Annotated in this window: 37 protein-coding genes, 1 tRNA gene and 2 pseudogenes (1 of these 40 cut by a window edge); 15 read left to right on the top strand and 25 right to left on the bottom strand. The window is 72.0% G+C overall.

Annotated features, from left to right (window positions below; genetic code table 11):
- From ACFVX6_RS01850 to ACFVX6_RS01830, 5 genes are all read right to left on the bottom strand, one after another.
- Positions 1 to 2,375: ABC transporter permease (locus ACFVX6_RS01850; protein ID WP_389686900.1), on the bottom strand; the 2,375-nt coding region annotated here is incomplete at its 3' end.
- Positions 2,376 to 2,391: 16 nt separating this feature from the next.
- The gene (locus ACFVX6_RS01845) at positions 2,392 to 3,657 is read right to left on the bottom strand and encodes an ABC transporter substrate-binding protein (protein WP_389686898.1); all 1,266 of its coding nucleotides are present in this window, start codon (positions 3,655 to 3,657) and stop codon (positions 2,392 to 2,394) included.
- 132 nt (positions 3,658 to 3,789) lie between these two features.
- On the bottom strand, positions 3,790 to 5,613 hold the full coding sequence (locus ACFVX6_RS01840; RefSeq protein WP_389686896.1) for an AMP-dependent synthetase/ligase: 1,824 nt from the start codon (positions 5,611 to 5,613) through the stop codon (positions 3,790 to 3,792).
- A gap of 98 nt (positions 5,614 to 5,711) precedes the next feature.
- Positions 5,712 to 6,365, bottom strand: coding sequence for an NADPH-dependent F420 reductase (locus tag ACFVX6_RS01835; RefSeq protein WP_389686929.1), 654 nt, complete (start codon positions 6,363 to 6,365; stop codon positions 5,712 to 5,714).
- A gap of 162 nt (positions 6,366 to 6,527) precedes the next feature.
- Complete coding sequence (locus ACFVX6_RS01830; RefSeq protein ID WP_389686894.1) at positions 6,528 to 7,379, bottom strand: LysR substrate-binding domain-containing protein; 852 nt, start codon at positions 7,377 to 7,379, stop codon at positions 6,528 to 6,530.
- Positions 7,380 to 7,545: 166 nt separating this feature from the next.
- Between ACFVX6_RS01830 and ACFVX6_RS01825 the strand changes: the two genes are divergently transcribed.
- The 3 genes from ACFVX6_RS01825 to ACFVX6_RS01815 all read left to right on the top strand — a co-directional run bounded on the left by ACFVX6_RS01825 (position 7,546) and on the right by ACFVX6_RS01815 (position 9,500).
- Positions 7,546 to 8,661 (top strand): bile acid:sodium symporter family protein, encoded by a 1,116-nt coding sequence (locus tag ACFVX6_RS01825; protein WP_389686927.1) that lies wholly within the window; start codon positions 7,546 to 7,548, stop codon positions 8,659 to 8,661.
- A 9-nt stretch (positions 8,662 to 8,670) separates the two neighbouring features.
- Positions 8,671 to 9,111 (top strand): (2Fe-2S) ferredoxin domain-containing protein, encoded by a 441-nt coding sequence (locus ACFVX6_RS01820; protein ID WP_389686892.1) that lies wholly within the window; start codon positions 8,671 to 8,673, stop codon positions 9,109 to 9,111.
- Between the two features lie 119 nt (positions 9,112 to 9,230).
- Entirely contained in the window at positions 9,231 to 9,500 is a 270-nt protein-coding gene (locus tag ACFVX6_RS01815; RefSeq protein ID WP_389686890.1) for a hypothetical protein, read from the top strand.
- 89 nt (positions 9,501 to 9,589) lie between these two features.
- Here ACFVX6_RS01815 and fdhD read toward each other — a convergent pair whose 3' ends face one another.
- A complete protein-coding gene (fdhD, locus tag ACFVX6_RS01810) occupies positions 9,590 to 10,423 on the bottom strand; it encodes a formate dehydrogenase accessory sulfurtransferase FdhD (RefSeq protein ID WP_389686888.1) in 834 nt (277 codons plus the stop codon).
- A 215-nt stretch (positions 10,424 to 10,638) separates the two neighbouring features.
- On the opposite strand from fdhD, the gene ACFVX6_RS01805 reads away from it, so the two are divergent.
- On the top strand, positions 10,639 to 11,580 hold the full coding sequence (locus tag ACFVX6_RS01805; protein ID WP_274550340.1) for a beta-ketoacyl-ACP synthase III: 942 nt from the start codon (positions 10,639 to 10,641) through the stop codon (positions 11,578 to 11,580).
- On the opposite strand, the gene ACFVX6_RS01800 is transcribed toward ACFVX6_RS01805, so the two are convergent.
- The 3 genes and pseudogenes from ACFVX6_RS01800 to ACFVX6_RS01790 form a co-directional block, all read right to left on the bottom strand.
- A complete protein-coding gene (locus ACFVX6_RS01800) occupies positions 11,550 to 11,825 on the bottom strand; it encodes a hypothetical protein (protein ID WP_389686886.1) in 276 nt (91 codons plus the stop codon). The two genes, ACFVX6_RS01805 and ACFVX6_RS01800, sit on opposite strands and share 31 nt — an antisense overlap.
- A 112-nt stretch (positions 11,826 to 11,937) precedes the next feature.
- Positions 11,938 to 12,021: pseudogene (locus ACFVX6_RS01795) on the bottom strand (hypothetical protein); the annotation flags it as partial.
- A gap of 14 nt (positions 12,022 to 12,035) precedes the next feature.
- The gene (locus ACFVX6_RS01790; protein WP_389686884.1) at positions 12,036 to 12,293 is read right to left on the bottom strand and encodes a hypothetical protein; all 258 of its coding nucleotides are present in this window, start codon (positions 12,291 to 12,293) and stop codon (positions 12,036 to 12,038) included.
- Between the two features lie 139 nt (positions 12,294 to 12,432).
- Here ACFVX6_RS01790 and ACFVX6_RS01785 point away from each other — a divergent pair, with 139 nt between their 5' ends.
- Positions 12,433 to 12,606 carry a hypothetical protein gene (locus ACFVX6_RS01785; RefSeq protein WP_389686882.1) on the top strand — a complete coding sequence of 58 codons (174 nt, stop codon included), beginning with the start codon at positions 12,433 to 12,435 and terminating at the stop codon, positions 12,604 to 12,606.
- Positions 12,607 to 12,791: 185 nt separating this feature from the next.
- Positions 12,792 to 12,876, top strand: a tRNA-Leu gene (locus tag ACFVX6_RS01780).
- Between the two features lie 79 nt (positions 12,877 to 12,955).
- Here ACFVX6_RS01780 and ACFVX6_RS01775 read toward each other — a convergent pair.
- Positions 12,956 to 13,696, bottom strand: a complete 741-nt coding sequence (locus ACFVX6_RS01775; RefSeq protein ID WP_389686880.1) for a pyridoxamine 5'-phosphate oxidase family protein — start codon at positions 13,694 to 13,696, stop codon at positions 12,956 to 12,958.
- A gap of 217 nt (positions 13,697 to 13,913) precedes the next feature.
- Here ACFVX6_RS01775 and ACFVX6_RS01770 point away from each other — a divergent pair, with 217 nt between their 5' ends.
- Positions 13,914 to 14,291 carry a DUF4440 domain-containing protein gene (locus ACFVX6_RS01770; RefSeq protein WP_389686925.1) on the top strand — a complete coding sequence of 126 codons (378 nt, stop codon included), beginning with the start codon at positions 13,914 to 13,916 and terminating at the stop codon, positions 14,289 to 14,291.
- 92 nt (positions 14,292 to 14,383) lie between these two features.
- On the opposite strand, the gene ACFVX6_RS01765 is transcribed toward ACFVX6_RS01770, so the two are convergent.
- From ACFVX6_RS01765 to ACFVX6_RS01735, 7 genes are all read right to left on the bottom strand, one after another.
- On the bottom strand, positions 14,384 to 15,526 hold the full coding sequence (locus ACFVX6_RS01765; RefSeq protein ID WP_389686878.1) for an agmatine/peptidylarginine deiminase: 1,143 nt from the start codon (positions 15,524 to 15,526) through the stop codon (positions 14,384 to 14,386).
- Positions 15,527 to 15,616: 90 nt separating this feature from the next.
- Positions 15,617 to 16,456, bottom strand: a complete 840-nt coding sequence (locus tag ACFVX6_RS01760; protein ID WP_389686876.1) for an ABC transporter ATP-binding protein — start codon at positions 16,454 to 16,456, stop codon at positions 15,617 to 15,619.
- Entirely contained in the window at positions 16,453 to 17,502 is a 1,050-nt protein-coding gene (locus ACFVX6_RS01755; protein WP_389686874.1) for an ABC transporter ATP-binding protein, read from the bottom strand. The genes ACFVX6_RS01760 and ACFVX6_RS01755 overlap by 4 nt, the downstream gene beginning before the upstream one ends.
- Positions 17,499 to 18,353 carry an ABC transporter permease gene (locus ACFVX6_RS01750; protein WP_389686872.1) on the bottom strand — a complete coding sequence of 285 codons (855 nt, stop codon included), beginning with the start codon at positions 18,351 to 18,353 and terminating at the stop codon, positions 17,499 to 17,501. Before ACFVX6_RS01750 ends, ACFVX6_RS01755 begins: the two co-directional genes overlap by 4 nt.
- The gene (locus ACFVX6_RS01745; RefSeq protein ID WP_389686870.1) at positions 18,350 to 19,309 is read right to left on the bottom strand and encodes an ABC transporter permease; all 960 of its coding nucleotides are present in this window, start codon (positions 19,307 to 19,309) and stop codon (positions 18,350 to 18,352) included. The genes ACFVX6_RS01750 and ACFVX6_RS01745 overlap by 4 nt, the downstream gene beginning before the upstream one ends.
- A complete protein-coding gene (locus ACFVX6_RS01740) occupies positions 19,306 to 21,048 on the bottom strand; it encodes an ABC transporter substrate-binding protein (RefSeq protein ID WP_389686868.1) in 1,743 nt (580 codons plus the stop codon). The genes ACFVX6_RS01745 and ACFVX6_RS01740 overlap by 4 nt, the downstream gene beginning before the upstream one ends.
- Positions 21,049 to 21,168: 120 nt before the next feature.
- Positions 21,169 to 22,182 (bottom strand): agmatine/peptidylarginine deiminase, encoded by a 1,014-nt coding sequence (locus ACFVX6_RS01735; RefSeq protein ID WP_389686866.1) that lies wholly within the window; start codon positions 22,180 to 22,182, stop codon positions 21,169 to 21,171.
- A gap of 253 nt (positions 22,183 to 22,435) precedes the next feature.
- Between ACFVX6_RS01735 and ACFVX6_RS01730 the strand changes: the two genes are divergently transcribed.
- Both ACFVX6_RS01730 and ACFVX6_RS01725 read left to right on the top strand, forming a co-directional pair.
- Positions 22,436 to 23,008, top strand: a complete 573-nt coding sequence (locus ACFVX6_RS01730) for a TetR/AcrR family transcriptional regulator (protein ID WP_389686864.1) — start codon at positions 22,436 to 22,438, stop codon at positions 23,006 to 23,008.
- Positions 23,009 to 23,101: 93 nt separating this feature from the next.
- The gene (locus tag ACFVX6_RS01725) at positions 23,102 to 23,701 is read left to right on the top strand and encodes a GNAT family N-acetyltransferase (protein ID WP_389686862.1); all 600 of its coding nucleotides are present in this window, start codon (positions 23,102 to 23,104) and stop codon (positions 23,699 to 23,701) included.
- On the opposite strand, the gene ACFVX6_RS01720 is transcribed toward ACFVX6_RS01725, so the two are convergent.
- The 5 genes from ACFVX6_RS01720 to ACFVX6_RS01700 form a co-directional block, all read right to left on the bottom strand.
- Positions 23,698 to 25,377 (bottom strand): urease subunit alpha, encoded by a 1,680-nt coding sequence (locus ACFVX6_RS01720; RefSeq protein ID WP_389686923.1) that lies wholly within the window; start codon positions 25,375 to 25,377, stop codon positions 23,698 to 23,700. The two genes, ACFVX6_RS01725 and ACFVX6_RS01720, sit on opposite strands and share 4 nt — an antisense overlap.
- An 80-nt stretch (positions 25,378 to 25,457) precedes the next feature.
- Entirely contained in the window at positions 25,458 to 26,198 is a 741-nt protein-coding gene (locus ACFVX6_RS01715; RefSeq protein ID WP_389686860.1) for an urease subunit gamma, read from the bottom strand.
- Between the two features lie 77 nt (positions 26,199 to 26,275).
- Complete coding sequence (locus ACFVX6_RS01710) at positions 26,276 to 27,274, bottom strand: agmatine/peptidylarginine deiminase (protein ID WP_389686858.1); 999 nt, start codon at positions 27,272 to 27,274, stop codon at positions 26,276 to 26,278.
- Between the two features lie 134 nt (positions 27,275 to 27,408).
- Entirely contained in the window at positions 27,409 to 27,993 is a 585-nt protein-coding gene (locus ACFVX6_RS01705; RefSeq protein WP_389686856.1) for a TetR/AcrR family transcriptional regulator, read from the bottom strand.
- A 61-nt stretch (positions 27,994 to 28,054) separates the two neighbouring features.
- Positions 28,055 to 31,261 (bottom strand): NACHT domain-containing protein, encoded by a 3,207-nt coding sequence (locus ACFVX6_RS01700; protein ID WP_389686854.1) that lies wholly within the window; start codon positions 31,259 to 31,261, stop codon positions 28,055 to 28,057.
- Between the two features lie 200 nt (positions 31,262 to 31,461).
- Between ACFVX6_RS01700 and ACFVX6_RS01695 the strand changes: the two genes are divergently transcribed.
- Complete coding sequence (locus ACFVX6_RS01695; protein ID WP_389686921.1) at positions 31,462 to 33,120, top strand: protein kinase; 1,659 nt, start codon at positions 31,462 to 31,464, stop codon at positions 33,118 to 33,120.
- A 409-nt stretch (positions 33,121 to 33,529) separates the two neighbouring features.
- Here the strand turns inward: ACFVX6_RS01695 and ACFVX6_RS01690 are convergent.
- Positions 33,530 to 34,276 (bottom strand): annotated as a pseudogene (locus ACFVX6_RS01690) (IclR family transcriptional regulator C-terminal domain-containing protein); the annotation flags it as partial.
- Between the two features lie 812 nt (positions 34,277 to 35,088).
- Positions 35,089 to 35,616 (bottom strand): RNA polymerase sigma factor, encoded by a 528-nt coding sequence (locus ACFVX6_RS01685; RefSeq protein ID WP_389686852.1) that lies wholly within the window; start codon positions 35,614 to 35,616, stop codon positions 35,089 to 35,091.
- A 313-nt stretch (positions 35,617 to 35,929) separates the two neighbouring features.
- On the opposite strand from ACFVX6_RS01685, the gene ACFVX6_RS01680 reads away from it, so the two are divergent.
- Both ACFVX6_RS01680 and metG read left to right on the top strand, forming a co-directional pair.
- Entirely contained in the window at positions 35,930 to 38,047 is a 2,118-nt protein-coding gene (locus tag ACFVX6_RS01680; RefSeq protein ID WP_389686850.1) for a hypothetical protein, read from the top strand.
- A gap of 282 nt (positions 38,048 to 38,329) precedes the next feature.
- On the top strand, positions 38,330 to 40,045 hold the full coding sequence (gene metG / locus ACFVX6_RS01675; RefSeq protein ID WP_389686848.1) for a methionine--tRNA ligase: 1,716 nt from the start codon (positions 38,330 to 38,332) through the stop codon (positions 40,043 to 40,045).
- A gap of 147 nt (positions 40,046 to 40,192) precedes the next feature.
- On the opposite strand, the gene ACFVX6_RS01670 is transcribed toward metG, so the two are convergent.
- The gene (locus ACFVX6_RS01670; protein WP_389686846.1) at positions 40,193 to 41,458 is read right to left on the bottom strand and encodes an FAD-binding protein; all 1,266 of its coding nucleotides are present in this window, start codon (positions 41,456 to 41,458) and stop codon (positions 40,193 to 40,195) included.
- A gap of 243 nt (positions 41,459 to 41,701) precedes the next feature.
- Here ACFVX6_RS01670 and ubiG point away from each other — a divergent pair, with 243 nt between their 5' ends.
- The 3 genes in view from ubiG to ACFVX6_RS01655 are tightly spaced (at most 17 nt apart) and all read left to right on the top strand, a layout consistent with a single transcriptional unit that may run on beyond the window.
- Positions 41,702 to 42,439 carry a bifunctional 2-polyprenyl-6-hydroxyphenol methylase/3-demethylubiquinol 3-O-methyltransferase UbiG gene (gene ubiG / locus ACFVX6_RS01665; RefSeq protein ID WP_389686844.1) on the top strand — a complete coding sequence of 246 codons (738 nt, stop codon included), beginning with the start codon at positions 41,702 to 41,704 and terminating at the stop codon, positions 42,437 to 42,439.
- Entirely contained in the window at positions 42,436 to 43,329 is an 894-nt protein-coding gene (locus tag ACFVX6_RS01660; protein WP_389686842.1) for a 1,4-dihydroxy-2-naphthoate polyprenyltransferase, read from the top strand. Before ubiG ends, ACFVX6_RS01660 begins: the two co-directional genes overlap by 4 nt.
- 17 nt (positions 43,330 to 43,346) lie before the next feature.
- On the top strand, positions 43,347 to 44,536 hold the 5' portion of the coding sequence (locus tag ACFVX6_RS01655) for a flavin-containing monooxygenase (protein WP_389686840.1). It continues 295 nt past the right edge of the window; the window shows 1,190 of its 1,485 coding nt (coding positions 1-1,190); the start codon lies at positions 43,347 to 43,349; the stop codon falls past the right edge of the window.

Genomic DNA, 44,536 nt, shown 5'->3' with positions numbered 1-44,536 from the left:
ATTTGTTTATAAGAGACCGGTTGCCCTGCGGGCGGCACGTCCCCCACCCCGCCCCTTCCCGAAACCGGGGGCGCGGCCCCCGGGCCCCCGGGTTCTTCGGGGGCTCCGCCCCCGGACCCCCGCGCCTCGAACGCCGGCGGGGCTGATGTCCGGCCTGCCCGGCGCTTGAGGGCCGGGGCCCGGGGCGGAGCCCCGGTTTCGGGAAGGGGCGGGGTGGGGGAGAGCCCCGCAGGGCCCACCCCGACTCCGCCGCCGACCCGCGCCGCGGGAACGGCCCCGGCCCCGGCCTTGGCTCCGGTTCCGGCCCCGGCTCCGGCGGAGGCCGAGGCTTCGGCCCCGGCCGAGGTTCCGGCCCCGGCTCCGGCCGGGGTGCCGGCCCCGGCTTTGGCGGAGGCCAAGATTCCGGCTCCGGCGGAGGCCAAGACTCCGGCTCCGGCGGAGGCCGAGGCTTCGGCCCCGGACGACGCACCCGCCCGGCGACGGGCCAGTCGCACCGGCAGCGCCGCGCAATACCCGTCGGGATCGTTGGCCAAGGCCAACCCCGCCAGTCCGAACAGGATCACCGGCAGGTGCGCCGACTCCGTCACGTAGTCCGCCATCACCCGCGGAGCGACGGCGAAGACCAGCCCCGCCACCACCGCGTACTGCGGCCTGCGCACACCCGCCGCGACGACCACCGCCAGCCACACCAGCCCGGTCATCGCCGTGAAGTCCGTAGCGGTGATGCGGGTGTTGTACGAGGCGTACATCACGCCCCCGAATCCGGCCAGCCCCGCCGACAGCGTGAACAGCAGCAGCTTCGTCCGCAGCACGGACACCCCGGAGGCCATCGCGGCCGCGGGAGCCGACCGTACGGCGAGCATCGCCCGGCCCGAGGGGGAGCCCCGCAGCGCGCTCAGCCCGGCGGCGACCGCCGCGACCAGGACGACCAGCGCCACCCCCAGCGCCCGGTCGTCGGAGAGGTCCACCGGTCCGATGACGGGCCGCGGGATCGACCACCCGGAGTCCCCGTTGCGCAGCCACCGCATCTGGAAGAGCACCTGGTCCGCCAGGAAGGCCAGGGCCAGTGTCGCCAGTGCCAGGGAGCGCCCGCCGAGCCGTAGCGCGGGCAGCGCGACCAGTGCTCCCAGGACGGCGGCCACGCACGTGCCGACCGCCAGCGCCGCGAAGAACGGCCACCCGCGGCTCATCAGCAGTCCGGCCACCAGCGCTGCCCCGGTCACGAAGGTGCCCTGGGCCAGGGACACCATCGCCCCGAGCCCGGTGACCACGGTGAAGGACATGAACACCAGGGCCAGCGCGAGCCCTTGTGCGAGGAGCCCGCTCCAGAACGGGGTGGTCACGGTGTAGAAGGCCGTACACAGCAGTACTGCGCCCACGGCCCAAACCCCCCACCGCCGCCCCCACGGGGCCCCGGCCAGGTGGTCGGGCGAGGCCACGTCCACCGCGGCGGTCCCGGCCGCCCGGGCCCGCCGGGTGAGCACGAGCAGCCCCCCGAACAGGATCAGGAAGGGCACGGCCGTCCTGAAGCCGGTGATGGAGTCGGCGAAGGACGCGTAGCCGACGACCAGGTTCTGCAGTACTCCGAGCCCCAGTCCGCCCGCGAAGGCGAGCGGGACGGAGGCGAACCGTCCGATGACGGCCGCCGTGGCCGACACGAACAGGAACAGCGTGAAATCGTGCGCGGACAGCCCCAGCAGCGGAGTCGCCAGGACCCCCGCCAGCCCGGCCAGCCCCGAGGCGATCATCCACGCCACCGAGGACAGCCGGTCGGCGTCGATCCCGCGCAGCTCGGTGAGCGAGCGGTTGTCGACGGCGGCCCGCAGCCGCAGCCCCAGCCGGGTGTGCCGCATCAGCACCCACAGGGCGACCGCCACCAGGGCCGTGGCCACCCAGGTGATCAGCTGGTCGGAGTCGATGCCCACGTCGGCGGTGAGCTGCCAGGACTTCGCGGGGCTCGGCCCCACCCCCGGCAGCCCGAACTGGTTCTCCGCCGGCTTGAGCGGCGCTCCCGCGTCGGTCAGGAGTTCCACCGTCCACAGCCCGGCCGCCGGCAGGGCCACCAGCAGTCCAATAGTGGCCACGATCTGGGCCGTCTCGCCGACCTGCGCGAGCCGCCGGAACATCAGCCGGTCCAGCGCCCACCCGAGTCCGGGCGCCAGGACCAGGACCACCAGCAGCGCCGCCGGGACGGCCGGCCAGCCGAGCCCGGAATGCAGTTCGTAGAAGGTGAGCGCGCACAGGTAGGCGGTGGCCCCGTGCGCGAAGTTGAACAGCCCGGAAGCCGAGTACGACAGCACCAGCCCGGTGGCGAGCAGTGCGTACAGGGCGCCGGACACCAGACCGCTCAGTACGAAGGCGAGCAGATCTCCCATTCCGTTTCCCGCACCCCTACTTGAAGGGGATGGGCTCGTAGCACTTGAACGGTACGGAGACCTCGTACGCGCCGTTCTTCAGCTGGACGAGCGCCCCGCAGCCGAAGCTGTCCTTCTGGCCCTTGGGCTCCGCGCGGTTGCCGACGAGGGTGTCGGTGTCGGAGAAGCCCTGCGCGGCGGCCTGGAAGGACTCGACGGTCAGGTTCTTGCCGGCCTTCTGCGCGATCGACACGAACAGGTCGGCCGACATGTAGCCGGTCATCATGTGCATGTTGAGCGGCACGTCCAGCCCGCCCGACGCGGCCTTGATGTCGGCCTTGAACTGGGCCATCTTCGGGGTCGTCGACTCGAACGGCTCGAACTGGAGCAGGACGTGCACGCCGTCGAGGGCCTGCTTGGTGGCGTCCTTGGCGAGCAGACCCGGGTCGTAGTCGGTGGGGTCGGAGAGCAGTCCCTTGTACCCGCTGCGCTTGAGAGAGGTGAACAGCCCGATGTTGTTGGGGGTCTGCATGACGGAGACGACCGCGTCCGGTGCCTTGCCGTCGTTGCTCTCGAGGATCTCCTTGACGTACGCCGACCAGTCGCTCGGCACGGCGGTGCCGGGCACCGAGGCCTTGGCGTAGGAGACCTTGAACCCGGCGCTGGCGAAGCCCTGCTGGAAGGTGCGCACACCGAACTTTCCGGCGTCGCTGTCGTTGGCGATGATCGCGACCGATTTGCCCGCGGCGCCGCCGAGGACCTGGCCGATTCCCTCGGGCCAGGTCTGGTTGATGGTGCCGCCGGGGGTGGGGACGAGACAGCCGTTGAACCCGTAGATGTATTTGGGTCCGCAGAAGGAGGGCAGCGTGCCCCAGCCGAAGGTGGGCACCTTCTCCTGCTCCAGGAAGTCGGCGCCGGTGAAGGTGACCGAGCTCATGGGGGAGACCGCGAAGACCTTGTCCTGCTGGACGAGTTTGCGGGCCGCCGCCAGGTTCTTGGCGGGGTCCTGTGCGTCGTCCTCGGCGCCGATGTAGTCGATCTTGCGGCCGTTGATCCCGCCCTCGGCGTTGGCCCTCATGTAACGGGCCTTCGCCCCGAGGTCAGTGGCCTTCTTGCTGTAGCCGCTGGCGCTGGTCATCGACACGAGGCCGCCGACCTTGATCGAGTCGGCGGTCACCCCGCGGGAGTTGCCGCCGGCTACTCCCGGCTTGTCGGTGGAGGCGCCGTTGGAGGCGGAGTTGCAGGCGGAGACGAGCGCGAGCGCCGCTGCCGCGGCGGCCAGGGTGCGGATCGGTCGCAACATGTGTGGATCCCCTCCGGTCGGAATCCCCGCATTCTGTGCGTGACCTGACGCATCGTCAATATCAACGACAAGTAAAGTGACGGCCCGTCAGGTAACGGTTCGGACCGTTGGCGTGATCGCGCTGCGCGCCCGTCAGGACTGGTAGAGGGCCGCCACCTCCTCGGCGTAGACCTTCTCTATGGCGCGCCGCTTCAGCTTCAGCGAGGGCGTCAGGAGCCCCCGTTCCTCGGTGAACTGATCGGCCAGCACGCGGAACGTGCGGATCGACTCGGCCTGGGAGACCAGGGTGTTGGCCGCCACCACCGACCGGCGGACCTCCGCCGTCAGATCGGGATCGAGCACCAGCTCCGCCGCCGGCAGCCGGGGGCGGCCGCGCATCGCCATCCAGTGCGCGACCCCCTCCATGTCCAGGGTGAGCAGGGCAGCGATGTACGGACGGTCGTTGCCCACCAGGACGCACTGGGAGACGAGCGGATGCGAGCGGACCCGCTCCTCCAGGGCGGCCGGCGCGACGCTCTTGCCGTTGGAGGTCACCAGGATCTCCTTCTTGCGCCCCGTGATCGTGAGGTACCCGTCCGCGTCGAGACGTCCCAGGTCCCCCGTCGCCAGCCAGCCGTCCCGCAGGACGGCCTCCGTGGCGTGCGGGTCGTTGAGGTACCCGGAGAAGACGTGGGCCCCGTACAGCCAGATCTCCCCGTCTTCGGCGATGTGCACCGTACCGCCGGGGATCGGCCGCCCGACGGTGCCGTACTTGATGGCCCCGGGCGGGTTCGCCGTGGCCGCCGCGCAGGACTCCGTCAGACCGTAGCCCTCGAAGATCGTGACCCCGGCCCCGTCGAAGAACAGCCCCAGCCGGCGCGACATCGCGGAGCCGCCCGACATGGCGTACCGCACCCTGCCGCCCAGCGCCTCGCGGACCTTCCCGTACACCAGCTTCTCGAAGAGCTGGTGCTCCATGCGCAGCTTCGCCGAGGGCCCGGGCCCGACACCGAACGCCTTCTGCTCGCGCGCCTCCGCGTACCGTACGGCCGTGTCCACCGCCCGGTCGAAGGGCCCCGTCCGGCCCTCGGTCTCGGCCTTGCGGCGGGCGGCGGCGAAGACCTTCTCGAAGACGTACGGCACCCCGAGCACGAACGTGGGCCGGAACGCGGCCAGGTCCGGCAGCAGTTCGGCCGCCGCCAGCACCGGCTGGTGCCCGAGCTTCACCCGGGCGCGGACGGCCGCCACCTCCACCATCCGCCCGAAGACGTGGGCGAGCGGCAGGAACAGCAGGGTGGACGGCTGCTCGCCCGGCCGGGCCTGGAAGACGGACTCCCAGCGGGTCACCATCGTGTCGGCCTCGAACATGAAATTGCCGTGGGTCAGCACACAGCCCTTGGGGCGGCCGGTGGTCCCCGAGGTGTAGATGACGGTGGCCGTCGCGTCGGGCGTCACCGCGCTCCGGTGGCGGTGCACCACGTCCTCGGCGACCTGGAGCCCGTCCTGGACGAGCCCGTCCACGGCGCCCGCGTCCAGCTGCCACAGCCGGAGCAGCCGCGGCAGCCGCTCGATCACCGATCCGACGGTCATGGCCTGGTCCTCGTCCTCCACCACACAGGCCGTGCACTCGGAGTCGTAGAGGATCCAGTGCACCTGCTCGGCGGAGGACGAGGGATAGACGGGGACCGGCTGGGCGCCGATCGCCCACAGGGCGAAGTCGAAGAGCGTCCACTCGTACCGGGTACGGGACATGATCGCGACCCGGTCCCCGAAGCGGATGCCCTGCGCCAGCAGCCCCTTGGCGAGCCCGAGCACCTCGGAGGCCAGCTCGCCGGAGGTCACGTCGCCCCAGACACCGTCCGACTTGCGGCCGAGCACGACCCGGCCGGGGTCCTCGCGGGCGTGCAGGAAGACGGCATCGGCCAGGCCGCCGACGGGCGAGCCCGTGACGACGGGTGGGACGGTGATCTCCTGCAAGGCCCGCTCCTCTCCGTACGGCGCGGCGACGCTATCCCACGCCTACCCGCCAGTGATCACGGAAGGAAGACCTCCACAAGACCTCCTCAGCGGTGCGTTCAGGACACTCCCGGGGCCGTGACCACGGAGAGGTTGAAGTCCACCGGTCCGAGCACCCCGTAGAGGCGCAGCCACAACGCCATCAGGGCCTCGGTGGCGCGGGCGCTCGACAGGTCGCCGAGATCGGTGATCTGCTCGGGCGCCCAGCCGAAGGAGCGCAGGAGCGCGGTGGTCTCGGCCTTGGCGGCGTCGTCGTCGCCGCTCACGAACACCGTGTGGTGGCCCGGCACCCGGCTCGGCTCGACCATCACCGCGTTGTTCATGGTGTTGAGCGTCTTGACGATCCGCGCTTCGGGGAACGCCTTCTGGAGCTGCTCGGCGACGCTGTGGCCGTCCGGGGTGACCACCCCGGGCGGGAACCCCTCCGAGAAGGCCAGCGCGTTGGAGACGTCCACGACGGTCTTGCCCCGGAGGTTGCAGGCCCCGGCGGCCTCCAGGACGGCGAGCGAGACCAGCCCGCCGGTCGCGTTGACGACGAGCTCGGCGGAGGCGGCGGCATCGGCGAAGGTCCCGTGGCCACCGCCCGTCTCGGCAGCCCACCGCGCGGCATCCGCGTTGTCCGCCGTACGGGACCCCATCGTGACCTCGTGCCCGACCGAGACCAGCTTCCCCGCCAGCCGCTGCCCGACCTCACCGGTCCTCAGTACCGCGATCTTCGCGTGCGTCCCCCAGCTCGTTCTGTTCGTTCCGTACGAATTCCCGCCGGACCGCGACCGGTTGGCGTACTCAGACCCTAAACACACGGTGCCGCGAACGGCAGCACATTCGACCCGGCGGGCGTCCGAGTTCCCAGGTCAGGGGAGTCGCGGGGCGGCCTACGCGGCTCGCGTCAATCGGTCCGCCCCCGACAGGATCGCCGCGGCCAGCGCCTCCGCGGCGGCGGAGCCCCGGGCGCCCCGCAGCAGCGCGAACTCCACCGTTCCGAGGTCCGGCAGGCCGCTCACCCGGACCAGCCCCGGCGGGATCAGTCCCCGGGTGTGGGCCATCACGCCCAGCCCCGCCCGGGCCGCCGCGATCAGACCGCTCAGGCTGCCGCTCGTACAGGCGATCCGCCACGGCCGCCCGTCCGCCTGCAACACGTCCAGCGCCCGCGCCCGCGTGATTCCCGGGGGCGGGAAGACGATCAGCGGAACGGGCCGGTCCGGGTCCACCCGCAGCCCCTCCGCGCCGATCCACACCATCCGGTCCCGCCACACCAGCCGGCCCCGCTCGTCGCCGTCCCCGCGCCGCTTGGCGAGTACGAGGTCCAGCCGGCCGGCGTCCAGCCGCTCGTGCAGGGTCCCCGAAAGCTCCACGGACAGCTCGAGCTCCACCTCGGGGTGCTCGTGCCGGAACGCCTCGAGGATCTCCGGCAGCCGGGTCAGAACGAAGTCCTCGGAGGCGCCGAAGCGCAGCCGGCCCCGGATCCGGGTCCCCGCGAAGAAGGCCGTCGCGCGCTCGTGCGCCTCCAGGATCGAGCGGGCGAAGCCGAGCAGCGCCTCGCCGTCCTCGGTGAGTTCCACGCTGTGCGTGTCGCGCAGGAAGAGGGGCCGGCCCGTGGCCTCCTCCAGCCGGCGCACGTGCTGGCTGACCGTGGACTGGCGGACGCCGAGCCGGGCGGCGGCCTGCGTGAAGCTCAGGGTCTGGGCGACGGTCAGGAAGGTGCGCAGCTGAACGGGGTCGTACATACCGACCACCCTACGCCTGCTCATCATGTTCCGTGATGACAGTGAGAGCGGTGTACGGGTTTCCCGATCACCGTCTCGCCCCCGAGAATGAAAAGGAAATCCGTCGAGTCCCGCCCCGCCTGGCCCTGCGCCGCCCTCCCGCCGACCTCAGCAAGTGAGCCTCCCCATGCGCCGCCCGCACCTCCCCGCCCGGCTCCCCGTGGACCCGTTCATCATGGGTCTGCTCGCCACCGTCGGCCTCGCCGCCCTGCTGCCCGCCCGCGGCGCGGCCGCCTCCGTGGCCGAGGCCGCCTCCACCGCGGCGGTGGCCCTGCTCTTCTTCCTCTACGGCGCCCGGCTCTCCACCCGCGAGGCCCTCGACGGCATGCGCCACTGGCAGCTCCACCTCACCGTGCTCGCCTCCACCTTTCTCCTCTTCCCCCTCCTGGGCCTCGCCGCGCACGCCCTGGTCCCCACCGTGCTCACGCCGCCCCTCTACAGCGGCCTGCTCTTCCTCTGCCTGGTCCCCTCCACCATCCAGTCCTCCATCGCCTTCACCTCGATCGCCCGCGGCAACGTCCCCGCCGCGATCTGCGCGGGCTCCTTCTCCAGCCTCATCGGCATCTTCCTGACCCCCCTCCTCGCCGCCGGCCTGCTCGGCAACAGCGCGGGCGGGTTCTCCCTCGACTCGCTGGTGAAGATCGTCCTCCAGTTGCTCCTGCCCTTCCTCCTCGGCCAGGGGCTGCGCCCCTGGGTCGGCGGCTTCCTCGTCCGCAACAAGAAGGTCCTCGGCCACGTCGACCGCGGCTCGATCCTGCTCGTCGTCTACACCGCCTTCAGCGCGGGCATGGTCGCGGGGATCTGGCACCAGGTCAGCCTCCCGCGCCTGGGCGGGCTGATGGCCGTGGAGGCGGTCGTCCTCGCCGTGATGCTGGCGGCCACCTGGTACGGGGCCAAGCGCCTCGGATTCACCCGCGAGGACCGGATCGCCATCCAGTTCGCGGGGTCGAAGAAGAGCCTGGCCGCCGGACTCCCCATGGCCAGCGTCCTGTTCGGAGCCCAGGCGAGCCTCGCCGTGCTGCCGCTGATGCTCTTCCACCAGATGCAGCTGATGGTCTGCGCGGTGTTGGCCCGCCGCCGCGCGCGGGACCCGCAGGACTCGCACGCCCCGCAGGACCCGCAGGGCACTCCCGCCCGGCAGGCCGCGCAGGACGCGCAGGTCACGGAGCAGCCCGAACGCGCCGCCGGGCATGTGGCGGAGGTCTCGCACACCCCTCAACACCCGGTCCCGCAGGCCCGGTAACGTGCGGCGGTGACCTGGATACGCCCACTCGCCGTGAATGCTGCCCATGCCCCGCGCCCCTGCACCCTGGTGGTCTGCCGCGGCTGCTGCTGTGGCGACCCCCGCAAGAACCCCGGCACCGACCACGCGGGACAGCTGGCCCGGCTGCGCGAGGCCGCGGCGGCCTCCGGCGGGCGCCTGGCCGTCCGTACGACCGACTGCCTCGGCCCCTGCGCGCAGGCCAACGTCATCGTGGTCCAGCCCACCACCGAGGCCCGCCGCCGGGGCGCCCGTGCGGTCTGGTTCGGCTGGGCCCTGGACGACACCGCCACCGACGAGATCATCGCCTGGGCCGAAGCGGGTGGCCCCGGGGCCACGCCGCTCCCGGCGACCCTCGACCTCCACCGCATCGACCCACCGGACCCGAAGCCGGCCGAGCCCGCTTCCCGCCGCGGTCGCCGCAAGCGCTGATCGGGGCGCCGTAAGGACGGAGGGGGTGCGGGGACGGAAAGCGTTAGGGCGAGGAAATGTCCGGTTCTTCTAGGTTCTGGGTGTCAGCCAAGCAACCCCGAACCACCAGGGAGCCACTCATGAAGCTCAACAAGCGCATCGCCGCCGTCTCCGCCGCCGCCCTCCTCGCCACGCTCGCCCTCGGCGGAGCCGCCAACGCCGCGGACAACGGCAACGGCGCCGTCAAGGACGGCTCCACCCACAGCAACACGGTCGAGGCCCCGGCCGGCACCCCGCACGTGGCCGCGAAGAAGATCGAGCCCGCGTCCAAGGACAACCCGTACAGCCAGACCATCGAGGCTCCGGCGGGCACCGAGCACACCGGCGCGGGGCACCTGGCCGACAAGTAGCCCGCGCGCGGCAGGGGCGGCGGGCCGCGCGACGGCCCCCGCCGCCCCGCCGTCCCCGTCGCCCCGTCCGGGCCGCGCCGGGCCGCGGCTCACGCCGTCAGGTCGATCCGCTCCTCGCCCGCGTAGATGTTCATGTCCCCGCCCCGCAGGAACCCGACCAGCGTCAGCCCCGACTCCAGGGCCAGGTCCACCGCGAGCGAGGACGGAGCGGATACGGCCGCCAGCACGGGGATGCCCGCCATCACGGCCTTCTGCGCCAGCTCGAAGGAAGCCCGCCCCGACACCAGCAGGACCGAGCCCGCCAGCGGCAGCCGCCCGGCTTGCAGGGCCCGCCCGACGATCTTGTCCACCGCGTTGTGCCGGCCCACGTCCTCCCGGACGTCGATCAGCTCGCCCCCCGCCGAGAACAGCCCGGCGCCGTGCAGGGCGCCGGTGCGCTCGAAGACCTTCTGCTCCGCGCGCAGCCGGTCCGGCAGCTCCCCGAGGACCCGCGCGCTCACCCGTACGGGATCGTCCGCGAGCCCCGGGAAGCGGGTCGCGGTGCGCACCGCGTCCAGGCTGGCCTTCCCGCACAGGCCGCACGAGGAGGTGGTGTAGACGTTCCGCTCCAGCGTGATGTCGGGCACCGGAACTCCGGCGGCGAGCTGCACGTTCACCACGTTGTAGGTGTTCGTTCCGTCCTCGGCGGCGCCCTCGCAGTAGGTCACGGCCCGGACGTCCGACGCCGAGGCGAGCACGCCCTCGCTGGCCAGGAAGCCCACGGCCAGCGCGAAATCGTCGCCCGGCGTGCGCATCGTGATGGCCAGCGGCTTGCCGTTCAGCCGTATCTCCAGGGGCTCTTCGGCCACCAGGGTGTCCGCCCGGGCCCCCGCCACGCCGTTCCGGATCCGGACGACGCGACGGCGTTCGGTGACCCGTCCCATGTGATCAGTCCACCTGTTCTGCCGTCGAGCGGCTTGTCCTACGCCTGGAGCATTCATTCTCCCGGATCCGCTTCGGGTCACCTTCCCCGGCTGGAAGACCCTCGGGAAGCTCCAAATTCCGGGCACTGAATCCTGTCGGGTCACGCGCCCCTGTACCCATCAGTAGCAGGCAAAGCTGGTACATCCTGACTGCCTTACAAGGGGGGACCCCGCCCATGACCGGTTCACGCGTGGTGGCGCTAGGGCACTACCAACCCTCGAAGGTGATCACCAACGAGGACCTCGCCGCCATGGTGGACACCAACGACGAGTGGATCCGGTCCCGCGTCGGGATCAAGACCCGGCACATGGCCGGACCCGACGAACCGGTGGACGAGCTGGCCTACCAGGCCGCAGGCAAGGCCCTCGCGAGCGCCGGCCTGACCCCGGACGACATCGACCTCGTCCTCGTCGCCACCTCCACCGCGATCGACCGTTCCCCGAACATGGCCGCCCGCGTCGCGGCCAAGCTCGGGATGGGCTCCAGCCCCGCCGTGATGGACATCAACGTCGTCTGCTCGGGCTTCACCCATGCCCTGGCCACCGCCGACCACGCGATCCGGGCCGGCGCCGCCACCCGGGCCCTGGTCATCGGGGCGGACAAGATGACCGAGATCACCGACTGGAGCGACCGCACCACCTGCGTCCTGACCGGCGACGGTGCCGGCGCGGCCGTCGTCGAGGCCTGCGAGGAGCCCGGCATCGGCCCGGTCCTGTGGGGATCGGTGCCCTCGATGGGCAACGCGGTCCGCATCGAGGGCACGCCGCCGGTCTTCGCCCAGGAGGGCCAGTCCGTTTACCGCTGGACCACCAGCCAGCTCCCCCCGCTCGCCCGCAAGGTCTGCGAGAAGGCCGGGATCACCCCGGAGGACCTGGCCGCAGTCGTCCTCCACCAGGCGAACCTGCGGATCATCGAGCCGCTCGCCGCGAAGATCGGCGCCGTCAACGCCGTCGTCGCCCGCGATGTCGTCGACTCCGGCAACACCTCGGCCGCCTCCATCCCGATGGCCCTGTCCAAGCTGGTCGAGCGCGGCGAGATCCCCTCCGGGGCGCCCGTCCTCCTCTTCGGCTTCGGCGGCAACCTCTCCTACGCCGGCCAGGTCATCAGCTGCCCGTAACACGCGGACCGGAGCCCGCGGCGCTGCCCGTCGCGGGCTCGGCCGTGGGCTCGGTCCCGGGCTCGGTCCCGGCCGGGTCCGCACCCGGGGCCCGCGCTGCGGGACTCCGCCGCCAGCGCGGCCACGAGCACCAGGACCAGCGCGGTCAGCTGCCAGACCGCGCCGATCCGCATGCCCGCCGCAGCGGTCACCAGTACGGGCACCACCGCGAGCGCCCGGAACCGTACCGGCCGGATCCCCAGCACCAGCCGGAAGGCGACGTCCCCGGCCAGATAGCAGGCGACCCCGCCCGCGAGCGCGAGGGCGGGCCCGGCCGGAAGCTGCTCGCCCAGGTGCCCGATCGCGTACGAAGTACATCCACCACAGTGCGGCCCCGACGGCCAGTGTCAGGAACGCGCCGACGATGATCCCCGAGGTCAGCGGCAGCGAGCCCACGCCCATGCCGACCGCGATGATCAGCAGCAGCCCGTGCCGTTCCACGAAGTGCGCGGCTCCGATCCCGCCGAGCTGATCCTCGATGGTCTTCCCCTGGACGGCGTCGGCACCGGTGGCCGCCGCCCGCCGCGAGATGGCCGGCGTGCCCGGCGCCCCTGGGCCTGGCTGTACAGCGCGCTGTGCATGATCACGACGACCAGGTAGCCGAGGCCGAAGGCGACCCCGCCGTCACCGAAGGCCGTCGGCACGGCCAGGGCGCACACCAGCAACGCCCCCATGGCGAGCAGATCAGCAAGCGGCGCACGGGCCGGTCGGGCGGTACCTGATTGGTCACCCGCCCGGATGACCGACGTTTCCGCGGCCCGAGACGTGGAGCATGGAACCACGCAATCCACCGGCAACAGGAGCAACCCTCACATGAGCCGCAAGACCGCAGTCCTGGCCGCCGTCGGAGCCGTCGCGGTCCTCGGAACCGTCGCGGCGATCGACGTACCCGCGGCGAACGGCTGGATCGAGAACCGGCACCAGCAGACGAGCTCGTACGCGACCGGCGCCCGGGCGAAGGAGAAGCGCGTCTCCGTCCCGCGCTGACTCCCGGACGGCGCGGAGGTAGTGAGACGCTCCGTCTCGCTCCGCACGCTGACCCGTCTCCCGGACATGCCCGCAGGTCAGCGCGGCGCGTCGAACTCGGCCCGGGCGAAATACCTGGTCGGAACCCCGCCGAACCTTTGCTATTGTTGTCCATGTCGCCGCGGGAAACCGGGGTCGACCACCTAGTCCGGGTGGCGGAATGGCAGACGCGCTAGCTTGAGGTGCTAGTGCCCTTTATCGGGCGTGGGGGTTCAAGTCCCCCCTCGGACACAGAGGTCGATCGACCAGACAGAGCCGGTCAAAGTGACAACACGTCGCTTTGACCGGCTCTTTCGTCGTACCCGGCCGCTCAGCCGGTGGCGGGGTCCGCGGGGTGGATCAGGCGCCTCAGGTACTCGGGCAGCTCCACCCCGGGGGTGAGGTCCTCGGCGGGGACGGGCGTGCCGTAGGTGCGGAGCAGCGGGACCTGTCCCGACCAGTGGGGGAGGCCGTCGTCCCGGGGTTCGTCGTGGGGACCGCCGACGCGGGACTTCGCGGAGACCTCGTTCAGGTCGAGGCGCAGTACGGCGACGTCGTCGAGTTCCTCCGCGCTCGGCGGACGGGTGTCCGATGACCGGCCGGGAACCACGTGCTCCACGATCGCCCTCAGCGCCCGGCCCCTCTCCTCGGGATCGTCGACCCGGTGCGCGACGCCGTGGGCCACGACGGAGCGGTAGTTCACGGAGTGCCGGAAGGCGGACCGGCCCAGGATCAGCCCGTCCAGGTGGGTGACGGTCACGCAGACGTCCAGGCCCCCGCCGCCGTCCTCCTCCGGCCGGTCCGTGCCGGCCCCGGCCAGGCGCACGGGGCGGGAGTCCACCGAGCCGTGCAGGTAGAGGTGCTCGCCGACCCGGGCGTAGAGGGTGGGCAGGACCACGGGCCTGCCGTCCCTGACGAAGCCCAGGTGGCACACGAAGGCCTCGTCGAGGATCGAGTGGACCAGGTTCCGGTCGTAGGACGCCCACTGCCGCATCCTGCCGGGGATCGTCCGCTCGGTCGGCGCGTAGGACCCCGTGGGGGCGGGCGGCGGGCGGTCGGGGGTGCTGCTCATGGGGCCTCCTGGTGAGGGGCGGGGTGTCCGCGCCTGCCAGTAGAACGCGCCCTCGTGGCCGGGACCCGTCCGGCACGCGGAGGGGGTGCGGCACCCGCCCGGTGGCGCGCGCGTCCGGGCCATTGCCCTCGTGCCGGGGGTAGGCGAAGATCGGCCGGGAATCTTCGCCCTCGGGAGGGTACGCGTGTCCGAAGTCAAGGCCGAGCTGGACCGGTTGATGAGCGTCTTCCTCGGCGCGTTCACCAATGCCGGAGGCGGACGGCCGGATCTGGGCGCCGTCCGCGAGGTGTTCATCCCCCAGGGGATGATCATCAAGAACATCGGGGGCGACCCCGTGATCTACGACCTCGACGGCTTCATCGAGCCGCGGGAGAAGATCCTCACCGACGGGACGCTGACGGAGTTCCGCGAATGGGAGGTCGCCGAGCGGACCGAGGTCTTCGGCTCGATCGCGCACCGGTTCAGCGAGTACCGCAAATCCGGATACCTCGACGGAACCTGGTTCGAGGGCTCCGGGCACAAGACCACCCAGTACGTCCGGACGCCCGACGGCTGGCGGATGAGCGCGATGGCCTGGGACGACGTCGCCCCCTAGGGGCGTAGGGCCGTGGGGGCGCAGCCCCGTAGCCCTGTCGAACGAATCCGGCCCCCCGCGGACAGCGGGGGGCCGGACGGGTGGGGGAGCGGTTACGCCACCGGCTGCTGCTGGGTCACGCAGTGGATGCCGCCGCCGCCCGCGCCCAGGCTGTCGGTGTTCAGCTGCACGACGACCCGGCCCGGGAAGAGCTGCTGGAGGGTGGCCTTGGCCGCCGCGTCGGCCCGGGTGTCACCGAACTGCGAGGAGATCACCGCGCCGTTGCACACGTAGTAGTTGGCGTACGAGGCCACGAAGTCGGGATTCGTGGAGCGGATCTTGTTGTAGTCGGGGCCCTGGAGCTTGGTGACCGCAATCGGGCCGCCGTGGGCGTCGGTGGAGGTGGATAGGACCTGGTACTGCTCGCGCGCGTCCTTGGCCCAGATGTCGTTGTCGCTCGCGAGCGGCATCTGCACCAGGGCCCTGCCCTCTTCGAGGAACCGGGACGTGGCGTCGACGTGGTCGTCGGTGATGTCCCGACCGGAGATGCCCTTGAACCAGATCACCTTGGACGCGCCGTAGGCGGTGCACATGCCCGCCTCCAGCTGCGCCTGGCTCATGTTGGGGTTGCGGTTGGAGTTGATGAGGGAACTGCGCGTGGCCATGAGCGTGCCGGCGCCGTCCGTCTCCACCGAGCCGCCCTCGCCGACGAACGAGGTGGTGCTGAATGCCACCCCGGCGTGGGCGGCGACACGGCCCGCCACCAGGGCGTCCTTGGCGTGGCTCTGCTTGTTGCCCCAGCCGTTGAAGTTGGTGCCGAACGCGTCCAGGCCGCCCGCCCCGTCGGTGCGGAACACCGGGCCGGTGTCACGGATCCAGCAGTCGTCGACGGGGATCGTGCTGATGACGGTGACCGACGTCCCGCAGGCGCTCTTCGCCTTGGAGACGCTCGCCGGGTTGGCGAGCATCACGACCGGTTCGTACGGGGCGATGGTCCTCGCGATGAGCGCGATGTTCGCCTGCACCCCCGAGAGCTTGTTGCCCCAGATGGAGGTCCTGTCGGGCCACGCCATCCAGGTCCGGGTGTGCCGGACTGTCTCGCACGGTACGGAGAAGGCCCCGGCGGCCGCGGCCGACGGCCGGTCGGCCGCGAAGGCCTGCCCGCCCACCGATGCCCATGCGGCGCCCGCGGCCGTGAGGCCGGCCGCGGCCAGGAACCCTCGTCTGTCCAGCTTCCCTACTACGTGCCCGTTCATCTCTGATCTCCGATCAGTCATGCGTGGATGCGCGATGGCGTGGAACCGGTGAACCGATGGGCCGCGGGCGCCGACGCACCCGCGCCCCCCTCACAAGGCGCGACGCGCGGCGGCGATGCTCCGCGGATCCCACCCCGGGCGGGGTACGGACTCCAGGAGCAGGCGCGTATAAGGGTGTTGGGGGTCGGCGAGCACCTGCCCAGTCGCGCCCGACTCGACGATCCGGCCGCTCCGCATGACGACCACGTCATCGGTCACGCAGCGCACGACACCGAGGTCATGGGTGATGAACAGGTAGCCGATGCCGGTCTGTTCGCGGATGTCGAAGAGCAGGTTCAGGATCTGCGCCTGCACCGAGACGTCCAGGGCGGCCACCGCTTCGTCGAGGACGAGGACGGCCGGTTCGACCGCCAGCGCGCGGGCGATCGCCACGCGCTGGCGCTGACCTCCCGACAGCTGCCGGGGCAGCGCATCCGCCTCGCGGGAGCCGAGGCCGACCTGGTCGAGCAGTTCGGTGATCCGGCGCTCGTGATCGGCGCCGGGGAAGTGCAGGGCGAGGGTCTCCCGCAGGGCCGCGCCCACCGTGGTGCGCGGATCCAGGGACAAGAAGGGGTCCTGGAAGACCATCTGGACCTCGCGGGCCCGCGCGAGCCGGCGCGCCTTGCCGCGCGCGTGGTCGCCGCGGTCGCGGCCCTGGATCAACACCCGCCCCTCGTCCGCGCGTTCCAGACCCACCACGATGCGGGCCGTGGTCGTCTTGCCCGAACCGGACTCGCCGACGATGCCCAGCGAGCCGCCCTCGGCCAGCCGGAACGACACGGCGTCCACGGCCCGGACGCTCCCGTAGGTCCGGTGCAGGCCCAGGACCTCCAGGACGGTCTTCGTCGTGCCCGCCGTGGTGGCGGCGCTCGTGCCAGTAGCGGTCGTCATGGGTGGAGTTCCTTCCGCTGCGTCCCCGCCCGTTCCCGTTCCCGTTCGCGTTCCTGCTCGGCGATCAGCTCGCCGTGGTGGCAGGAGGCGAGCCTGCCGGGATCCCCGGCGACCGGGAGCAAGGCCGGGGCCTCCCGGGTGCACACGTCGGTCGCGAGCACGCAGCGCGCGGCGAAGGGGCATCCGCTCAGCTCCTCGCGCAGGCTCGGCGGCCGGCCCTCGATCGCGGCGAGCCGCCCGCGGGGCGCGTCCAGGCGAGGGGTGGAGTTCAGCAGGGCCGCCGTGTACGGGTGGCGGGGACGGGCGAACAGCTCGGCGGCCGGGCCCGTTTCCACGATCCGGCCCGCGTACATCACGTACACCCGGTCGCTGATCGCGGCGGCGAGGCCGAGGTCGTGCGTGACGAACAGCAGCCCCGTTCCGAAGCGGTCGCGCAACTCGCCGAGGAGGCCGATCACCTCGGCCTGGGTGGTGACGTCCAGTGCCGTGGTGGGCTCGTCGGCGAGGATCAGGGCCGGATCGCCCATCAGCGCGGCCGCGATCACGACCCGCTGCAGCATGCCGCCGGACAGCTGTCCGGGGTACTTGCGCAGCGCCCCCGCCGTGAGGCCGACGGCCTCCAGCATGGCCACCGCCCGGTCCTCGGCGACCGCCCTGGTCGCCTTGGCGTTCAGCCGCAGGCTCTCCGTGAGGAAGTCCCCGACGCGGCGCATCGGATTCACCGCGGCCCGGGGGTCCTGGAAGATCATCGCCGCCGTGCTGGTGCGCAGCACCCGCAACCGGCCCGGCGACATGGTGAGCACGTCGTCCCCGGCCACCCTCACCTCGCCCTCGGTACGGGCCCCTTCGGGCAGCAGCCGCAGCACGCTGCGCGAGGTCAGGCTCTTGCCCGAGCCGGACTCGCCGACCAGGGCCACGGTCTCCCGGGGGCCGACGCTGAGCCCGACGCCGTCCAGGACGGGCCGGACGGCCCCCGGCAGGTGCAGCCTCAGGCCCTCGATCTCGAGGGTGTTCCATGCCGGCAGCGGTGTCGTCGGTGCTTTCATCGGGCCCTCCCGGCTACCTTGTCGGCCCAGGCTTCGCCGACGACGTTGAAGGCGACCACGGTCAGCACGATGGCCGCGCACGGCACGATCGCGGAGAGCGGATAGCCGGCCTGGACGGCTGCGTTGCCGTCGAAGACCATGCGGCCCCAGTCGGGGGTCAGCGCCGGTACGCCCAGTCCGAGGAAGGCGAGGCTCGCCAGGTCCATCAGGGCGTAGCCGAAGTTGATCGCGGACTGCGCGAGGACGACGGGCATGACGGCGGGGACCACGTGGCGCAGGCAGATCTGCGCCCCCGAGTGCCCTTGCACCCGGTACGCCTCCACGTACGGGCGGGAGCGCTCGGCGAGGACGAGGGAGCGGGTCAGCCTGCTGACGTAGGGCAGGTAGGCGATGGCCAGGGCGACGACGGGGGCGAGCAGGCCCTCGCCGTAGACCGAGACGATCAGGATGGCCAGCAGCATGCCGGGGAAGGCGAAGACCAACTCGGTGCTGCGGGAGAGCACCGAGTCCAGCCAGCCGCCCCGCCAGGCGGCGGCCGTGCCGATCACCACGCCGGCCGCGGTGGAGAAGGCGACCACGCCGAGCGGGCCGAGGAGCGAGGTACGGGCTCCCAGGACCAGCCGGGAGAAGGTGTCGCGCCCGGAGGCGTCGACGCCGAGGAGGTGATCGCCGGAGGGGCCCGCGAGGGCGTTGGCCAGGTCGACGGAGTTGGGATCGTAGGGCGCGATCCAGGGGGCGAGCACCGCGACGAGGACGACGACGGCGACGAAGCCCGTACAGAACAGGGAGAGGGGGGCGCGGGAGGTCCGGAGCCGGGCGAGACCCGGCCGGCGCACCAGGACGGAGCTCACGAGGCCTTCTTCGCGGGGCCGAGGGTGACCCGGGGATCGACCAGCGGATGGAGCAGGTCGACGACGAGGTTCACCGTCATGAACAGCGCGACCATGATGAGGGAGATGGCCTGCACGGTGGGGAAGTCCTTGGTGGTGGTGGAGAGTTCGAGGAGCTGGCCGATGCCGCCCACGCTGAAGGCGGACTCCACCAGGACGGTGCAGACCAGCAGGGTGGAGACGATGAGCCCGCCGGTGGTGAGCACGGTGCCCAGTGCGTTGCGGAAGACGTGCCGTCGGATGACCTGGCTCGCGGACACGCCGCGGCTCCGGGCGACCGTGACGTGCTCCTGGCCGAGGACTTCGAGCATCGCGGCCCGGGTGACCCGGGCGAGCATGCCGATCAGGTAGAGCGCCAGGGCGACGGCGGGCAGGGTCAGGTGCCACAGCATCTGCCCGAAACCGTCGCCGGCCCCGCCGGTGGGGAACCAGCCCAGCTTCACTGCGAACAGGCCCTGCAGCAGCACCGCCGCGACGAACGACGGGGTGCCGATGGCCACGGTGGTCGTCACCAGGATCGCGGAGTCGGCGGCCCCGCCGCGGACGGCGCCGATCCAGCCCAGGAGCAGCCCGAACACGAGGACCAGTACGAGCGCCATCGAGATCAGCATCAAGGTGTTGGGCAGCCTGTCCGCGAGCAACCGCGACACGTCCGTGCGGTACGTGATCGAGCGGCCGAAGTCGCCCTGCACCACCTGGCCGAGCCAGTTCAAGTACCGCACGGCGAAGGGGTCGTCCAGGTGGTAGTGCTCGTTGATCGCCTGCAGTGCCTCCGGGGAGGCCGAGCGGCCGCCCAGGAGGAAGCTCGCCGGATTGCCCGGAGCCAGGTACAGCGCGCCGAAGATCACGAAGGAGGCGCCGAGCAGGGTGGCGGCCATTTCGGCCAGCCGCCGTACGGCGAAGCGCAGGAAACTCATCGCGCGGCCGCCCCGACGCCGGCGGCCCACGGGGAATAGAGGTAGGAGATGGTGGTGGGGGCGCCGGTGATGCGCTTGTTCAGGAAGACCGCGGTCGGCCATTCGGCGACCGGGATCCACAGGACCTGGTCGGAGGCCTTCTTCTGGAGTTCGGCGGCCGCCGAGAAGCGCTTGGCCGGGTCGTACTCGGAGCGGGCCTTGTCGGTCAGCGCGTCGTAGGACTCGTCGCTGTAGCCGGCGTAGTTCTGGTAGGCCCCGGTCTGGAAGTTGCTCAGCATGTCCATCGGGTCGGTGATGGAGTCGTAGTACGTCTCCGGGAACATGTCGATGCCTTCGCGCGCGGCGGGATCGGTGAACAGCGAGGTGAAGGCGTTGGGGGCGATGGTCTTCAGCTCGATCTTCAGACCGATCCTGGTACCGGCGTCCTGGACCGCGGTGGCCAGCACCGAGACGTCCTGGCCGATCGAACTGGTGGCCATGGTCAGCGTCTTGCCGGTGGCGCCGGCCTCCTCGATCATCCGCTTGGCCGCCTCGACGTTCTGGTCGGGGGAGGGCAGGTTGTCGAAGGCGGACGCGCGGACGGCTTCGGGGGCGCCGGCCCAGATCGCCTTGCTGGTGAGCGAGCTGGTGACGGTCCCGGCGCCGCCCAGGCCGGCCTTGACGAAGCCGCGGCGGTCCAGGGCCAGGGACAGGGCCCGGCGGACGCGGACGTCACCGAGCGCGCCCTTCATGCTCGTGACGTTGACGTTGACGGTGCTGAGGCCCTCGCCGAAGTAGAGGGCGCCGGCGCCGCTCGCGCGCAGCCGGTCGTAGCTCTCGGTGGGGATCAGGTAGCCGCCGTCGGCCTCGCCGCTCAGCAGGGCGTTCGTCCGGGCGTTGGGGTCGGTGAGGAAGGTGAAGACGGCCTTCGCGGACTTGGCCTTGGTGCCCCAGTAGCCGTCGAAGCGCTGGAGCTCGATCGACTGGCCCTTGTTCCACGTGCCGAGCTTGAAGGGGCCGGTGCAGTCCAGGCTGCCGGTGGTGCCGTAGTCCTCGCCCGCCTTCTCCACCCCGGCCTTGGAGGCCACGACGCCGGCGGCGGTCGCCATGTACTGGGGGAACTGCGAGTCGGGCTGCTTCAGCTTGACGGTCACCTGGAGCGGGCCGGTCTTGGTGACGGCCTCGACGTTGGAGAAGTTGCTGTTCCAGGCGGCCCCGTTCTCCGGGTCCATCTGGCGGCCCAGGCTGTAGACCACGTCGTCGGCGCTCATCGTGCCGCCGTCGTGGAAGCGCACGCCCGGGCGCAGGTCGTAGACCCACGTCAGGTCGTCGGGGTTGGTGGCCTTCTCGGCCAGCCCCGGAGCCATCGTGAGCTGCGGGGTCCACCGCATCAGGCTCTCGCAGACGTTCGACAGGATCGTGTTCGCCGGGTAGTCGAAGGCCGAGATGTAGTCCAGCGTCGGCGGTTCCGCGTACACGGCCCAGGTGAAGGAGTCGAGCTCGCCCGCGGCGGCGGGGGTGCCGGCGGACAGCTTGAAGGCCGTGTCCTTCGCGCCGTCGCCCTTGGGCGGGCCGGAACAGGCGGTGACCAGGCCGAGGGCGGTCAGCGCGGCGACGGGCAGCGCGTACCGGCGGGCGGCGGAGCGACGGGCGGTGGAGGCGCCACCGGTGGCGGCGGGGGCGGCGTTGCCGACGGAGGAGTGGCCGGTGGCGTTGCCGACGGACCTGGCGGCTCTGGACCAGGGAAGGGATCTGGGCATCGGTGCTCTCTCTTCCATGCGGGGCGGGGAGGTACGGGCAGGCGGCGAGCGGGGCGAGGAGGGAGGCTCGGGGCTCGGGTGCGGGCCGCCGGCCCGGGCACGGCGAAGGGGGCGAGCCGGTCAGGCGGTGCGGCCGGCCGCGGGGATCTGCTGGGTGATGCAGTGCACGCCGCCACCGCCGTACGCGATCACGCGCGAGCGGACTCCGACGACCTTGCGGCCGGGCAGCGCGGAGGCGATGACGGCGAGCGCGCCCTCGTCCGCGTCGGTGCCGGCGACCGGGACGACGACCCCGCCGTTGGCGATGTAGAAGTTCAGGTAACCGACCTCGGTCTCCCTGCCGTCGACCTCGACGAAGGAGCTCTGCGGCAGGTCGATGATCGTGAAGGGGCGGCCGGCGGCGTCGGTGGACCCCTCCAGGACGGCGCGGTTGACGCGCATGCGCTCGTAGTCGGGGTGCTCGGGGTCGCTCGGGAGCGTGACGACGACGGTGGCGGGGGCGACGAAGGCGCAGACGCCGTCCACGTGCCCGTCGGTCTCGGTGTCCAGCAGACCGCCGTACGGCAGCCAGATCACCTTGGTGACACCGAGGCGGGCGATCAACTCGGCCTCGATCTGCTCCTTGGTCATGTCCGGGTTGCGGTTCGGGTGCAGCAGGCACTGCTCGGTGGTGATCAGCGTGCCCTCGCCGTCGACCGTGATCGCGCCGCCTTCGAGGATCATTCCGGAGTCGACGCGGTCCACGCCCAGGTGCGCCAGCAGGGCCGCGGAGATCTTGTCGTCGGTGTCGTAAGGGAAGTGCTTGCCGCCCCAGGCGTTGAAGCGGAAGTCCACGCCCGCCCGCCGGCCGTCCTCTCCGAGCACGAAGATCGGCCCGGAATCCCGGAACCAGGAGTCGTCGATCGGGAGCTCGATCACCTCGACGCCCTCGCCGCACAGCGCGCGGGCCTCGTCGCCGCTGCCGGGCAGCGCGACCATGGTGACCGGCTCGAAGGTGGCGATCGCGGTGGCGACCTGGGCGTACTCGGCCTTGACCTCGTCGAAGACGTCGCCCCACAGCTCCTGCCGGGTCGGCCACGCCATCAGACAGCCCTCGTGGTCCGTCCACTCGGCAGGCATGCGGAAGTTCGTCATGATCCACTCCTGTTTGAAAATTCAGTCAGTGTTGGTAAGGGGTGCCCGCATCCTCTACCGAACTGAAAATTCAGTCAATGGTTCTGGCCAAGCTGGTGCGTAATCGGTCACACCGCGTATCGCGCGGGGTGTGCAGAGGGCCTGGGGGGCCTCTGAATCGGCATGATCACGGCGGTAACGCCGGAAACGGGTGCCTGATGTTACGGTCAGGAAAAGCCCCAGGTGACGGAGTCGACGGGTAGAGTGACCCTTCGTGTCAGACCGTCGAACGGAAATACTCAGAGCCGCCACGCGAGTGATCGCGCGACGCGGCGTGCGCGGGCTCAGGGTGGGGGAGCTCGCCGCCGAAGCAGGCGTGTCCACCTCGCTGATCTACTACCACTTCACCGACCGCGCCGGGATCCTGCGCCGCACGCTGGAGTTCATCAGCGACCGCGCCGAGCGCTACACCGCCGAACGCGAGGACGGCCCGGACGGACCGGAGAGCCCCCGCGACGAGCTCAAGCGGACCCTGCTCCTCGAACTCCAGGAAACCCCCGAGGTGCGGGAGAACAGCACCGCCTGGGGTGAGCTGAGGGCCAGCGCCGTATTCGATCCCGACCTGCGCGAGGACGTGGCCAAGGCCACGCACAGCTGGGTCCACGAGATCTCCTACCTCCTCGCCCAGGCCCGCCCCACCGGGACGGCCCCCGAGCACGCGGCCGCCGCCGAGCGCCTCACGGCCCTCCTCGAAGGACTCAGCGTCCGCTGGCTGAGCGGCTCGCTGCCCCTGGAGCACGCCCGCCGGCTCCTCGCCGACGCGATCGACGGGGAACTGGCCGTATAGGCGTCCGGGCTGTCTTGGTCGTACGAGCCGCCTCGGGTGCCCTGGCCGTCCGGGCCGCCGATCATGGACCGGTGGCCGTCTAGGCTGCCGGTCATGAATCGGGAGACGGGCGGCGCGGCCGCCGGAGCGGTGATCGTCGACGCCCTGGAGCTGCTGTCCGACCCGGCACGGGCGGCCCGGTTCGCAGGGGCGGCCCACCGGATCCTGGCCGAGCTGGTCGCCGGGGGCGCCGCGCTGGGCTGGGTCGAACCGCCCGGGCCGGACGAGGTGGCGCAGCTCCTCGACGGCGTCGTGGCCGCCGTACGGACCGGGGACGCGGCCCTGCGCGGGGCCTACCTCGGGGACCGGCTCGTCGGGCTCGGGTACTGGCAGCGCTACGCCCGCCCCACCCACCGGCCGCACGCGGACCTGGAGAAGCTCGCCGTCGCCGCCGGGGCCCACGGACTCGGGCTCGGCCGGGCGCTGACCGCCGCGCTCGTCGAAGACGCCCGCGGGGCCGGGATCGAGGTCCTCACGCTGGATGCGCGGGGCGACAACACCCGGGCCCTGCGGCTCTACGCCTCCCTGGGCTTCACCGAGTACGGGCGGCTGCCCCGCTTCGTCGCCGTCGGCGAACGCCGCTACGACAAGGTGTTCTGCATGCTGGACTTCCGCCCGCCGCGAGGTAGAAGGGAGTTTGACGACAGGCCCTAGAGGAAGTAGAGCCTGCCGAGGGAGATGGAGTCGGCCGGCTCGGAGACCAGCGGCTCCCCGTCGAGCGACACCAGGCCCGTGCCGGGATGGACGTCGACGCTGCCGGTACGGCTGTTGCGGAGCATGTGCTTCGGCCCGATGCCCCGGGTCCCGCGGACCGCCACGCGGCGGCGCCGGGTGGGCATCATGTCCCCGTTCTGGACGGCCGCTTCCGCGACGAACGCCACGGATATGTCGGCCGCGGTGGCTCCGTACGCGCCGAACTGCGGTCCGAGGACGAGCGGTTCGCACCGATCGGTCGACGCGTTGGGGTCGCCGGTGACCCCGTATGCCGGGAAGCCGCCCTTCAGGACCAGTTGGGGCTTGGCACCGAAGTACTCCGGCCACCACATCACCAGGTCCGCGAGCTTGCCGACCTCGATGGAGCCGACCTCGTGCGCGAGGCCGTGGGCGATCGCCGGGTTGATGGTCAACTTCGCCATGTAGCGCAGCACGCGCTCGTTGTCGTCGCCGCTCTCCGCCGTGCCGTAGGAGCCCTCGCCGTCCAGCGGGCCGAGCTCGGCCTTCATCTTCCCGGCCATGGCGAAGGTGCGGCGTACGGTCTCGCCCGCGCGGCCCATGCCCTGGGCGTCGGAAGAGGTGATGCCGATGACTCCGAGGTCGTGCAGGAGGTCCTCGGCCCCCATCGTCCCGGCGCGGATCCGGTCGCGGGCCATGGCGGCGTCGCCGGGCAGGTCGACCTTCAGGTCGTGCGCCGAGACGATCATGCCGAAGTGCTCGCCCAGGGCATCGCGGCCGAAGGGCAGGGTCGGGTTCGTCGAGGAGCCGATGACGTTTTCGACGCCCGCCATCTTCAGGACGTTGGGGACGTGGCCGCCGCCGCAGCCCTCGATGTGGAAGGCGTGGATGGTCCGGCCGTCCAGCACCCGCAGGGTGTCCTCGACGGACAGGCACTCGTTCAACCCGTCCGTGTGCAGCGCGACTTGGACGTCGTGCTCCTCGGCCACGCGCAGGGCGGTGTCCAGGGCGCGGGTGTGCGCGCCCATGTCCTCGTGGACCTTGAACCCGGAGGCCCCGCCCTCGGCCAGCGCCTCGATCAGCGGAGCCGGGTCCGAGGAGGAACCCCGGGCCAGGAAGCCGATGTTGACGGGCCAGGCGTCGAAGGCGTTGAAGGCGTGCTTCAGTGCCCACGGAGAGTTGACGCCGACCGCCCATGCGGGGCCGAACTCCTGCCCGATGATCGTGGTGACCCCGGACGCCAGGGAAGCCTCCATGATGCGCGGGGAGAGCAGGTGCACATGGGTGTCGATGGCGCCGGCCGTGACGATCATGCCCTCGCCGGAGACGATGGTCGTCCCCGTGCCGACCACGACGTCGACTCCGTCGAGGGTGTCGGGGTTGCCGGCCCGGCCTATGGCGTGGATGCGGCCTTCGCGGATGCCGATGCTGGTCTTGCGGATGCCGAGGACGGCATCGATGACCAGGGCGTTGCTGATGACGATGTCGCAGGTGTCGCGGACGGCGGCGGCCTTCAGGTGCAGCCCGTCGCGGGCCGTCTTGCCGAAACCGGCCAGGAACTCGTCCCCGGGCTTCTGGGAGTCGGACTCCACCCGGACGATGAGCCCGGAGTCGCCGAGCCGGATCCGGTCGCCCGCCCGGGGGCCGTGGACGGCCATGTAGTCGTGCGGGTCGATGCTGTCCGCCGGGGCTGCGCCCGGGCGGCCGTGACAGCCCGCGGAGTCGAAGACGCTGCCGCTCATGCCTGCTCCTGTCCTTGAGCCTTTTCCTTGTACGAAATTGCGCTGCCCTCGTACGAGGTGAGGTATCCGGTGGCCCGGGCCTTGGCCAGGGCGCCCTCGCGCGCGCCGGGCGCGTCCAGGGGGCCGTCGACGAGACCGGCGAAACCGATGGCCACGCGCGCCCCGCCGATGGGCAGCAGCTCCACCATGACGGTGGCTCCGACGTCGAAGCGGACCGAGGAGCCCGCCGGTACGGCGAGCCGGGTTCCGTAGGCGGCGGCGCGGTCGAAGGCGAGGCGCGGGTTCGACTCGAAGAAGTGGAAGTGCGAGGTGACGCTGATGGGCACGCTCGAGGTGTTCCGCACGGCCAGCCGCACCGTCGGCGCGGTGGGGCCGTAGCCCGCACCGTCCCCGGGCAGGCCGGCGCCCGGGGCGTCGGCCCCGAGCGAACCCTCTTGCCGGAAGGGGTCGTTGATGACGCAGAGCCTCGTGCCGTCGTCGAAGACGGCCTCGACCTGGATCGAGGTGACCACGTCGGGGACCCCGGGCAGCACCTCGTCGCCGCGGAGCACGCGGCGGCCGGCCTCGATGGCCTCGGCCAGCCTGCGGCCGTCCCGCGCCGCCTCGCACACCGTGTCGGTGATCAGGGCGGTGGCCTCGGGGACGTTGAGCTTCACGCCGCGCGCGCGTCGGGCGCGGGCCAGTTCCGCCGCCGTGAAGATCAGCAGCCGGTCCCGCTCGGTCGGTGTCAGTCGCATACGGCCTCATCTGTGAAGGGGAGGGCGGGCGCCGTGGTTCCTGCCGGTACCGGCTCTACGGCGGCTCTACGGCGGCTCTACGGGCGCGGTTCGGCCATCGTGGAGCAGTGGATGCCGCCGCCCCCGGCCATCAGCCGGTCGACGTCGAGCTGCACCACGGTCCGGCCGGGGAAGGCGGCCGCCAGGGCCCGCTTGGCCGGCGCGTCCTTCGCGGAGTCCCCGAACTGGGCGGTGATGACAGCCCCGTTGGCCACGTGGAAGTTCATGTACGAGTCGACGAACTCGGGGTTCTTCGAGCGCGTGGTGTCGGGACCGTCGACCTTGATGACGGCCGGCACCCAGATCATCTTGTCGGCGCCGTACGCGTGCAGAACGGCGTCCTCGACCTCCGCCCGGCTCCAGCCCCGGTTGCGGTTCTTGTTGACGAGGCTGCTCTCCGTGGCCATCACGGTCCCGTCGCCGTCGGTCTCGATCGCCCCGCCTTCGTCGACGAAGTCCGTCTTGCTGAAGGGGAGATGGGACTCGTAGGCGATGCTCTCCGCGACGTGGGCGTCGTAGGAGTGGGCCTGCTTGTTTCCCCAGCCGTTGAAGTTCAGGCCGATCGCGTCGAGCCCGCCGCGGCCGTCCCGGCGGAAGACGGGTGCGATGTCGCGCATCCAGAGGTCGTCGGTGCCGATGGCGGTGGTCACGGTCACGCCCGGGCCGCACCAGGAGCGGGCGGTGGCGGCCGTGGAGGAGTCCGGTGCGCACATCACGACGGGCTCGTAGCGCGCGATCGTCTTCGCGATCAACGCGATGTCCTCCTGGACCCCGGTCAGCGCGCGGCCGCCCCAGATGGAGGAGCGCGAGGGCCAGGACATCCAGGTGCGGGCGTGGGGAACGTCGTCGAGGTCCACCCGCCAGCGCTGCACCGCCGCGCTCGGCGCCCGGAGCGCCCCCGGTGCCGCGGCGGCCGCGGTACCGAGGGCGACCCCCGCCGCTCCGAGTCCGGCGGCCCCGAGGACGCGCCTGCGGGTGGGGGTGGAGCCGAAGAACCGGCCGAGGAGGGAGCGGCTGTCGTCGGGGGAGTCGTGCATGGGTGAGCCTCCGGAGCAGGTGGGGGTACCGAGAGCGGCCCTGGCCAGACTCTGCCACTGACTGAAAATTCAGTCAAGGCGCGGGACGTGCGTGATCCCTGCCGATGGAGGGAGCGTCTTACGAAGCCTGCGGCTCAGGCGGTGCGGGAGAGGCGGTCCAGCTCGGCGGCGATGGACGACACCATCAGCTCGCGGGCGTGCGCGAGGGGCAGGCTGCCGCTGAGCCAGCGCGAGCTCAGCCCCTCCACCAGGGCGGTCAGCCGCTCGGCGGCACTCGAGAGGGCGGCGGCCGGCGCCATGGGGTGGACCTGCCCGAGCAGCTCGCCCACTTCCTGGATCCACACGCGGGTCGCGCCGGCGAGGTCTTCCCGCAGGTCGGGGTCGAACACCGCGCTGGCGCGCAGCTCTCCCCAGGCCGTGCTGTTCTCCCGTACCGCGGGGTCGTCCTGGAACTCCAGCAGGAGCGTCTGCTTCAACTCGCCCAGGGCGTCGAGCGGCGGATCGGCGGGGTCCCGCTCCGTGGTGTACCGGCCGGCGCGGTCGTTGATGAACTCCAGGGTGGCGCGGAGGATCCCCGCGCGGTCCTTGAAGTGGTAGTAGATCAAGGCCGTGGACACGCCCGCCTCGGCGGCGAGCTCTTCCACGCGCAGGCCGCGGACGCCGCGCCGGGCGATGACCCGCGCGGCGCCTTCCATGATTGCCGTTCGACGATCAGCCACGGTTCGACACCTTACCGGGAGGGTGGAGGGTTGGACGGATCGGGATTGACTGAAAGTCTGGTCAGTGATCGTAGTCGGCCAGTGCGTCCAGGCGGTGGACGAGGTCGGAGGTGTAGGTGGTGTCCATCTCGAATTCCAAGGTGGGGATGCCCTCCAAGGGGGAGACGTCGACCGCACCGCCCATGGACGGTCCTACGGTGAGCCGACAGAAGCGGAGTTGAGGGAAGGTGTGCGGCAGCCGGTCGATCACCTGCTGTGCGCTGTGTGCGTCACTGCCGTGCCAAAGGTGGAGGGCGGAGACTCGGGGCAGGACCGCGTCGGCGGGGAGGGTCTTGAAGGCGGACGAGTCCAAGCCGAGTGTGTCGAGAGCGGACAGCCGGGATATTTCCTGCCAGTCCGCGGCCGACGTCGAGCTGGAGGCGAAGCCAAGGGTCGCCAGCCCGGTATGGCGGGCGAGCCCCGTGAGGCCCTCCGTGGAGGTGGCCGTTCCCATCACGAGAAGGCGCTGAAGACGTGCGCGAGGATGAAGGGCGTTCGGAGACCAGAGCATGTCGGTGGATCCGTCGATGTGGAGGGTCGTGAGGTCCGGCAGCCGCTCCAACACGCTCAGGTCCATGGCCGTTGAGCTGTGGAGCTCCAGCGTCCGGATGGGGAGCCCGCCGAGTGCGGAGAGGTCGACGAGCGCCGGGCAGTCGACAACCCTGAGCGAGGAGAGCCTCGTCTGGCCGGCCAGGAAGCCCAGATTTATCGCCGGGTGGTACATGAGCGCGAGCTTCGTCGGCATGTGCCGGGCGAGGAACGAGGCGAGGGCGGACTCTGACACCAAGCCCCTGACATCCAGGGAGTCCACGTGCATTCCCAGTCGATCCAGATGGTGCAACTGCTCATCGGAGGAGACGGTGTAGTCCAAACCCTCCGGGTTTAGCAGCGCGATGATCTCGTCCGCGTACCGGCCGGCGTCGAAGCGCGTCCACGACCACACGAGCTGGCTGCGGACCGCGAGTGGGGAGTCCCATTCGGCGGCGTACCTGGCCAGGAACGGCAGTGTGGCGTCGGACGCGACCCGGGAGGCTGCGACGACCGTGTAGTAACCGCCCAATGAGTCGACGGCGTCCGGACCGGGGAGGAGGTCCAGGACGAGGGGGCCCACTGTTCCCAGGGCGCGGGCGTCGTTCTCGTTGCCCGGCGGGATCAGCCTGGCCGCGCGATCCTCCACCGCTCCGCGGACGGCCGGCTCCAGCGTGGTGGCGTGCTCCAAGCAGGCAGCCGCCAGGAGGTAGACGCGGAAGCGGACGCGTAGGTCCTCGGTGCCGTCGCCGAGGCTCAGGATGTCCTCGAAGAGGGCCACCCGCTCGCGAGGCCGGGCCAGGGCGACCGCCATGCGGATGACGTCCTCCCACTGGTCGTCCGCGGCGTGCGCGGCGAGCATGCCGAAGTCGCCCTCCTCCACCGCCGCCCGTGCACCCAGGAAGTCCTGGAAGGTGCGGTGGATGAAGTCGACCGTTCCCGGGGCCGGTTCGCGGAGCAGGCCGCTGCGCTGGAGGAAGTGCTCGAAGACGGTCGGGGCGTCACCCAGGGCGGCCGCCTCCGGGACCGCCGGGAGGGCGCGGTCGATGATGAACTCGGCCTGGGAGCGGTCCATCTCCGTACGGCCGTTCTTGATCAGCCAGTACGCGAGCCGTTGGAGCAGTTCGAGCTGCGGCTCTTCCCGGAGGTCGGGGACCTTCATGTCCCGCTCGCGGTCACGGCGGCTGATCAGCATGGACAGTGCGGCTTCGTACAAGTCCTTGCGGCCGTGCGGGAGGTAGCCCCGCCGGTCGCGGTGGAGTGCGCAGATCAGGCCGCACATCAGGGGGTTGGTGGCCAGCCTGCCGAGGTCGGCCTTCGTTCGGACGGCGGTGAGGAGCTGCGCCTCGTACGTGTCGAGTTCGGCTGCGGACTCGGACCCGCCGCGGGCGGCCGCGTGCCAGCGCTTGATGAAAGTGGCGGTGTCGGCAGGTCCCATGGAGGACAGCGCCAGTTCGCCGAAGCCTTCTTCGGTGAGCCAGTCCTGGCCGACGGCCGACGGGCGCGAGGTGACCAGCCAGCGGTTGTTCTTGTCGTCGTACGTGTCGATGAGGTCCCGCAGCCAGCGGCGGGTCCGCTCCCGCTCTGCTTCCGGGACCTCGTCGATGCCGTCCACGAGGACCAGCCCCCGCCCGGAGGCGAGTACCCGATGCTCCCATCCGGCAGGCTGGGAACCGGCGAGGGGGCAGTCGATCGCGGCGAGGAAGTCCTTGGGGGCCGGCAGCCGTTCGCCGTGGCGGGTGAGGGTGCGGAGCGGGAGTACGAAGGGGATCCGGTTGTGGAGGTATGCGGGCCGGTCCGGGCGGTCCTGCTGCGCGGCGGTGACGGCCAGCCACTGGACGAGGGTGGTCTTCCCGGAACCGGCCTCGCCCCGGAGGAGGACGCGGGGGGTGCGGGCCAGTGCCTGATCCGCGGGTTGGGGTTCCAGGGTCCGCTGTACCGCGAGGAAATCGTCCGCGGTCTCGTAGGCGTCCCAGGAGATCTCCGTGCGCCCCAGCGGCGCCGCCTCCAGGCTGAGGTACGCCACGTCCAGCGGCCAGCGCGTCGGTGAGTTGCTCAGGTCGATGCCGTAGATGGTGAGCTTGGAGTGCTTCTTCGCCACGTACGGCAGGTACGTCGCCTCGAACGCGGCGTCCGTTGCGTCGGGGAGCGGGGTGCGGCGGATCAACTCGTCCGTCTTCGACGTCAGTTCGTGGACCGCCCGGGTCTGGCTGACCAGCGCATGGGCCGTGAAGGTCCTGCGCTGGGTGAAGAACTCCAGGATGTGCAGGGAGGCGACGCCGAGCAGGGCCTCGTAGAAGTGCGTGGCGTCGGCGGAGAGATGGCGCTCCGGGCGGTCGGCCGCGCGGCGCAGTTCGCGGGCGAAGGCCTGCGGGCCGAGGCGGACGGCGTCGACGTCCGTGATCGTGAGGTCGCCCAGGGCGTGGAGGGTCGCGGCGAGGGCGTCGGTGACGGCGTCCTCCTCGTCCGCCGGGATCCGGCGTTCGCCCGTGCTCAGGGCCTGCTGGACGAGGGTGGCGGCCAGGGTGCGTACGTCGGACTCGGTGAGGGTGCGCTTCTCGCCCTTGAACGAGACGTACCCGGAGAGCCGGACCGGCTTGTCGACCAGCCCCGCCCCTGGGGCGTCGGCGACGAAGAACTTCCTGACGAGCGGGCCGATCACGGCCGTCGCCAACTTGAGCCCGATGGCTGTGGGTTCCACGTGTGCCCCCCCGTAGAGCTGTGCCGGTGCCGCCCGACGCGATTCTAGAGTGCGCCGTGCTCGGGCCGCTGGTGGAGCGGGCTACGGCATCATGGCTCCGGGATCGGGTGAGGGGGATCGCGGTGGCACAGGACGAGGTGCGCGGCAGTGTCGTGGTGGCCGGGCGGTACCGCCTGGAAGACCGGCTGGGCCGGGGCGGGATGGGTACCGTGTGGCGGGCCACCGACGAACTGCTCGGGCGTCCGGTCGCCGTCAAGGAACTGCACGTGGGCGAGGGCGACGGGGACGGTGTGGCCGCGGGGGCGCTGCGCGAGGCGCGGGCCGTGGCGCACGTGCGCCACCCCCATGTCGTCGTGGTCCACGACGTCGTCGAACACGACGGGCGCCCCTGCATCGTGATGGAACTCGTCGACGGCGGGTCGCTCGCGGACCTGATCTCCGCCGGGAAGACCCTCACCCCGGTCGAGACGGCCAGGACCGCACTCGCCCTGCTCGGCGCACTGACCGCGGCGCACGGCCGCGGAGTCCTCCACCGGGACGTGAAGCCGGCCAACGTCCTCATGGAGTCGGGGACCGGCCGGGTGGTGCTCACCGACTTCGGCATCGCCCGGTTCTCCGGGGCCACCACCATCAGCGAGACGGGTGCCTTCGTCGGCTCGCCCGAGTACACCGCTCCCGAGCGGATGCAGGGAGCCGAGGCCGGGCCGGCCGCCGACCTGTGGTCGCTCGGCACCCTCATGTGCACCGCGCTGACCGGGGAATCTCCCTTCCGCCGCGATTCGCTGGGCGGCGTCCTGCACGCCGTCGTCTCCGCGGAGATCCGGCCGCCCGCCCAGGCCGGGCCGCTCCTGCCGGTCATCCGGGGCCTGCTGGAACGCGACCCGGTGCGGAGGATGGCGGCGGCCGAGGCGGACCGGCTGTTGTCGGCGTACCTCGCCGGCGGCAGCCCGGTCGGCCCGGCCGGGCGGATGACCGTAGCCGCGGACCGTGTTTCCGTACCCGCCGATCACGTGCCGGTACCCGCCGACCGTGTCCCCGTACCCGGCGGCGGTAGGCCCGCATCCGTGCCCGCAGACGGCTCCGCCCCCGCAGACGGACCCACGCCGACGCCGGATCCCGAGGGGCTGACGGCCCCTGCCGTGACCCCGCGCCCGACGGCCAGGCAGCGGGTCGCCACCCGGCGGGGCCTCGGCCTCGGGGTGGTCGCAGCCGCCGTCGTCCTGGTGGCGGGCGGGGTGGTGGTGGGCGCCGACCCGCTGCGCTCGCTGTTCGGCGTGGTGGAGGAGGGGCAGGGGACGCGGAGCGCGCCGGCGGCTCCCGGCGGCTCCGCGAGCCCGCCCGCGACCCCGAGCGGGGGCGGTGCCACCCCGAGTCCGGTGGGTGTGACCCCGGCCGGGACGCCCTCCGGGTACCGGACCTTCGCCGACCCGCAGGGCTTCGCCATCGCCGTCCCCGAGGGGTACCAGCGGGCCACCGACGACCAGCGGGTCTTCTACGTCTCCCCGGACGGGGCCTTCCGCGTCGGGATCCGGGTGAAGATGCCGGTGCCCGGCGGCCCGCTCGGCGTGATGCGGCAGGCCCACGCCAAGGGCCCGGACACCAACCCCGGTTACCGCGGCGGCACGGTCGTCTCCACGACCCACCACGAACTTCCGGCGGCGCTGTGGGAGTTCACCTGGAACGGCTTCGACCCGGCCGAGGGTCCCCGGCACACTTACGACCTCTGCTGGGACCAGAACGGCCGGATGTACGACATCTGGGTCTCCGCCCCGGTGGACGAACTCGCCGCTGCCAAGCGGCACTTCGACACCGCCGTGGCCACCTTCGTCCCCGGCGCACCCGGCTCCGTCACCCCCTGATCCCGTCCCCCTGATCCCGCCCCCCCGGGCCCCTCCCCGGTCAGGTGCGCAGCACCACCAGCCCGTCCTGCCCGTCGGCCGTCCGCAGGCTGCCCGGGACCAGCGGGGCGAAGGTGCGCGGGAGCGCCAGGCCCGGGGCGCCGTCGCCCTGCGGGGCGTCGAAGAGGTACGCCGCCTCCGAGGCGCTGTCGCTGACCAGATGCGGCCCGTCCGCCCCGCCGGTGGCCCGCGTCAGCGGGGTCCGGAAGACCCTGCGCAGCTGGCGCAGGGTCTCCGCCGTGACCGGTACCGGCATCGGCTGCGGTTCCGCCCGGAGTTCCGGACCGTCGGCCCCGGTGGCCCCCGCCGTCTCCTCCACGCTTTCCGTGCCGTCAGCGCCGCCCGTGCCGTCCGGCGGGATCGCCCCCGCCAACAGCAGCGCCAGGAGCACCGGAACCGCCTTCAGCCGGAGCGCCTCGGTGGCCCGGCCCAGCCGGTGCGCGTGCCCGCCGGGCAGCGACAGGGCCAGGCTGCCCGCCGCGTCGCCGAGCGCCAGGGGGACCGCCGCGCACACCACGCCGGGGGCGTACTCGCGCAGGTCGAAGACGGGGGACCCCGGGGCCACCGCGTCGAGCGCGCTGAACAGGGCCCGGCTGTCGGTGATGGTCCGCTCGGTGAGCCGGGCGGGCCGGTGCCGGGCCACGTGGTCGGCGCGGCCGTCGTGGTCGAGCTGGCTCAGCAGGCACTTGCCCACCGCACTGGCGTGCGCGGCGTCCCGGAAGTCCACCCACTCCCGTACCGGCGGGGCGCCGGGCCCGTCCGCCATCTGCGTGATCCGGACCTCCCCCTCCGCGTACCGGCTCAGGTACACGGCCGCGCCCGCGCTGTCCCGCGCCAGGGCGAGCGTGCGCTGCAACTGGGCCGCCAGGCCCCGGCCGCCCGGGGCCGCGAGCCGGTCGAGGGCCGGCCCCGGGGCGTAGACCCCGACGCCGGAGCGGTACGCGTACCCCTCCACGCAGAGCATCGACAGCAGCTGCCCGAGCTCCGCCTCGGCCAGGCCGGCCTCCCGCCCGAGCCGCCCGACCCGTACGCCGAGCGGCCGCCGCTGCAGGACCCGTACGACGGCCAGGGCGCGCCGGGCGGCCGCCAGGGCCTCGCCCCCGCCGGGCTGGACCACGGTCCCGCGGGCCGCCGCCGTCAGCGCGGGGTGGCGCAGCGGGCCCGAGCCCAGTCGGCCCGCACCCGGCAGGGGCGGCCGCGGGGGAGCGGTCGGCGGCCGGAACGCGTCCAGCGCCCGGGACACCCCGGGCCTGGGCAGCGGCACCGGGCCCAGGTCGGGGTCGTCGAGCTGGTCGACGTAGCGCAGGACGGCCGCCTGCGCGCACAGCCGTACCTCGCGGAGCTCCCGGCGCCCGCTCGGCCGGAAGCGGCGCCGGCCCAGCTCCCGGGCCCAGACCCGGGCGTCGTGGTGCTCGCCGCGCCGGGAGTGGTCGAGGAAGAGGCAGTACGCGGCGTGCGTGGTCCGGCTGCGCCCGGACGCGGCGGCGAACTGCCACCAGAACCGGGCCCCTTCGCGCAGTCCGGCCAGGTGCAGCAGACAGCCGAAGACCACGGCTCCGGGCAGGTCGGCGTGGCCGCTGCTCTCGAAGGCGTCGAGCCGCTCCCGGGCCCCCGTGGCGCACACGGAGGCCAGACAGGCGGCCTTGAGGTCGCGTCCGGCCCGCTCGGAGTCCAGCGGCAGGTCGCGCAGGGGGTCGCTCCAGCCCGGCGTGCGGCGCCGGGCATGGGTTCCGCCGCGCCCGGGGGCCGGGGCGGGGAGCGGCTTCGACCCCGCGGCGGTGGAGTCGGCGCCGCGCAGCAGTCGGGCCTCCGCCGCGCCCAGGTCGTAGTGCGGATAGCGGTCGCGCACGCTCGCCCGGGCCAGGAACTGCTCCAGGGAACGAGGGAGTCCGCCGTCCTCGCGACGGGTTCCGCGGCTCGTGTTCCGGTTCATGACTCGGCCGAGGTGTCGAGCAGCCGGGCGAGCCGCCGCTGGGCCTGGCCGAGCTGCGAGCGGACCGTGGCCTCGTCCACACCCATGATCGCGGCGGCTTCGCCGGGGGTGCACTGGAGCCCGTACCGCAGCAGCACGGCGTCGCGCTGCCGTTCGGCGAGCCGGGAGACGGCGGAGTAGAAGCGGATGGTGTCGGTGAGCACCTCGTACTGGTCGGCTTCCGCGTGGGCCTCCTTGAGCGCCGCTTCGAAGGCACTGGTGTCCATCGGCTCCGGCCAGGGGCTGCGGCAGAACTGGCGGTCGATCAGCCGCTGTTTGAGGACGGTCCACGCGTAGGCGTCGAGCCGGTCCATGTGCAGCATCCGCAACCATTCGCACATGATCGAGTCGAAGGCGGCGTCGACCGCTTGCTCGGCCGCCGCGTCCGAGCCCAGTTGCAGGTACGCGAACCGCATGTAGGCCGGGCGCCGGTCGGCGTGGAAGGCCCAGTACGACAGGCGAGCCGTCGCATTCCACTGGCTCATGGGCGCCGGCCGCCGTCGCCGGCTCGGCAGACCCACGGCTCCGCCACCGGACTCCTCCGGAAGACCGCTGCCATCGCTCACCGCTCCACCCCATCCCGTGTGCGGGGCAAGGAAATCAGCGCGGGCGCACTCGGAGGGCGCAGAGACGAAAGCTGGAAGAATTACGTTCGGTGATGATCACGTGCTGATCGATGTCGATCGCCCGCGCGCCCAACCAGCGCAAACGCATATGCCGTTCTCCTGTGCGTCCGTTTCGTGCCCCGCCGGAGCGCACGGCGTGTGACCATCCCAAGATTCACTCGTTTGTCGGAGAGTGGGCACAACACAGCGATTCGGCTCCACCGCCGTGGAGCAGGCCGAGGCCGTCCTCGTCGAGCACTACCCCCAACTGGTACGGCTCGCCTACGTGACGCTCCCGGTCACGCTCGGCCGCCATACCCGGGTACTCCTCGCGCACAAAGCGGTCCAGCGGGCCCTCCCGCGCGGCGGGCTCGGGAGCGCACAGGCGGCCCCGGCCGGTCCCGACGGGCCGGGCGGCCCCCTGACCCAGGTGCGCGTACGGGTCCTGCGCGCGAGCCTCGCTCCGTCCGGCCGGGCCCGCCTCGCCGCGGCCGGGCTCGGATGGCCGCCGGTGCCGCCCTTCGTCTGGGGGCTGCGGCTGTGGCCCCCGGCGGGCGGGATCGACGAGCCGGCCCGGGTGCTGGGCGCGGCGCCGGGGCCGGTCCGGGCGGCGTTCGTCCTGCACGGCATGGACGGCCTGCCCGAGGAGGCGGTGGCCCGGCTCCTCGCTGCGGCGGGGGTCGCCGACCCGGCGGACGCCGTGCGGGAGGCGCTGGCCGCCTGGCGGGCGACGGGCGGTGGCGGCTTCCCCGGAGCTGCCGGGAATGCCGGTGGGGAAGCAGGCGGGAACACCGCTGGGGAAACGCTCCTGCGGGGGCCGGGCGGCGTCGAGTTCGACGCCGCCGTGGTCAGTGCCCGCCCCACCGACCTGCTGCGCCGACGGCGCCGTACCCGGGCCGGCTGGACCGCCGCGGTCGCGCTGGCCCTGGCCGCCGGGATCCTCGCGGCCGACGGGTCACCGCCAGGCCCCGAGGCGTCGCCGCTCGCCGGACCGGCCGCTGCCGGGGCGCTGGACCCGGCCCGGCTGGTCCGGGTGCCCGCCGAGGCCTGGGCGGACACCGCCCGCGTCGACTTCACCGCCTGGCCCGCGCGCGGCGCCCGCACCGCCGACCGGGGTCTGCTCGCCCGCGCCCTGGCGGCCTGGGCCGCCCGGCCCCGGGAGGTGGCGGTGACGGCCGCGCCGGGAACGGCCACCGATGCTCCGCTGCGCGCGCCGCAGCTGCTGTACGCGGGGGACGTCGCCGGGCGGGCGGTCGTGCTGCTGCTCGACGGGGACCGGGTGGTGCGCTACGGCGAATCAGCAGACGGCGCCGACACCGGCGGGCCGCGCGGCCGTGAGCTCGCCTTCGCCCGTACCGACGAGGCGAACGTGACCACCGCCGCCGCGCTGACCCTGAGCCGCTCCCCGGGGGACGGGAGTGGGAGTGGGAGCGGCAGCGGCATCGGCAGTGGCAGCGGGAACGACAGTGCGGACGGGGGCCGGGCCCGGTACCTGCTCGCGCCGTGGATCGCCCGGGCCGGCACCCGCGACCTGCTCCGGACGGGGGAGGGGGCCAAACCGCTGGCCGTCTCCGCCGACGGGGTCACCGAGGAGACCGCGGTTCCCCGTACAGGTGGCGCTGAAGGCGCTGACGGCACCGGCGGAGCCTGCGCCGCGTGGCCCGTGCTGGAGCTGACCTCCTCCGCCCGCATCGTGGAGAAGCACGCCTTCGTCCTCGCCGACCTGGGCGCGCTGACCCCCGTACACCTGACCTACACGCCGCTGCCCGACGGTCCGGGCGCGGTAGCGGCGCGCCAGCCGCGCGAGGCCACCGGCCCGGCCGCGCGGGCGGCGTGGGCGCCGGTCGCCTGCCGGCTGCGGGAGTACCGCACCGGCGGGGTACGGGCCGTCAACATCTGGGACTTCGCCGACTCCGAACTCCCCGACGGCGCGGGTCGGGCCGTCTGGACCTGCGCCCGCGCCTCCGGCTGGGCCGGCCCGGGTGACGTCCTGGTCCAGCTGCGCCTGCCCGCCGGAGCTCCGCAGGACGTGGCCCGGTCCCGCGGGACCGCCGCCTGCGGCCGGTTCGGACAGCACCTGCTCGCGGGCACCCGGTGGAGGTCGCCGGCCGGCCGCTGGTACCTGCTGGCGGCCGGCAGCCGCGAGGTCGCGGGCATCACCGCGGCCGGCGCGGTCCGCGCGGAGGCCGCCGGCCGGACCCTGACCGTCCCCGTCGCCGGTCCGCAGGGCCCGGCGGCCACCCTGACCGCCAGACTCGCGAGCGGGGTCCGGATCAGCGCGATCGACGGCGGTCGGGGCGGGCGCGACTGACGGCCCACCGCCGGGCGGTCCTGTGCCCGAGCCGCTTGCCGGAGCACCGTCCGCGGCCGCCGCGGACGGTGTCCCACCGGGGGTGGACGGCGGTTCGGGGGCTGCCCTGCCCGCTGTACCATGGCCGCAGCGCGAGGGCCGTGACGGAGTGGTCACAGTCCTCGCTTTTGCTTTGCACCCCCAGTCCACCCCGAAGAAATGCGGCGCGTGGCGTTTCGGCGGTTCGATACGATGAACCGCACGTCACGTTGTACCGGCATATATGAAATGGAGCATCCGAGGATGGCTCGACACCTGATCACCAGCGCGCTTCCCTACATCAACGGGATCAAGCACCTGGGCAACATGGTCGGGTCGATGCTTCCGGCGGATGTGTACTCCCGGTACCTCCGCCAGCGCGGCCACGACGTCCTCTACATCTGCGCCACCGACGAGCACGGCACCCCCGCCGAGCTCGCCGCGAAGGCGGCCGGCCTCTCGGTCGCCGAGTTCTGCGCGCAGGCCCACGACGCCCAGAAGGCGGTCTACGACGGCTTCGAGCTGTCCTTCGACTACTTCGGCCGCAGCTCCTCGGAGCAGAACCGCGAGATCACCCAGCACTTCGCGCGCCAGCTCGAGAAGAACGGCTTCATCGAGGAGCGCGCGATCCGGCAGGTCTACTCGCCGGTCGACGGACGCTTCCTGCCGGACCGCTACGTCGAGGGCACCTGCCCGCACTGCGGCTACGACAAGGCCCGCGGCGACCAGTGCGAGAACTGCACCCGCGTCCTGGACCCCACGGACCTGATCGAGCCCCGCTCGGCCATCTCCGGCTCCACCGAGCTGGAGGTCCGCGAGACCAAGCACCTCTTCCTCCTCCAGTCCAAGCTGCAGGTAGAGGTCGAGGCCTGGGTCGCGGAGCACGAGGAGGAGTGGCCGCAGCTCGCGTCCTCCATCGCCCGCAAGTGGCTGACCGAGGGCCTGCACGACCGCGCCATCACGCGCGACCTCGACTGGGGCGTCCCGGTCCCGGCCGACACGTGGCCCGAGCTGGCCGCCGACGGCAAGGTGTTCTACGTCTGGTTCGACGCGCCGATCGAGTACATCGCCTCCACCAAGGAGTGGGCGGACGCCGACTCGGAGAACCGCGACTACAAGTCCTGGTGGTACGAGGCCGAGGACGTCCGCTACACCCAGTTCATGGCCAAGGACAACGTCCCGTTCCACACGGTGATGTTCCCCGCCACCGAGCTCGGCGTCCGCGAGCCGTGGAAGATGGTCGACTACGTCAAGGCCTTCAACTGGCTGACGTACTACGGCGGCAAGTTCTCCACCTCGCAGAAGCGCGGCGTCTTCACCGACCAGGCGCTGGAGATCCTCCCGGCCGACTTCTGGCGCTACTTCCTCATCGCCAACGCGCCCGAGTCCGACGACTCCTCCTTCACCTGGGAGCACTTCGCCGCCACGGTCAACAAGGACCTCGGCGGCACGCTCGGCAACTTCGTCAACCGCGTACTGACCTTCTCCCGCAAGAAGTTCGGCGACGACGTCCCCGCGGGCAGCGCCGCCGGCGCGGTCGAGGCGAAGCTGGGCGAGCAGATCGCCGAGCTGCTGGCCGAGTACGAGGGCCACATGGACGCGCTCCAGTACCGCAAGGCCGCGGCCGCGCTGCGCGCCCTGTGGTCGGCCGGAAACGCGTACCTCGACGAGAAGGCCCCCTGGACGGAGGTCAAGACCGACCTGGAGGGCGCGGCGCTCACCCTGCGCACGGCGATGAACCTCATCCACCTCTACTCGGTGGTCTCCGAGCCGTTCATCCCGGCCTCGGCGCGCGCCATGCGCTCCGCGTTCGACCTTGCCGACGACACGGCCACGTGGGTCACCCCGGAGCAGGCCGCGTCCCTCGACGCGGTGCCGGCGGGCACCCCGTTCACGGTCCCGGCGGTGCTCTTCCCGAGGGTCACCGAAGAGGACCTGGAGTCGTACCGCGAGCGCTTCGGGGGCAACCCCGAGGCCTGAGCCGGACCGGCCTTCAGGGCACCAAGGCGTCAGGGCATCAAGGCGTCAGGGCACCAAGGCGTCAAGGCACCAACCTACGCAGGGGCGCGACCCATCCCCCAGCCACCGCTGGGAGGTACCCCAGGGTCGCGCCCCTGCGCGCGTTCCTCACGGCCGTACGCCGCCGAACGCCCGCGGGTTGAAACGGGTCAGCGCGTGCTCCTCGCGCAGGGATTCCAGCCGCCGCAGCGCGTCCGCACCGTAGAACCCTTCCAGCAGCTCCGCGTCCAGCTCGTGGGAGCCGTACAGGTACGGGCGCCCCTCGGCCTCCGCGCAGGCCGCCAGCAGCTCGCGCAGCACCCGGCGGGTCTCGGCCACCGCGTGGGAGTCGGACTTCTCGATGGTGGTGAACACGCCGATCCCGTACTGGACCGGTGTGTCGAGCGACGGGGCGAAGATGAAGGGCGTCGCTGCTTCGGGGCGCTTGATGACCAGGAAGTACAGACTGATCAGGTTGTCCGCGAACGGGGACTCGCGGGTCAGTTCCTCCAGGGTCTTCGTGATCCCCTCGAAGCCCGCCTCGTCGAAGACGTAGTCGGCCCAGAGGTTCACGCGGGATTCGTCCTGGAGGACGGGCAGCAGGTGCTGGTCGACCTCCTGGTGCAGCAGCAGGGAGTAGTCGGGGGCGGGCAGCACGGTGCCCGGTTCGCCGGCCTCCGCGGCTTCCGCGGCCTCCGCCGCGAAGGCGATCTGCGAATACCAGGAGGCCCGGTCGTACATGCCGAAATAGCCGGAAAGCGCGGGATCACCGGCGACGGACTTCATGAATTCCGCGAGATCGGAGATTCCCGCGTGCGGAATGCGGGAGACGGGAGTCACCGCCCGGTACGGCACGGTGCGGAGCACCGCGGTCCTGATGAATCCGACCTGCCCCAGGCCGCCCAGGGCGAATCGGAACAGCTCGGAATTCTCCTGACGGGAGCACGTGCGTGAGCGTCCCGTTCCGTCGATGAGCTCGATCTCCTCCACCTGGTCGATCTGAAGTCCCGACCGCAGGGAACCGTGTCCGAAACCTCCGATGGACAGCGTCCCGCCCACCGTGAGATTCAGATAGCTGGGCAGGACGGGGTTGGCCCGCCCGTGCCCGTTCAACCATTTCTCCAGCGCCAGCCAGGTGATTCCGCTCGGGACTTCCACGAGGTGTCCCTCGCCCGTGAAACGGGGCTCTGCGTCGTCGCGGGAATTGTCCAGTACGGTCCCGGTCGCGAGCGTCTGGGTATTGCACGAGCGGCCGGCTCCCCGCACGGCCGTCTCCTTGCCGGACGCGGCCGCCGCGGCCATGAGGTCGCCGATCTCTCCGTCCGTGCCCTCCCGGACCACCCTTTCCGGGGTGATGGAGAGGGACCGCCCGAAATCGGTGCTGAATGTGCTCATCGTGTGCCACCTTTCCCGGAATCCATTCCGGGTTGCGCCGCATGGGTACCTGCCAATGGGGCGACAGGTTGCTGGAGTTGAAGAAGTCAGTGGAGGGTAACCGGCTCCGCCCCCGCTCCGGAAGGCCGTGGGTCGCTCGCAGGTCGTCGGCCCTAGGGATGCTCCATGCGGGCTCTATCAACCCCTGTCAGGCTTCCGTAAAAGGTTGACCGCAGTGCGACTGATGGGCGGAGGTAAACTGCTTTGCTTACACGCAGTGGAGAAAAGGACAGGTCGGAAATCCGGCAGGACTTCATCTCGGATTACGACGGGCTCGCCGACGAGTGGTGGGATCCCAGGGGGGCGCTCGCACCACTGAGCTGGATCGCCCGGGCCCGCGCGGAATTCGTTCCCTTCGCCCGGAACGAGCAGGCTGCCCTGCTCGACATCGCCTGTGGCGGTGGGCTGTTCGGCCCGCACGCGGCGGCCAAGGGCTACCGGGTGGTCGGCGTCGACCTGTCGGAGATGTCGCTCCGCGAGGCACTGCGGCACGGGTTCGACGAGGTCGTCCGGGCCGATGTCGCCAAACTCCCCTTCGAGGACGAGTCGTTCGACGTGGTCACCGCGGGGCAGTGCCTGGAACACGTGCCGGACCCCTACGCAGTGGTGGCGGAGGCGTGCCGGGTCCTGCGCCCCGGAGGCACGCTGATCGTCGACACCATCGCCGATACGCGGACGGCCCGGCTGGTCTCCATCACCCTCGCCGAGAACCTCCCCCTCCCCGGCCGGCCGCCCCGCGGCACCCACGACCACCGGCTCTTCGTCAACCGGGAGCGACTGACCCGGGCCGCCCGGGAGAACGGCGTCGAGCTCGAACTGCTCGGCCTGCGCCCGCGGATGCGCGAGATGGCCCGCTTCGCGGCCGGCCGGATCGACGAGGTGACCATGGTGCGCACCAAGTCCACGTCCGTCCTCTACCTGGGCGTGGGATCCAAGAAATGACCCTTCAGCAACAGCCCGTGCAGCACGGTGCCGTGCGGAGCTGGGTGGCCGGCGCACGGCTCAAGACCCTGCCCGTCACCCTCGCCCCGCTCGCGGTGGGCCTCGCCGTCGCCGCCGAGGCCGGGACCGTCGACTGGTGGCACGCCGCCCTGACGGCCGTGCTCGTCCTGGGCTTCGTCCTGGGGACCAACTTCTTCAACGACTACAGCGACGGGATCCGGGGCGTCGACGACCACCGGGCGGGCCCGGCCCGGCTGGTGGGCTCGGGACGGGCCACGCCCCGGCAGGTCTTCCGGCACGGACTGGTGCTGTACGCCGTCGGCGCCCTGGCCGGGCTGGTCCTGGCCGTACTGGTCTCGTGGTGGGTGCTGGCGCTGACCGTGTCCCTCGCCCTCGGCGGCTGGTTCTACACCGGCGGGGCCCGGCCCTACGGCTACCGCGGGCTCGGCGAGGTCAGCATCTTCCTCTACCACGGCGTCGTCTTCGTGTGCGCCCCGGCCGCCGTCCAGCTCGGGCACGTGCCGCTGGTCGCCCTCGGCGCGTCCGTACCCCTCGGTTTCCTCGCGGTGGCGCTGCTGACCACGAACAACCTCCGCGACATCCCGACCGACGCGGCCGCGGGGAAGATCACCCTCGCAGTGCGGATGGGCGCCGGACCGACCCGGCAGTTCTACGCCCTCTGCGTCGCCGCGGCCTTCGTGTCCGCGCTGCTGCTCGCCTCCGCCCGTCCCGGCGCGTTCCTCGTCCTCGGCGCGGTCCCGGTCGCCGTCCTCCCGCTGCGCCGGGTGCTGGGCGGAGCGGCCGGCCGCGACCTGATTCCGGCGCTGGAGCACACCTGTCTGTTGCTGCTCGCGTTCGGGTCCCTGCAGGCGATCGGCCTGGCCCTGTGACCTCCAAGAGGAAAACGATGAGTCCCGACCACGAAGTCCTCGTCATCGGCGCGGGGTTCTCGGGCATCGGAGCCGCGCTCGGCCTGCGCAGGGCGGGCATCGACGATTTCGTCATCCTGGAGGAGCGGGACGACGTGGGCGGCAGCTGGTACGCCAACAAGTACCCGGGCGTCGCCGTGGACATCTCCGCCTTCTCCTACTCCTTCGCCGCCGAACCCTTCGCGTCCTGGTCCCGGGTCTTCCCTCCGGGAGAGGAGCTGAAGGCGTACGCCGACCACTGCATCGACGCGTACGCCCTACGGCCCCACCTGCGCTTCAACTCCCGCGTCAAGCGCGCTTCCTACAGCGAATCGGCGCACGTGTGGACAGTGGTCCTCGGTGACGGCACCTTGCTGACGGCACGCTTCGTCATCTGCGCCACCGGTTGGCTCACCAAGCCCAAGACGCCCGCCATCGCCGGCCTCGACACGTTCAAGGGCGACCTCGTGCACACGGCACAGTGGGACCAGTCCCTGGACCTGGACGGCAAGCGGGTGGGAGTCATCGGCACCGGGGCCTCGGCGGTCCAGATCGTCCCGGAGATCGCCGAGCGGACCGAGCAGCTGCACGTCTACCAGCGGACCCCCACCTGGCTGCTCCCGAAGCCGGACTTCGCGGTGCCGGAGTCCGTCCGCCGGCTCTTCCGCAAGGTTCCCGCGACGCAGCGGACGATCCGGCTGCTCACCGACGTCGTGACCGAGCTCAGCTTCGTGATCGCCATGGTCCACTACCGGCGCTTCCCCTTCCTGGCGAAGGCCGGGGAGGCGGCGTCCAAGCTCTACCTGCGGCGCCAGGTCAAGGGCGACCGCACGCTGATGCGCAAGCTGACGCCCTCCTACCGGGTGGGCTGCAAGCGGCCGTCGTTGAGCAAGGGCTACTGGCGCACCTTCACCCGCGACGACGTCGAGCTCGTCACCGAGCCCATCGAGGAGATCACCCCGTCCGGCATCCGTACCGCCGACGGCGAGGAACGGGACCTCGACGTGTTGATCCTGGCCACCGGATTCCACGTGCTCGACAACCTGCCCCCGTTCCCGATGCGCGGCCAAGGGGGCCGCGACCTCAAGGAGTTCTGGAAGACCGAGCGGTTCCAGACGTACGAGGGCACGTCGATCAAGGGCTACCCGAACCTGTGGTTCATCGTCGGCCCCTATTCCTTCACCGGCGG

It is taken from the genome of Streptomyces sp. NPDC058289 (assembly GCF_042880975.1).
Lineage (GTDB): Bacteria > Actinomycetota > Actinomycetes > Streptomycetales > Streptomycetaceae > Streptomyces > Streptomyces stoeckheimensis.
Note: the sequence above shows the minus strand (reverse complement) of the source record. Positions and strands in the feature narration are given on the sequence as shown.

What these genes read in the sequence shown, in the direction of transcription:
- ACFVX6_RS01785 (WP_389686882.1), top strand. Translation starts at nt 12,433, where the DNA reads ATGAGCCGCAAGACCGCAGTCCTGGCCGCCGTCGGAGCCGTCGCGGTC.
- ACFVX6_RS01695 (WP_389686921.1), top strand. Translation starts at nt 31,462, where the DNA reads ATGGGTACCGTGTGGCGGGCCACCGACGAACTGCTCGGGCGTCCGGTC.
- ACFVX6_RS01670 (WP_389686846.1), bottom strand. Translation starts at nt 41,458, where the DNA reads ATGAGCACATTCAGCACCGATTTCGGGCGGTCCCTCTCCATCACCCCG.
- ACFVX6_RS01770 (WP_389686925.1), top strand. Translation starts at nt 13,914, where the DNA reads ATGAGCGTCTTCCTCGGCGCGTTCACCAATGCCGGAGGCGGACGGCCG.
- ACFVX6_RS01775 (WP_389686880.1), bottom strand. Translation starts at nt 13,696, where the DNA reads ATGAGCAGCACCCCCGACCGCCCGCCGCCCGCCCCCACGGGGTCCTAC.
- ACFVX6_RS01760 (WP_389686876.1), bottom strand. Translation starts at nt 16,456, where the DNA reads ATGACGACCGCTACTGGCACGAGCGCCGCCACCACGGCGGGCACGACG.
- ACFVX6_RS01660 (WP_389686842.1), top strand. Translation starts at nt 42,436, where the DNA reads ATGACCCTTCAGCAACAGCCCGTGCAGCACGGTGCCGTGCGGAGCTGG.
- ACFVX6_RS01685 (WP_389686852.1), bottom strand. Translation starts at nt 35,616, where the DNA reads ATGAGCCAGTGGAATGCGACGGCTCGCCTGTCGTACTGGGCCTTCCAC.
- ACFVX6_RS01720 (WP_389686923.1), bottom strand. Translation starts at nt 25,377, where the DNA reads ATGGCCGTCCACGGCCCCCGGGCGGGCGACCGGATCCGGCTCGGCGAC.
- ACFVX6_RS01740 (WP_389686868.1), bottom strand. Translation starts at nt 21,048, where the DNA reads ATGCCCAGATCCCTTCCCTGGTCCAGAGCCGCCAGGTCCGTCGGCAAC.
- ACFVX6_RS01745 (WP_389686870.1), bottom strand. Translation starts at nt 19,309, where the DNA reads ATGAGTTTCCTGCGCTTCGCCGTACGGCGGCTGGCCGAAATGGCCGCC.
- ACFVX6_RS01710 (WP_389686858.1), bottom strand. Translation starts at nt 27,274, where the DNA reads ATGCACGACTCCCCCGACGACAGCCGCTCCCTCCTCGGCCGGTTCTTC.
- ACFVX6_RS01845 (WP_389686898.1), bottom strand. Translation starts at nt 3,657, where the DNA reads ATGTTGCGACCGATCCGCACCCTGGCCGCCGCGGCAGCGGCGCTCGCG.
- ACFVX6_RS01825 (WP_389686927.1), top strand. Translation starts at nt 7,546, where the DNA reads ATGCGCCGCCCGCACCTCCCCGCCCGGCTCCCCGTGGACCCGTTCATC.
- ACFVX6_RS01735 (WP_389686866.1), bottom strand. Translation starts at nt 22,182, where the DNA reads ATGACGAACTTCCGCATGCCTGCCGAGTGGACGGACCACGAGGGCTGT.
- ACFVX6_RS01815 (WP_389686890.1), top strand. Translation starts at nt 9,231, where the DNA reads ATGAAGCTCAACAAGCGCATCGCCGCCGTCTCCGCCGCCGCCCTCCTC.
- ACFVX6_RS01830 (WP_389686894.1), bottom strand. Translation starts at nt 7,379, where the DNA reads ATGTACGACCCCGTTCAGCTGCGCACCTTCCTGACCGTCGCCCAGACC.
- metG (WP_389686848.1), top strand. Translation starts at nt 38,330, where the DNA reads ATGGCTCGACACCTGATCACCAGCGCGCTTCCCTACATCAACGGGATC.
- ACFVX6_RS01725 (WP_389686862.1), top strand. Translation starts at nt 23,102, where the DNA reads ATGAATCGGGAGACGGGCGGCGCGGCCGCCGGAGCGGTGATCGTCGAC.
- fdhD (WP_389686888.1), bottom strand. Translation starts at nt 10,423, where the DNA reads ATGGGACGGGTCACCGAACGCCGTCGCGTCGTCCGGATCCGGAACGGC.
- ACFVX6_RS01805 (WP_274550340.1), top strand. Translation starts at nt 10,639, where the DNA reads ATGACCGGTTCACGCGTGGTGGCGCTAGGGCACTACCAACCCTCGAAG.
- ACFVX6_RS01755 (WP_389686874.1), bottom strand. Translation starts at nt 17,502, where the DNA reads ATGAAAGCACCGACGACACCGCTGCCGGCATGGAACACCCTCGAGATC.
- ACFVX6_RS01765 (WP_389686878.1), bottom strand. Translation starts at nt 15,526, where the DNA reads ATGAACGGGCACGTAGTAGGGAAGCTGGACAGACGAGGGTTCCTGGCC.
- ACFVX6_RS01715 (WP_389686860.1), bottom strand. Translation starts at nt 26,198, where the DNA reads ATGCGACTGACACCGACCGAGCGGGACCGGCTGCTGATCTTCACGGCG.
- ACFVX6_RS01790 (WP_389686884.1), bottom strand. Translation starts at nt 12,293, where the DNA reads ATGGGGGCGTTGCTGGTGTGCGCCCTGGCCGTGCCGACGGCCTTCGGT.